The 57,671-nt window shown below is 40.6% G+C and carries 46 protein-coding genes, 2 pseudogenes and 3 riboswitches (2 of these 51 cut by a window edge); of the genes and pseudogenes, 10 read left to right on the top strand and 38 right to left on the bottom strand.

All coding sequences use genetic code 11. From position 1 onward, the window contains the following. The 12 genes and pseudogenes from C4B60_RS18305 to C4B60_RS18360 all read right to left on the bottom strand — a co-directional run. On the bottom strand, positions 1-826 hold the 5' portion of the coding sequence (locus tag C4B60_RS18305) for a DUF421 domain-containing protein (protein WP_104059488.1). The gene continues 26 nt to the left of window position 1, outside the view; the window shows 826 of its 852 coding nt (coding positions 1-826); its start codon is at positions 824-826; the stop codon falls past the left edge of the window. A 12-nt stretch (positions 827-838) separates the two neighbouring features. Beyond that, complete coding sequence (locus C4B60_RS18310) at positions 839-1,021, bottom strand: DUF1657 domain-containing protein (RefSeq protein ID WP_104059489.1); 183 nt, start codon at positions 1,019-1,021, stop codon at positions 839-841. 581 nt (positions 1,022-1,602) lie between these two features. Then, a pseudogene (locus tag C4B60_RS18315) lies at positions 1,603-1,824 on the bottom strand (tunnelling fold family protein); the annotation flags it as partial. A 42-nt stretch (positions 1,825-1,866) separates the two neighbouring features. Beyond that, the gene (locus C4B60_RS18320; RefSeq protein WP_104059490.1) at positions 1,867-3,027 is read right to left on the bottom strand and encodes a site-specific integrase; all 1,161 of its coding nucleotides are present in this window, start codon (positions 3,025-3,027) and stop codon (positions 1,867-1,869) included. 146 nt (positions 3,028-3,173) lie between these two features. After that, positions 3,174-4,118, bottom strand: coding sequence for a sce7725 family protein (locus C4B60_RS18325; RefSeq protein ID WP_104059491.1), 945 nt, complete (start codon positions 4,116-4,118; stop codon positions 3,174-3,176). Between the two features lies 1 nt (position 4,119). Further along, entirely contained in the window at positions 4,120-4,926 is an 807-nt protein-coding gene (locus tag C4B60_RS18330; protein WP_104059492.1) for a sce7726 family protein, read from the bottom strand. 178 nt (positions 4,927-5,104) lie between these two features. Beyond that, positions 5,105-6,499: a restriction endonuclease subunit S gene (locus C4B60_RS18335; protein ID WP_104059493.1), complete on the bottom strand. Its 1,395-nt coding sequence runs from the start codon at positions 6,497-6,499 to the stop codon at positions 5,105-5,107. Beyond that, the gene (locus C4B60_RS18340) at positions 6,496-7,926 is read right to left on the bottom strand and encodes a class I SAM-dependent DNA methyltransferase (protein ID WP_104059494.1); all 1,431 of its coding nucleotides are present in this window, start codon (positions 7,924-7,926) and stop codon (positions 6,496-6,498) included. Before C4B60_RS18340 ends, C4B60_RS18335 begins: the two co-directional genes overlap by 4 nt. Before the next feature lie 108 nt (positions 7,927-8,034). Beyond that, positions 8,035-11,240: pseudogene (gene hsdR, locus C4B60_RS18345) on the bottom strand (type I restriction-modification system endonuclease). A gap of 644 nt (positions 11,241-11,884) precedes the next feature. Beyond that, positions 11,885-13,054, bottom strand: a complete 1,170-nt coding sequence (locus tag C4B60_RS18350) for a hypothetical protein (protein WP_104059495.1) — start codon at positions 13,052-13,054, stop codon at positions 11,885-11,887. Positions 13,055-13,819: 765 nt separating this feature from the next. Further along, positions 13,820-14,317, bottom strand: coding sequence for a preQ(1) synthase (gene queF / locus C4B60_RS18355; protein WP_104059496.1), 498 nt, complete (start codon positions 14,315-14,317; stop codon positions 13,820-13,822). A 132-nt stretch (positions 14,318-14,449) separates the two neighbouring features. Further along, positions 14,450-14,932: a GyrI-like domain-containing protein gene (locus tag C4B60_RS18360; protein WP_104059497.1), complete on the bottom strand. Its 483-nt coding sequence runs from the start codon at positions 14,930-14,932 to the stop codon at positions 14,450-14,452. Positions 14,933-15,147: 215 nt separating this feature from the next. Between C4B60_RS18360 and msrB the strand changes: the two genes are divergently transcribed. Continuing rightward, positions 15,148-16,305: a peptide-methionine (R)-S-oxide reductase MsrB gene (gene msrB / locus C4B60_RS18365; RefSeq protein WP_104059498.1), complete on the top strand. Its 1,158-nt coding sequence runs from the start codon at positions 15,148-15,150 to the stop codon at positions 16,303-16,305. Between the two features lie 320 nt (positions 16,306-16,625). Then, positions 16,626-17,189: a beta-class carbonic anhydrase gene (locus tag C4B60_RS18370; RefSeq protein ID WP_104059499.1), complete on the top strand. Its 564-nt coding sequence runs from the start codon at positions 16,626-16,628 to the stop codon at positions 17,187-17,189. Between the two features lie 55 nt (positions 17,190-17,244). Here C4B60_RS18370 and C4B60_RS18375 read toward each other — a convergent pair whose 3' ends face one another. The 9 genes from C4B60_RS18375 to C4B60_RS18415 form a co-directional block, all read right to left on the bottom strand. Then, positions 17,245-17,730 (bottom strand): DinB family protein, encoded by a 486-nt coding sequence (locus tag C4B60_RS18375; protein ID WP_104059500.1) that lies wholly within the window; start codon positions 17,728-17,730, stop codon positions 17,245-17,247. 171 nt (positions 17,731-17,901) lie between these two features. Continuing rightward, positions 17,902-18,510 (bottom strand): DUF1349 domain-containing protein, encoded by a 609-nt coding sequence (locus tag C4B60_RS18380; RefSeq protein ID WP_104059501.1) that lies wholly within the window; start codon positions 18,508-18,510, stop codon positions 17,902-17,904. A gap of 80 nt (positions 18,511-18,590) precedes the next feature. Then, the gene (locus C4B60_RS18385; protein ID WP_104059502.1) at positions 18,591-19,223 is read right to left on the bottom strand and encodes a response regulator; all 633 of its coding nucleotides are present in this window, start codon (positions 19,221-19,223) and stop codon (positions 18,591-18,593) included. Then, positions 19,220-20,263 carry a sensor histidine kinase gene (locus C4B60_RS18390; RefSeq protein WP_104059503.1) on the bottom strand — a complete coding sequence of 348 codons (1,044 nt, stop codon included), beginning with the start codon at positions 20,261-20,263 and terminating at the stop codon, positions 19,220-19,222. Before C4B60_RS18390 ends, C4B60_RS18385 begins: the two co-directional genes overlap by 4 nt. Then, positions 20,260-20,997 (bottom strand): cell wall-active antibiotics response protein LiaF, encoded by a 738-nt coding sequence (gene liaF, locus C4B60_RS18395; protein ID WP_167578701.1) that lies wholly within the window; start codon positions 20,995-20,997, stop codon positions 20,260-20,262. Before liaF ends, C4B60_RS18390 begins: the two co-directional genes overlap by 4 nt. 168 nt (positions 20,998-21,165) lie before the next feature. Next, positions 21,166-21,813 carry a PspA/IM30 family protein gene (locus C4B60_RS18400; protein ID WP_104059505.1) on the bottom strand — a complete coding sequence of 216 codons (648 nt, stop codon included), beginning with the start codon at positions 21,811-21,813 and terminating at the stop codon, positions 21,166-21,168. A gap of 15 nt (positions 21,814-21,828) precedes the next feature. Beyond that, the gene (locus C4B60_RS18405) at positions 21,829-22,170 is read right to left on the bottom strand and encodes a lmo0954 family membrane protein (protein ID WP_104059506.1); all 342 of its coding nucleotides are present in this window, start codon (positions 22,168-22,170) and stop codon (positions 21,829-21,831) included. 482 nt (positions 22,171-22,652) lie between these two features. Beyond that, positions 22,653-23,198: a GNAT family N-acetyltransferase gene (locus C4B60_RS18410; RefSeq protein WP_104059507.1), complete on the bottom strand. Its 546-nt coding sequence runs from the start codon at positions 23,196-23,198 to the stop codon at positions 22,653-22,655. 186 nt (positions 23,199-23,384) lie between these two features. Further along, complete coding sequence (locus tag C4B60_RS18415; RefSeq protein ID WP_104059508.1) at positions 23,385-25,175, bottom strand: M3 family oligoendopeptidase; 1,791 nt, start codon at positions 25,173-25,175, stop codon at positions 23,385-23,387. Between the two features lie 166 nt (positions 25,176-25,341). Between C4B60_RS18415 and recQ the strand changes: the two genes are divergently transcribed. The 4 genes from recQ to C4B60_RS18435 all read left to right on the top strand — a co-directional run bounded on the left by recQ (position 25,342) and on the right by C4B60_RS18435 (position 30,129). Continuing rightward, the gene (gene recQ / locus C4B60_RS18420; protein ID WP_342365050.1) at positions 25,342-27,513 is read left to right on the top strand and encodes a DNA helicase RecQ; all 2,172 of its coding nucleotides are present in this window, start codon (positions 25,342-25,344) and stop codon (positions 27,511-27,513) included. 78 nt (positions 27,514-27,591) lie between these two features. Then, a complete protein-coding gene (locus C4B60_RS18425; RefSeq protein WP_104059510.1) occupies positions 27,592-28,353 on the top strand; it encodes a TspO/MBR family protein in 762 nt (253 codons plus the stop codon). A gap of 134 nt (positions 28,354-28,487) precedes the next feature. Beyond that, positions 28,488-28,823 carry a hypothetical protein gene (locus tag C4B60_RS18430; protein ID WP_104059511.1) on the top strand — a complete coding sequence of 112 codons (336 nt, stop codon included), beginning with the start codon at positions 28,488-28,490 and terminating at the stop codon, positions 28,821-28,823. A gap of 124 nt (positions 28,824-28,947) precedes the next feature. Beyond that, positions 28,948-30,129, top strand: a complete 1,182-nt coding sequence (locus tag C4B60_RS18435; RefSeq protein WP_104059512.1) for a GTP-binding protein — start codon at positions 28,948-28,950, stop codon at positions 30,127-30,129. Positions 30,130-30,375: 246 nt separating this feature from the next. Here C4B60_RS18435 and C4B60_RS18440 read toward each other — a convergent pair whose 3' ends face one another. The 8 genes from C4B60_RS18440 to thiT all read right to left on the bottom strand — a co-directional run bounded on the left by C4B60_RS18440 (position 30,376) and on the right by thiT (position 38,303). Next, complete coding sequence (locus C4B60_RS18440; RefSeq protein ID WP_167578702.1) at positions 30,376-30,987, bottom strand: TVP38/TMEM64 family protein; 612 nt, start codon at positions 30,985-30,987, stop codon at positions 30,376-30,378. Positions 30,988-31,047: 60 nt separating this feature from the next. Next, the gene (gene map / locus C4B60_RS18445; RefSeq protein WP_104059514.1) at positions 31,048-31,791 is read right to left on the bottom strand and encodes a type I methionyl aminopeptidase; all 744 of its coding nucleotides are present in this window, start codon (positions 31,789-31,791) and stop codon (positions 31,048-31,050) included. Between the two features lie 166 nt (positions 31,792-31,957). Beyond that, positions 31,958-33,451 carry a tripartite tricarboxylate transporter permease gene (locus tag C4B60_RS18450; RefSeq protein ID WP_104059515.1) on the bottom strand — a complete coding sequence of 498 codons (1,494 nt, stop codon included), beginning with the start codon at positions 33,449-33,451 and terminating at the stop codon, positions 31,958-31,960. Positions 33,452-33,468: 17 nt separating this feature from the next. Beyond that, the gene (locus C4B60_RS18455; protein WP_104059516.1) at positions 33,469-33,927 is read right to left on the bottom strand and encodes a tripartite tricarboxylate transporter TctB family protein; all 459 of its coding nucleotides are present in this window, start codon (positions 33,925-33,927) and stop codon (positions 33,469-33,471) included. Between the two features lie 72 nt (positions 33,928-33,999). Further along, positions 34,000-35,010: a Bug family tripartite tricarboxylate transporter substrate binding protein gene (locus C4B60_RS18460; RefSeq protein WP_104059517.1), complete on the bottom strand. Its 1,011-nt coding sequence runs from the start codon at positions 35,008-35,010 to the stop codon at positions 34,000-34,002. A 183-nt stretch (positions 35,011-35,193) separates the two neighbouring features. Continuing rightward, on the bottom strand, positions 35,194-35,865 hold the full coding sequence (locus C4B60_RS18465; protein ID WP_104059518.1) for a response regulator: 672 nt from the start codon (positions 35,863-35,865) through the stop codon (positions 35,194-35,196). Positions 35,866-35,885: 20 nt separating this feature from the next. Continuing rightward, on the bottom strand, positions 35,886-37,466 hold the full coding sequence (locus tag C4B60_RS18470; RefSeq protein WP_104059519.1) for an ATP-binding protein: 1,581 nt from the start codon (positions 37,464-37,466) through the stop codon (positions 35,886-35,888). A 261-nt stretch (positions 37,467-37,727) separates the two neighbouring features. Then, positions 37,728-38,303 (bottom strand): energy-coupled thiamine transporter ThiT, encoded by a 576-nt coding sequence (gene thiT / locus C4B60_RS18475; RefSeq protein ID WP_104059520.1) that lies wholly within the window; start codon positions 38,301-38,303, stop codon positions 37,728-37,730. A 133-nt stretch (positions 38,304-38,436) separates the two neighbouring features. Then, positions 38,437-38,539: riboswitch (TPP riboswitch) on the bottom strand. Positions 38,540-38,671: 132 nt separating this feature from the next. Here thiT and C4B60_RS18480 point away from each other — a divergent pair. Then, positions 38,672-39,694: an FUSC family protein gene (locus C4B60_RS18480; protein ID WP_104059521.1), complete on the top strand. Its 1,023-nt coding sequence runs from the start codon at positions 38,672-38,674 to the stop codon at positions 39,692-39,694. A 69-nt stretch (positions 39,695-39,763) separates the two neighbouring features. Here C4B60_RS18480 and metH read toward each other — a convergent pair whose 3' ends face one another. From metH to C4B60_RS18495, 3 genes are all read right to left on the bottom strand, one after another. Further along, positions 39,764-43,207 (bottom strand): methionine synthase, encoded by a 3,444-nt coding sequence (metH, locus tag C4B60_RS18485; protein WP_104059522.1) that lies wholly within the window; start codon positions 43,205-43,207, stop codon positions 39,764-39,766. Further along, positions 43,185-45,056, bottom strand: a complete 1,872-nt coding sequence (locus C4B60_RS18490; protein WP_104059523.1) for a bifunctional homocysteine S-methyltransferase/methylenetetrahydrofolate reductase — start codon at positions 45,054-45,056, stop codon at positions 43,185-43,187. Before C4B60_RS18490 ends, metH begins: the two co-directional genes overlap by 23 nt. A gap of 748 nt (positions 45,057-45,804) precedes the next feature. Beyond that, a riboswitch (SAM riboswitch) is annotated at positions 45,805-45,927 on the bottom strand. Between the two features lie 102 nt (positions 45,928-46,029). Beyond that, positions 46,030-46,527: a DUF4352 domain-containing protein gene (locus C4B60_RS18495; RefSeq protein ID WP_104059524.1), complete on the bottom strand. Its 498-nt coding sequence runs from the start codon at positions 46,525-46,527 to the stop codon at positions 46,030-46,032. A gap of 194 nt (positions 46,528-46,721) precedes the next feature. On the opposite strand from C4B60_RS18495, the gene C4B60_RS18500 reads away from it, so the two are divergent. Then, the gene (locus C4B60_RS18500; RefSeq protein WP_104059525.1) at positions 46,722-47,360 is read left to right on the top strand and encodes an SOS response-associated peptidase; all 639 of its coding nucleotides are present in this window, start codon (positions 46,722-46,724) and stop codon (positions 47,358-47,360) included. Positions 47,361-47,394: 34 nt separating this feature from the next. Here the strand turns inward: C4B60_RS18500 and C4B60_RS18505 are convergent, their stop codons facing one another. Together C4B60_RS18505 and C4B60_RS18510 are read right to left on the bottom strand one after the other, a co-directional pair. Then, the gene (locus C4B60_RS18505) at positions 47,395-48,714 is read right to left on the bottom strand and encodes a TrkH family potassium uptake protein (protein ID WP_104059526.1); all 1,320 of its coding nucleotides are present in this window, start codon (positions 48,712-48,714) and stop codon (positions 47,395-47,397) included. 4 nt (positions 48,715-48,718) lie between these two features. Next, positions 48,719-49,375 carry a potassium channel family protein gene (locus tag C4B60_RS18510; RefSeq protein WP_104059619.1) on the bottom strand — a complete coding sequence of 219 codons (657 nt, stop codon included), beginning with the start codon at positions 49,373-49,375 and terminating at the stop codon, positions 48,719-48,721. A gap of 92 nt (positions 49,376-49,467) precedes the next feature. Beyond that, positions 49,468-49,619, bottom strand: a riboswitch (cyclic di-AMP (ydaO/yuaA leader). A gap of 147 nt (positions 49,620-49,766) precedes the next feature. Here C4B60_RS18510 and ade point away from each other — a divergent pair. Further along, positions 49,767-51,518, top strand: a complete 1,752-nt coding sequence (ade, locus tag C4B60_RS18515; RefSeq protein ID WP_245154050.1) for an adenine deaminase — start codon at positions 49,767-49,769, stop codon at positions 51,516-51,518. A gap of 33 nt (positions 51,519-51,551) precedes the next feature. On the opposite strand, the gene C4B60_RS18520 is transcribed toward ade, so the two are convergent. Beyond that, a complete protein-coding gene (locus C4B60_RS18520) occupies positions 51,552-51,776 on the bottom strand; it encodes a B12-binding domain-containing protein (RefSeq protein WP_167578703.1) in 225 nt (74 codons plus the stop codon). A 163-nt stretch (positions 51,777-51,939) separates the two neighbouring features. Next, the gene (locus tag C4B60_RS18525; RefSeq protein ID WP_104059528.1) at positions 51,940-53,064 is read right to left on the bottom strand and encodes a DEAD/DEAH box helicase; all 1,125 of its coding nucleotides are present in this window, start codon (positions 53,062-53,064) and stop codon (positions 51,940-51,942) included. A gap of 234 nt (positions 53,065-53,298) precedes the next feature. On the opposite strand from C4B60_RS18525, the gene C4B60_RS18530 reads away from it, so the two are divergent. Beyond that, positions 53,299-54,249, top strand: a complete 951-nt coding sequence (locus tag C4B60_RS18530) for a cation diffusion facilitator family transporter (protein ID WP_104059529.1) — start codon at positions 53,299-53,301, stop codon at positions 54,247-54,249. 45 nt (positions 54,250-54,294) lie between these two features. Here C4B60_RS18530 and C4B60_RS18535 read toward each other — a convergent pair whose 3' ends face one another. Both C4B60_RS18535 and C4B60_RS18540 read right to left on the bottom strand, forming a co-directional pair. Further along, positions 54,295-56,139: an ABC transporter ATP-binding protein gene (locus tag C4B60_RS18535; protein ID WP_104059530.1), complete on the bottom strand. Its 1,845-nt coding sequence runs from the start codon at positions 56,137-56,139 to the stop codon at positions 54,295-54,297. Next, positions 56,120-57,671 carry the 3' portion of an ABC transporter ATP-binding protein gene (locus C4B60_RS18540; RefSeq protein WP_104059531.1) on the bottom strand. It continues 188 nt past the right edge of the window, so the window shows 1,552 of its 1,740 coding nt (coding positions 189-1,740); the start codon falls outside the window, past its right edge — the gene reads right to left on this strand; it ends in the stop codon at positions 56,120-56,122. The genes C4B60_RS18535 and C4B60_RS18540 overlap by 20 nt, the downstream gene beginning before the upstream one ends.

Below are 57,671 nucleotides of genomic sequence, written 5' to 3' on the forward strand. Positions count from 1 at the left end.
CCTGCTTAAGCTTGTCGCTGTTTTTTTTATACAAAAGCATTCCCTCTTCATTCGAAGCTGATAAAGCAAAAAGATCTAAATCTGCTTTGCTTCTTTCAAGAGCTGCTTTAATAAAACCAATAGGGTCCTGTTGCTTTTCCATCCGGATATGATCGTATAGATCCAGTGATAAATCTCCGTGTGAATCAATCTGGCAGATGAAAACATCCTCAACCCTGACAGATTTCTTCTCTAGTTCCCCCCTGAGCCATTCTTCACTCTTCCGGATTGAATCAAGTGCTCCGTTCATAATATTCCCATCCATGATGACAAGACAGGGCTCCTTTAGAGGATTAATCGCGATGTGCATATCACTTGGGGTCAATGGCTGCTTTTCTCTTTTAAGAAGAACATTTAAATCCCCTGTAGGTTCTAAAATGGCAAACTCTACGTCTGACAGGTTGAAAACATCCTTTTTCCTTAAAAGTTCCATCAGTTCATCAATTGTATATTTTTCTTTTTTCAGGCTTTCTTCGAGCACGTTTCCATTCTGAATGAACACTGTCCCTTTTCCCTCAAAGAAATCACGAAGCTTTTTGCTTTTTAGAGACAATCGATCAGCAAGAACCGGAAGCGAGATAAAGGCTCCGATCCCAAGCACTCCATGAATAAAGCTCTCGTCAAGCCCGGTAATCACTTCAGCGCCGATACTGCCTGCTGTAATCCCGACTACATATTCAAAAAATGAAAGCTGGGAGATTTGTTTTTTCCCAAGCATTTTGGTCGCAAAGAAAAGGGCGATGAGCATAAAAATGCTTCTGATGATAACGATCAGCCATTCTGGCATGCTAAGACTCCTTTACTGCTGCTCGATTTGAGTCAGGCGGGTTTTTATATCTTCGATGACTTCTGCAATGGTGAGCATTGCCTGGTTAAAGGCTTGTTTATGATTAAGATCAGTTGTTTTCATCATTTGCTCAATCAGTCTGCTTTCGACTTTTTTAAGGTTAAGTAAGCATGCTTGTACTTCTGTATTTTTCATAGGATTGCACCCCTTTTATAGTCTGTCTTCTCATTATGGGGATTTTGTTTAGGTGTTATGCATTTCTTAACATGAATTGTTATAAGGATGGTTTCTTACTATCCCTAATAATCATGTTCTCTTGGGAATAAAAAAACCGATAACTCCTTGATGAAAAGGAATTTTCAGTGTTTTATACTGATTTAAAATATGTTTTGTGTTAGAGATACAGGTTATGACTTTCATCTTCAATTAACATAGAAGATCAGCAATATTAACTTTATGAGGACAAATGAAAAGCTTAGCATCTATATCTTAATGAGTTTTTTAATCATCTACTTTTTATTGTTCAACTTCATTTACCCATTAGTTCTTCAATAGAAGTTTTAATAGAGAGTTTTACTGTTTTATTTTTATTATCTGCACTTGCAATAATCACTGGCTAAAAAGCTGACTGTTGCAATTCAGCGTTCATGAAATGACTTCCACAAAAAGGACTTCTATATATTTGGAAGTCCTTTCATCACCTTAGAAAATAAAAACTTTATTTGTGCTTAAAATAAAAACGCCCCTCACTAAGTGTAAGGAACGCTCTAAAATGCTTACCGATTATCAACCGTCTCCGGATACATATCATGATTCATCAAACGATGAAATGCCATCTCTTCATACTTCGTCCCCGGCTTGCCGTAGTTAGTGTAAGGATCAATCGAAATCCCGCCTCTTGGCGTAAATTTCCCCCATACTTCTATATAGCGAGGGTCCATGAGTTCGATAAGGTCGTTCATGATGATGTTCATGCAGTCCTCATGGAAGTCGCCGTGTAAAATCCCTAGTCATATCACCATTAATCCATTACTAGAAAGTCACTGGTCACTGGATTGGTCACAACTAGAGAAAAACCCGTCAAATTCCCCCGCTGCTTCAAGCTGCATAGACGGTAATGCGTGACTGTATGTGTTCAGTGTAATGTTCACATTTTTATGCCCTAGCCGCTCCTGAATGATCTTTGGATTCACTTTATTCTCAAGTAAAAACGTTGCATGGGTATGGCGCAAATCATGCAGCCTTATTATTGGAATATCCAATTGATCAACGGTCACTTTGAATGCACGTCTAAAATTGTTAGGATGCACCCAATTACCATTTTTCGTACACACGACTAAATCATGATCACTGTAGGTCTGTTGCTGGATCGCTTTTTCTTTCTTCGTTAACTGGCGATGTGCTTTTAGGCTATCAGCAAGTGAATCAGAAATGTAAATGCTCCTCATGGCAGATACCGTTTTCCCCCCTGCCATTAACCCATACATTCTTCCCTCATTAATCTTATTTAGTGTTTGTCGAACAGTAATCATTTTATTATCTAAATCAATATCACTCCATCTCAACCCAAGAACTTCACCCATTCTCATGCCTGTTTGGAGGGAAATATTAAAGCCAATAAAATGTCTTGTCAAATCCAATAATTTGTTTGGAGCATCCAAAAATGTTGCAACTTGTTCCGCAGTCCAGACACGTAATTTCTTTTCCAATCTTGGGAGTGATATATCATCCAACATCAAATCACTCACAAGTCCATTTCTAGCTGCCTTACTAAGCACCTCTGACACAATACCATATGTGGCTCGGATCGTAGCTGGAGCAAGTCCTCTGTCCTCGTACAGAGCTTGTATAAAGTTTTGTAAAATGGTTTCGTTAAACTCATTTACTCTCACTTCACCAATATGAGGAATAATATTGTACCGAATTTGTTCTTCATAATTTTTGATTGTACTCGGTTTAAGCTTAATCTTTTTGGAATCAAACCATTGTGCAAGATACGTACGAAATGTATATTGAGAACTGCTAATTTCTTTTGACTCGTTTACCTGTACTTGAAGAATTGCTAGTGCAATTTGAGCTTCTTTTTTTGTATCAAAGCCTCTTCTACGTAATTGCTTTCTCTTCCCAGTCAACGGGTCTTTTCTTGCATCTAATACAAATAGATATTTCCCTGTTTTAGGGTCTTTTTTTATTAAAGCCAATTATCATCACCTAGTTATCTACAATGATGAGACCAAGCTTTATACGTATTTATATTGTACCATCAATTAATCTTTGCATTCGTTATATGTTTTCAATTATTTGCATCAGATATTCCAAAAAATTTTATTGAATATTACATTGTGACTTAATTCGTAACAGGGAATAATATGTTATCCAACAATTCAATATGATGCATAATACTTAGCCTCTTTACAACCCCCAAACTTGTTGAAGTCCCTGCTTCATTATGTTTTAATAATGTTAATAAACCCACTGTATTTAACTGGTCATCCTCTGTGGTACTATACCACTGTGCTAATTTAACTAAAGCCTCTGATAACTTTCCTGCTGGGTCTGTTCTATCTTCATTCGAATCGGATACGAAATGCCTAACACGTAAATTGTTTTGAGAATCTACATAGACAATATGTAAAGCCACCGCCATTGCTCCAAATCCACCTTCCAAAAATTCTGACCCTACTATTGAATAATCTGAAAATCCAAGAAAGCCTTGTTGTAGATAATAGCGATGTTCAGAGGAGAATGGCTCGTCTATATCGTAATAATCTGCATTTCTATCTCTCTTAACAAATGGGTTTGTTAACAGGACTGCGTTTAAATTTGTGAATCTAACTCTAAATTCAGTAGCACTTGGGATGAAATTATACTTGGGTTTTAGGTCATTAAACACAGTTTCATAAATATCTAAATGTGAGATGTCATGATGGATAATTGCAATCTCTTCTAAGCTAACATTAAATTCTTGAACTATTGCTGGTAATTCTTCTTCAGAATTTCCGTTCATGTAATAGGCTATAGTAATGAATGGACTATTAAATAATTCAATAATTTGTGAGAAATATCCCTCATTCTCCTCTAAATCATTTCTGAAAGTGCCTACAACAGGATTAATAACTACTATTAGACTTTTTTTTGACTCAATAAAAGCCTCAATAGTAGTTATTAATGTAGAAGAATACTTTATTGGCTCGATTACAGGTACAATCTGTTCTGACATAATTCCTTGTTGATTTAAATCTCGAATAGCAATTAGTTCATTTTGTTTCCCTCTTAAAAAAGGAAAATACATTTTAGTCCCCTCCATCTATATTCTTTAAGAACCGTTCGTACTTTTCATTATTTAAACTAGATTGATAGACTAACCATCTAAGCTCAAACGGTACTTTTTTTATATATTCGGCACTAGAAGCATTTTTCCTTCTATTTAAATGAACAAATACCATTTTTTGTGCATATTTGATATCTAAGGTCTTGAATTTTTTTAGATACGCTTTGAATTTTTGAACATCTTTGATTTTTTTATCAACTCCAAATTCTTTTTCAACTAAGCTTTCATATTCTTTTTTCCTTAACAGCTTAAATAATTGCTCATGCTTCAACTTAGAAAAATCTTGTACAGGTAATTTACGTACACTTATACTATTTCTCTTGGTTAATACACAAATACCGACCTTATGATCTTTCAATAACCTATAGGCAGGATAATATTTGTCTTCAGAGACTAAAATATAAACAATTGAACAAACTTTATAGTAGTCCTCTATTTGATAAATCAACTTATCGAGAGAATCTAGCTCAGTCTTAATTTCAAAAATGAAGGCTTTTTTGTTATTTACTACTAAAAAATCAGCTCGAGATTTGCTGATAGAAACTTCGCTCATTGCGTAAGTAGTATTAAGACTGTATTTTCCAACCACTAATTTATTAAATAAAGTGTTCTTGTAATAATATTCATTCCGATAATATCTGCCTAAATATTTATACAATTCACTCCATACATTTTCAACATTGCTTTCTGAAGCAATAATTTCTTGAATAGTACGCTTTGAAAAATACTTATTTACTAGCGTATTATTTGAATGGCAAACACTATCCATTTGTATTTCTCCTTTTTGGAATATCAACTGCCTATTTATACAAAGCTTTACTTACCCCAATTAATTCATTAAATCTAATCATTTATTCGCTTGTTCTATTATATTTAAACATATATTGTACTCAGTTCAGTGGTTTTATCATCAGAAAAAGCACCCAATTTAATTGGATGCATTTTAACTATTTCACTTGTTCCTTTAATACCTCTTTCAGCAATTCAAAGGCATTCTCTTCTCTTGGGTCGTTTGTACCAAGTTCACCTTTGAAGGCTTTTGAGAGGATGGATTGTTTAACCCTTTCTACAACATTCTCAACTGCTAAATGGTTTTTCGCCTCATCTTCTTTTTCTAATATGTTTCTAACCTTTTTAATAAGGACATCATGTTCTTCTAACGGAGGAACTGGAACTAATATTTCATTTAGAATTTTTAAATTTATGTTTTTTTGTGCTGTAGCAGGAGCATAATGTTCTAAATCATTTTTAATTGTGCTTATATAGTAATGAATAAATTCAGACGACACACTTTTTTCAAAGGGAACAAATCCGACGACACTGTCAGGAAAACAACAAGGGAATTTTAGTATAGCAGTATCTCCGATATTGGCTGCGATTGTAATACACACAGTACCTACTGGAAACAATTTGCTCTGATTATATCCAAATTCACTTAATGTTTGAGAAAAGCCCTTCACATAATCCTTAGCCCTAGCAACATCACCTGTTTGAATAAACGGGTATTCTCCACCAAATAATTTAGGATCATTTCTGGGTCTATATTTTGATTTTCCTCTCTTTAATTCTCCTAGCTCACCAAGCTTGAGCCACTCCCATCCTATTGGCAATTTATAAGGACCTAAATTAGGTTTCTTTGAAATATATTCATGCGTACTTTCTCTCCACTCTCTTGTCAACTCTCCACGAAATGCCTTATCCAAAATAGCAGCTCGACGAAGTTCAAACGATTTCTTCGCTTCTTCAATTAATTGATTTGCTGCATCCATTTTGTTCAGGAGGCGTTCTACCTTATCAGCAATCTGTTTTTGTTCGTTTAGAGGAGGAAGAACATAAGGAATCAAACTCATTTTTCCTTTATTTAATATTGAAACTGTTGTAGCAGAAGACCGATTCCAAAGTTCATTTTGGTAAAATCCATTTAATACTTGATAATAGTTAAACTTTGGGTTAATTATTTTTTTATTTGGCACAAGTGAATTTATTTGTTGATTAGTTGTACATTCAATAGTGCTAAACCCAACCTTTCCAATAGAACCTATACAACACACCATCGTAGATTCTTTTGGTATAATTCTGGAAACGACTTTGCCCTGATCGGTTAAATATTCAGAAGCATATACAACTTCGCTACCTTGTTCTAAATCTGCTGGCTTAACAAATGGAAAATCACCACCATAGTATTCACTCTGTTTTTTAGCTGGGGTAGAACCTGTAACTATGTCGTTTGTTGTTTCAGTTTTTACCCAAATCCAATTATCTGGCACTTCATATGCCTGCTCTTCCTCTGTTACTATAGCTTTTTCTAACAACTCTTCAATGGTCTTTTTCTTCTTACTCACTTAACGACCACCTCATTTTCTTCAACAGCACGTAACTCTTCAACTACTTCACTTAATAAATCCTTCGCCTGTTGAAGTTTCACAATCGCTTCTTCTACTGATTCAATCGGGTCTGGTAAGTTTTCATATGAAGACAATGATTCATCTGCAATCAATCCAATATCTAAACTGTCATCCTTCTTCGCAACTTCTTCACGTGTAAACTTATTCCAACGTTCATCTTCAACTTTAGAACGTTCTTCTGCCACATATGCTTTCAAGAAGTTTTCAAAATTTGCCATCGTTAATTGATTTCTCTTACCAAATGAAGACATATTTGTTCTCAAGTCATAAACCCATACATCTTTCGTATTTCCTTTGTCTGTTTTTTCTCTTGTAAAGAACAGCACATTTGTTTTTACACCTTGTGCATAGAAAATACCCGTTGGTAAACGTAGGATAGTGTGCAGATTACATTTATCCATTAAGTCACGACGAATTTGCGCACCTATTCCGCCCTCAAATAAAACATTATCAGGTAAAACAACTGCTGCACGAGCTTTTCCATCGTCCTTTAAGGCATTATAAATTAACTGTAAGAAATTTAACTGCTTGTTGGATGTTTCAAACGTTAAATCATCCCGAGACACACGTTCTCCACCTCTTTTTGTACCAAACGGAGGATTTGTCAAAATGACATCAAAATTCTTCATCCATTTACCATTGCTCGATAAAGAATCCCCATTTTCCATTCGCCCTTCAATATTATGGAGTAAAGCATTCATTAATGCTAAACGATGTGTGCCTTTTACAAGCTCCATTCCACTAAATGCTTCTTTTTTTTGGAATTCAGCTTCTTGTGGGTCAAGGTCAAAATAATCATCTGTTTTATTTTTCAAATACTGGTCAGCTGAAATCATAAAGCCTAATGTTCCTGCAGCAGGGTCATTACAACGTTCCCCTACTTTTGGGTCAACGAGTTGAACCATTACATCAATCAGGACACGAGGCGTAAAATATTGTCCAGCTCCAGACTTTGTTTCACTCGCATTTTTCTCGAGTAGTCCTTCATAAAGATTACCTAACCCTTCTTCTTTTGCACTGTACCAATCAAGAGCATCAATTGATTTAATGATTTTTTCCAAGTTTTTAGGCTCTTCAATACTTGTTGCTGCATCACTATAAATCAAACGAAGACGTTCATTTTCACTGCTACCTAGCTCTAATAATAAGCGTTGATAAAAGGTCTTTAGTTCAATACCTTCCTTTTTTGTAAGGTCATCCCATCGATATCCTTCTGGAATAACTTCCTCTGTTTGTTGCTCTTTCATCATTTTTAAAAATAATATAAATGTTAACTCTGTTACATATTGTTGATAAGTGATTCCATCATCACGCAAAACATTACACAAATTCCATAACTTTTGTACAATTTCTTGGTTGTTCATAAAATGCCTCCAGCATATTCAAAATTTTAGCATCAACTCTACTACCGTATCAATTAGTCGATGCTTACTATTATAACGTAAAAAAAACCTCAATAAAGAGGCAAGGTTTCAACTGATATATAAGTTATCATTGATCGTATTTACCACTCTATCAATGTTGTCTCCAAACTCTCGTTTTAACATCTTATAGCCGCCTTGACTAAGGAACGGCTCTTCTGAAAACGCATCTTTAGAGGTTGGAGCTAAGACAGGGAATTGTAATAATTGCTTTTCAATTCGCTCTAACCATTTTTTCTGTCTAGGAGTCCAATCATGTAAGGAAAATACTTTCTCCATAGCATGCTTTATACGTGAATCATGGGAAATAAGTGCTTCTCCAAGAGCCGCTTGCCGAATAAAACTAATGATGTCTGCAGCTATGTCTTCATTTTTTGTTTGTTTCCAAGCAGTTTGTAAATGTGATTGTTTATATCCCTTTGTCTCTAAAATTGTGATAAGTTCTCTCAAATCTTTTTTAGTTAAGTTTTTTGGTCTTGTACATACGATTTGCAGAGCAGGGATTTCATTTATATTCTCTTGAATATACTGGACGAAACCATTTAGATAATCCTCTGGGCGTTTATTCCCTTCCCCATATCCTCGAATTACTTCTGTTACTTTATCTTCTTTATTAGAAATGTATCGTTTCTCTCCACTAACTCGGTATGTTTCAATGTACTCAAACAAAACATTATGTTGTTTTGCAGTTTCAGGAGAATAAGTTTGAACCTCTTTTACCCATTCATCAATCGATTTCCCTTTCGATAGTTCCTCAAATTTCTGTTTACCTTCCTCGTTAAGCTTTTGTTTTCGACGCTGCAATTTAGCCACTAATTGGTCACGGTAAAACGAAGATTCTTCTTCTGTTGTGGAGCGGGTTAAAGAATGATATAAGTCACCAATGGCAATATTCTTTTTTTCACAACAGGCTTCATTTCTGTGTATTTTTGTAATTTATCGTAAATACCTACCGCATCATATATATTAAAATGAGATTTTCCTATATCGGGACAAAGCCGAGTTGCACGACCTAGCATTTGATCATAAAGAATACGTGATTGAATACGACGTAAAAATACTATGTTTGTAATAGCTGGAACATCAATACCCGTTGTTAGTAAATCTACCGTTACCACTACCTTTGGTAACCTTTCATTCTTAAGTCTTTTGATAGCTTCTAAAGGCTTATAGATATAGCCAGTGATTTTCATAATTGCGTCATCTTCTACTTCATCACCACGTTCTTTGAATGCCTCTTTTAGTAATCTGACTATCAAATCAGCATGTTGGTCAGTAACTGCAAATATGAATGTCTTTTCTTTGCTTGCAGGGTCAATGTAATCGACTAATTTATTTAATACCGCTTTATTGAATGGCTCAGTGATAACTCGCCTATTAAACTGTTCTACTTCGAAATGAATGGTATCCTCCATTTTCTCTAAAATAACTTCTCCTTCATCCACATCAAAAACTTCCACTTCTTCATCTTTTTCTAATGTGATACCCATCTGCGATAGTTCAGTTTTAAATAAATAAGGTGGTTCATGGTCAACCAAAAAACCGTCTAATACCGCTTCACTGTAGGAATACTTGAAAATGGGCATACCGAAAATATCTGTTGTATGCAGTGCAGGAGTTGCAGTAAGTCCTAAACACGCAGCATCAAAATAATCAATAACACGTCTATATTGGCTTATATAATCGTCTTGGTCTCTAAATTCCAATTCTTCTTCAGACATCTCCTGGTCACTGGTATAGCCACGATGTGCTTCATCCACAATAATAAAATCGTATTGTCCAACACTTAGCATTGTTTCATCATTACTGTAAAAAAGTCTTCGAACCATACCTTGAACTGTAGCAATTTGTACTTTAGTAGCAACTTCTGGGGTTATGTCTTCTAAGGATTTCACATCATAAATATCTGCAAATGATAATCCTTCAATTTTGGTATCTTTGAGTGCGTCTTCCGTCTGTTTTCCTAAAGAGTTGCGATCAACTAGAAAGAGGATACGACGACATTTTTTCGTCTTTATTAAACGATACATTAATGCAATAGCTGTTCGGGTCTTACCTGTACCAGTTGCCATTGCAATAAGCATACGTCTTGTTCCTTCGATTAAAGCCGCTTCAGCGGATAGAACAGCATTCTGTTGATAATGGCGCAGTCCAAATTTTGTTATATCTTCTTCTTTAAGCTTTTGATTAGCACCCTGATCCTCTTGGCTTAACAGAAGCTGTAAATCATCGGGAGAATGCCACCCTTCAAGAGGACGAGCATGTTCTTTTGGTTTACGTGCATCCCAGAACCATATACCCGATTCATCTTGTAATTGCTTTAGATAAGGTCTACCATTCGTTGCATACAAAAAAGGAACTTTATAATCCTCAATCGGAGGCAGCAAAATTTCGTTTCCAATTACCTTTACATTTTTGGCGTATAATTTTGTTTGACTATCTAAAGCACTAGGGATAGTTTTCCTCTTTGCTTTTGCTTCGATTAAGCCCACTAGCTTAAGACCCATAAATAACGCATAGTCGACTCTTCCACCTGTAACTTTCCACTCAGCAATCGCCATGTTCCGATTCTTTTGAGGAAGCGTACCATTTTTATGATGATTAAGTACAATTGTGTCTGCTTCCCATCCTGCTAATCGTAATTTTTGATCGATAATAATACGTGTTTCAGGTTCTGATAATTGATTTTTACGTATAAAGTTTTTAGATTTTTTCTTACGTTTTGTTTTAACATCCTCTTGTTCCATATCTGCTTGTTGTAGGATTGCTTCAAATTTGTCATCAAGCTTTTTTTCTTGCTCAAAATACTCCTGTTGAAGCTTTTTTGTATCCATAACTGATTTTTCTTGTGGTTCTGCGTAATCTGGAGCTTGGAAACCCCATTCACCATAAACTTCCATGAACCAAATAGACAAACGAAAAGTTAACTGTAACAATGCCTTTGCTTCTTCTGTTTTACCATAGCCAGCTTCGTGTATCGCTTGATTTCCTTTATGACGAAGGGTTTCAAATATATCAACTAATTCATTTTCTAATAAGCCTTCTCGACGTAATGTGTTTATTCGGTCTACTTGATTAGTACCATAAGCTTCCCGAATATTTTCAGACGCAAGGATAAACCTGGCTATCGTCTCTGCAAACAATCTAAGCTTCATTACTGTTGTCTGAGGGTCATGATAAACATTCTTCTCTGCTGTCTCTCCCAAATTAGCCAGTACATCCCATTTCCCTTGAAAAAAAGAAAAGTTACTACTCATTAGAACCACCGTTCCCCTAAAAAGTTTTGTGCTACCATTATACTATAGTTATACAATAAATGGCTGAAAAGGAAAGTGAATAAAAAGGATAAATCATTTAGATATATGTGTTGACTTCATTTATATTTAAATTAAAAATGATGAAACAGAAAAACTCAGAAAAGTGGTGAACAGGCTCGATAGAAACACTTTTCACAAGGGTTTTCTTATTGTAGTTTTGATATTAACCTCCTCGATGAAATAAAGCATATTTTGAAGTACCAGAAAATGTTTTTCTATATAAAAACGATTCTTCACACGGTAAAATTATCTTAATTGAGGTTATTTTCTTATATTTTACACGGTACTGTATTATTAACAGGTTTGCAGGAGCGGGAGTGCTTAAACCCTTAAAAAATTCCGACATTGTAATTCTGGTGAGAAGCACCCCCCATGTCTTTATTATGCAACTAAACCTAGGCATACCAATAAAGACTCGTTTGGGTAATCTTAATAGTTACTTCATACTACGTGGTATTTCCATGAACCCCTCAATTTAAAGAAAACCCCATTGTTAAAGGGGTTCTTTACGTTGACATGCTTGATTAGCATTATATATTTTGTGTTGGGTTAATCAAATATTTCAAAACCTTATAGATTCTTTATTATTCTTCTTCTAAAACTCCTTGAATGGCTTTTAATTTTTCGCTGTATTCAATTGGATATGTACGAGAAACCTTCGCTTGCGCTATCGCATCATAGCTAAGTCGTTGACTATCCTTCATAACTAATTCATATTCTGTACCTTTAAAGATAGAGTGTTCTGGTTTTTTTCTTCCTCCTAGCTCTTCAATAAGCTTAGAATTATCTTGGGCTTTTAATAGCTTATTGTAAAATTGATCTTGAATGTTGTTGGCTAACCTCTTAGCATTTTCAACATGACTTAATTTAAAATCAATAATGAGATTATCCTTCATGTAATTCTCTATTTCCTTATCAGTCGCGATAACCCCAATAATCTTAGCATCATAAACATATTCGATACCTAACGAATTAAAATATCTTTCTTCATCTTCCTTATATGCTAATACATTCCGATGATTTGATCTGTAAATAATATCTACTATAGTAATGTCATGCTTCTCTCGCAGATTTGCTTGCATCTTTTTTATTTGAAATGCCTTCACATTATCAATTGGATTAGGTTCTTTCTTTTTATCTTCTATGACCACAGCATTTGTTACATCTCTATAGTAGATGATTCCATCTCGTGACATTCTAGTCAAAATACTATTTAAATGGTCTTTAATACGCTTAGATTCTTTTGACACAATATGCCAAAAAAATGAATATCCAACTTTATATTTTGATACAAGATTATCATAGTGTGCCATCTGTTGCTTGGCTGTAATTTTCTTACTAGCAATGTGTAATGTATCACTCATTAAACCTAATTTATGTGCCAAAGCAGAAACTGTTATTGTAGCAGGTTTATCCTTATCTTGATTTAAATATAGTAACGTTAGATTTCTAACGACTTCTTCATAGGGAATCTGCCCCTTTCCATTATTTTTTCTATTGTCTTGGCGTTCTGTTGCTACTTCTTTTCTGCTCATACAAGTGATAATTCTATTAGCACCGCCACCAGATATCTCCACTTTATACCAGTCAACATTCATATTATCCAATAGTTGTTTTGTTTGATTTGTCCCTAAATTACCTTTACTCTTTTTACTTTTGGCTTTCTTATCGTAGAAATGCTTCCTTAGTGCATTATTACTATATACACTGTTTACAGCTTCTTCTAGATTAAATTGTATTATCTCATTAATCATTTTGCATTGTTCCCTCTTCTTTTATTTTTGAACAAGAATCGACTACTAAATTAAAAGCATTACTGATTATTTGTCAATATAGTAAGCAATGTTTGTTCAATTTTTAGTTCATTCAAACATGAACCAACTTTTAAGTATAGTTAGCGATGTTTTTGGCGTACCTTTTTGCATCGCAACACTTTGAAATCCTGTGAGGTACGAGCAGGTTTTAAAGTGCTTGTGTAAAAAGGTACCTAACTAATCACCACATATGTAAGCCTTTTCAAAATTTATTAACTAATAAGATCATGTGCCTCTTTACTTTCAAAGATCACTTTGACAAAAGAGTACAAAATACTAATCTGTCAACTGACTACTTCTATATTATAACATTTTTTTGATAATTTGTCGAATTTTGTCCTACTATAATTTTGACTTCAAACAAATAATATGATCATTGTAAAATCGCCTTTAAAGGATAAAAGAATAATTTTATCAAATTTTTTTACCTCGCATTGTAATCCTCAATTAATTTGTACAATGCTGTTTGCTAACCCCTAGTTCAGCAGCGAATTGTGTTAATTGTAGCTACTCCTAGCACCTTTACATATCCGCAGGATTACAGATTGAACTCAAATAAAAAGATGCCTTTATTTAAAAGGCATCTCTAAATTCACGTATAAAGCTGTGGTCATATCTTGTTTATTTTTACAGCAGTTTGATCACAATATTGGTCACAAAACACTTCATTTTCATGTGACCACTCCATCTAATCCTTCTTAATACTTACCGATTATCAACCGTCTCCGGATACATATCATGATTCATCAAACGATGAAACGCCATCTCTTCATACTTCGTGCCAGGCTTGCCGTAGTTAGTGTAAGGGTCAATTGATATACCGCCTCTTGGCGTGAATTTCCCCCATACTTCTATATAGCGAGGGTGCATGAGTTCGATAAGGTCGTTCATGATGATGTTCATGCAGTCCTCGTGGAAGTCTCCGTGGTTACGGAAGCTGAATAGGTATAGCTTGAGTGATTTACTTTCAACCATTTTTTGATCCGGGATGTAGCTGATGTAGATGGTTGCGAAATCCGGCTGGTTTGTTTTTGGGCAAAGTGAAGTAAATTCCGGGCAGTTGAATTTTACAAAGTAATCCCTTCCTGCATGCTTGTTGTCAAAGGATTCAAGAACTTGTGGTGCATAGTTAAAGGAATACTCGGTTCCCTGGTTTCCTAACAAGCTGACGCCTTCTAACTCTTTATCTGATCTTCCTGACATTTTTTATTCCTCCTACATGATCTTTTCTGCTATCAAAAAACCCCATAAGAAAAGGACACATCTGAATGGAGATGTCTCCGGGGTATCGTTTATTATGCTGCAATCCCTGCTACTATACGCCTGAAGGGGAAATTAGTCAATACTCTTCCCCTTCTTTTTAAGCGGTACGCCAATAACCAGGCTTGGACTCATTTTGTATGGATCGTAGTCCATTGAATAAACTTCTAAATGGATCAGACCATGGGAATTAATTTGAAGTCCCTGCTTTTCAACCCACCTATACAGCTTTTCATAGCTTTTCCAGGCGTTCTGTCCCTCGTGCTCTGTCACAGCATAATGATTGGAAGGAACAATGATGCCGTGAAGGTCTGGGGGGATCCCGTCTGTGTTCATGGCTTCAGTTCCAATATAATACGTAAATCCATCCGGTCTGTCCTGATAGGAAAGGCCGATTAAGCTGGAGTTTTCTCCTGCCAGGTTCAATTCCTTCAATCTTACTTTGCTCGCTTCTATAACCGGCCGGATTTCACCATGAGCTGCAGCTTCGTAGGTGCCAGTCCATTTTAGCCCAATAAAATAAAAGCTGGATTTTTTGATCACTTGAAAATCCTTCATCTAAAACGCTCCTTTCAGCTTTGGAGTCGCAGTGTCTGTGGAAGTGATATACATGATTATTAATTCTTGATCAGCTAGAGAAAATCCTTTTAAAACCGATGAAAAATGAGCATTAAATTTATGGAAAAATACTTTTTTATGCTATCGTTTAAGTAATAAGCTAAGTTGTTAAACCCTTTTCATACAGCATATCAAATCACATGTGGGGTGAGCAAATGCCAAAAAGAAACAGGAGTAAATGGATTGGCGGAAGCCTGATTGCCGTGATCGCAGGAATTGCTTTTTATATTATGTTCTCAGACCAATTTGCCAGTAAATCCTATGGAAGTGAGGCATTTAGTGAAGGTGAATTAAGCCCGAACGAAGAGATTGCTACATTTGCAGGAGGATGCTTTTGGTGTATGGAGCCGCCGTTTGAGAAGCTTGCAGGCGTTCGTGATGCAGTGTCCGGCTATACAGGCGGTGCAGAAGAAAATCCCGAATATAAAGAGGTCGCCTCTGGAGAGACCAGTCATACCGAAGCTGTTCAGGTGATTTATGATCCTTCTGTCATTTCGTATGAGGACCTGCTTGAGGTTTACTGGAGACAAATTGATCCGACTGATGCTGAAGGCCAGTTTGTAGATAAAGGAAAGCAATACAGACCTGAAATCTTTGTTCATAATGAAGACCAGCGCCAGGCGGCTGAGGCTTCTAAACAGAAAATTTCAGAGTCTGACAGATTTGATGAAGAAATAATTGTTCCGGTTACAGATGCCTCTGTTTTCTATATTGCTGAAGATTACCATCAGGATTATTACAAAAAGAGCACGGAGCGATATGAGTTTTACAGAAAAAATTCCGGACGTGATCAATTCCTTAACCAATACTGGGGTAACGAGCGTGAAACCTCTCTTCCTACAAAAGAAGAGGAGGCAGCCAATAGTCCCTATTCTATTAATTACACAGACGAGGAACTACGCGGCATGCTGACAGATATTCAATATGAAGTCACGCAGGAGGACGGCACGGAAAGAGCCTTCGACAATGAATATGACGGTTTTTACGAAGACGGGATCTATGTTGATATCGTTTCCGGCGAGCCTCTTTTCAGCTCATTGGATAAATATGATTCAGGAACGGGATGGCCTTCTTTTACACAACCGCTTGAAACTGAGAACATTGTAGAACTAGACGAGCGCAGCTTTTTTGGCAAGCGAACAGAAGTAAGGAGCAAACATGCTGACTCTCATCTTGGTCATGTCTTTCCAGACGGACCCGATCCTACCGGACTCCGCTACTGCATGAATTCTGCTGCGATGCATTTTATCCCGGCCGAAGACCTGGAAGCGGAAGGATACGGCGAATACCTTTCACTTTTTACAGACCGTTAAAAGCGGCCGCCTGAAGCGCAGTGAACCGGATTTGGACGAGTCAGAGATATAACTATAATGTTAAAAATGTAAGGTGAACGGAGCGGAAGGTGGCGACTCCTGCGGGATAAAGCGGGAGCTTGAGATCCACTTGCTGAAAGCAAGTTAGCTCAAGCCCCGCCCCGCGGAAAGCGTCCACCTGAAGCGCAGTGAACCGGGTTTCCACGATAAACAAATCTTTCCTTGCATAAGTAATTTTAAATAGTTTACTACTAATTAGTTGTCATCCTCTCTGCAGAACAATAGAATAATAGAGAGAAATTAATTAGGGAGGTTCATTCATGTCGCTTCTTTCAGAAATCCTATCGTATAACAAACAATTTGTAGAGGAAAAACAATATGAATCCTTTGCAACAACTAAATTTCCAGATAAGAAACTAGTTATTTTAACCTGTATGGATACCCGCCTACTTGACCTTCTTCCAAAATCAATGGATATGAGAAACGGAGATGTCAAGGTAGTACGAAATGCCGGTGCTGTAATCATGCATCCTTTTGGCAGTATTATGAGAAGTCTTTTAGTGGCAGTGTATGAGCTTCAGGCAGATGAAGTTTTAGTCATTGGCCATTACGATTGCGGCATGGGAGCAGTAAACAGCCATAGCATGATTGAAAAAATGAAAGACCGCGGCATCCAGGAAGAAACCTTTAACACCCTTCAATATTCAGGGATTGATCTTCATGAATGGCTGAAAGGCTTCGACGATGTTAAACAAAGCGTTCGCCATAGTGTTGAAATGGTCCGCGAGCACCCTTTAATGGACAAAAAGGTTCCAATTCATGGTCTAGTTATCGATCCTGAAACCGGCCAGCTTGATTTAGTTGAAGATGGATACAAATCATAAACTGTTTTTTAAGTAAAAATGAAAAAAAGCAAACTCAATAGCTGAGTTTGCTTTTTTACTCTTTATTTTTTAATTCATTTAGAAAATAAATATAATCATAAGGAGTACCTTCATAGCCTAACTGACGATGCATGGCTGTCACATTTCCCCTGTGATAGGATCCATGATTTACTACTGTATACACCATTTCCTCTATAGAATTTTCCATGGGAATATCCTTCATTGTTCTAAATTTGTGAACAGCTGTAGGATCCTTTGTAGAAGTGATAAACTCCATCATGTCCTGATGCAGCTTTGCAAACTCGAGCTTTGCCTCTTGAATTCCCGGAAGCTTTTTTCCCTCGATAACAGGTTTTTCTAAACCCTTCATACGCTCAAGCCAAAGGGCATCCACTACCCACACATGCTCGAAAACAGCACGAATCGTTGGGAAAACACTCTCAATCTCTTTTTCATAGATATCCGGAAGCTCAGCAAGATGATTTAATTGACGTGCAGTGCCCCATATATGATAGGAAAACCAGTCCTGCAGTGAAATCATGTTCCTGTCCCCCTTTCCATTTTATTCATATGTATGATTGCAAGAATAAGTGTTCACTAAAAAAGAGTGCTTCAAGTCATACAGAAAAAAATCTCCTTGGTACCCTCATTTTACTAGGTTTCCGTGGAAAACTGCTCTAAAAATGAATGTGCTTAACTGTCGCCAAAGTATTTACGTTACTTCCATCTGCACTTTCCAGGAATGAAATGTTGTCGTAAAAGAACTCTCTGGTGAAGGACTGCAGGCATATAAACCAACCCTTACCGGCTGACATCCGTCGTCCTCATGAAGACGGGTAATCCGCATTTGTTCGTATTCATATTTATTGTGTTTTGTATGAGCCCAGACCTGGTAAGTTCCGCTCGTACGTTTAATTTTAATTGAAAAAGGCTCACAGGAATCTTCCACCGGGAAATTTTTTGATGACCAGTCGGAAAAACCATTATTAGTAACCACTGTACCGAGATAGCAGCTTCCATCAGGCATGTATTCCAATGAAGCTTTTAGCCAGCAGTCTTCAGACAGCATAATAAAAAGACCAGCTTGGTCGTATCGTCCAGAGGGGTCGTGCATGGTGAGGTGGGTTTCTGTTTCAAAATCACCTTTTATTTCTTTGTAGTAAAAATGTCCGTTCATTCGCTCAAAGCCATAATAGGTTTTTCGCCAGAAGTCAGTGCTTCCCTGTGTTTTCACTTTCAATTCGCTATTTTCCTGGGACCATTCTGAGGGCTCGTTCAGCCAGCAGCAGCCCTGAGCCTGATCTTTTAATAATAAATCCATCTGTGGGCACTCCTTTCTCTGTTTCTCTATTATTTTTCACTTCCCCTTATTGTCCCACAGATAACGTAAAATAACACACTCTATTTCACTAAATCATGTTTAAACGCATAAATAACCGCTTGAGTGCGGTCCTGCACTTCCAATTTACTTAAAATATTACTTACATGGGTTTTAACGGTCTTTAACGCAATGTAAAGCTCGTCGGCGATTTCCTGATTTGATTTTCCTTCCGTCATTAGGTGAAGGATTTCCAGTTCTCTTGCTGTAAGCTCTTCATGAAGCGGTTTTTTAGAACCCTGCCTCATTTTCTTCATCATCTTTCCAGTTACCTCCGGCTCAAGCACCATTTCGCCGTAGTGTGTTTTTCTAACTGCCTCGGCAATTTCACTGGCCTTTGAGGTTTTCAGCATATAGCTTGTCGCCCCAGCCTCAAGTGCAGGATAGACCTTATCGTCATCAAGAAAGCTTGTGACGATAATAATTTTCGCTTCCGGCCAGGAGGCTGTAATTTGTTTCGTCGCTTCAATTCCATCCATTTCTTTCATGACAAGATCCATTAAGATAATATCAGGTCGAAGCTCTAGCGCAAGCTCCACCGCCTTTCCTCCATCATCTGCTTCTCCCACGACCTCTAAATCCTTTTGAGCAGATAAGTATGACCCCACACCAATTCGAACCATTTCATGATCATCTACAAATAAAACCCGAATCACGATGTCCTCTCCTCTCTTTCCTCAAATGGCACCCGCACTTCAAGCCGGGTGCCCTTGCCTGGCAGCGACACTATCTTTAAGGTTCCTCCTATTTCTCCTGCACGTTCCTTCATATTGTTTAAACCATAAGAGCCCGCACGCTCCGTTGTGGCATCAAAGCCCTTTCCATCATCGACTACACGTAAAATGACATAGCCGTCCCTTAAAATACAAAGTACCTGCAATGTATTCGCTTTTGCATGTCGAAGTGTATTTGAAACGGATTCTTGTAAAATGCGAAACAGATGGTCCTCTATTCCCTTAGCCAGCTTCAGGTCCTCAGCTTTCCAGCTAATGGTCATAGGCACCTTCTGCTGAAGCTCACTAAGCAGTTCACTTAATCCTTCCTGCAGCGTTTTTCCTTTTAAGGCAACAGGTCTTAAATGAAGAAGCAGTGCACGCATTTCAAGCTGGGATTGGTGAATCATTTCCTCTACCATTTTCAACTGCTTTGTCTCACCGTCAGATTTATCTTCGTTAGTTTCATTAATCGCTGACATCAGCATCGATGCAGCGAATAGCTGCTGGCTGACTGAATCATGAAGCTCTCGTGCCAGGCGATTTCTTTCCTGAGAAACCATTTCCTGAATAACCTTCTCCTGATTTTCCACCCGCTCACTTGCGAGCCGTTGAGCAGTTCTTGCCTGCTGACTGATCATTTCCTGAACTGCTGATGCTTCCTTTGATAAAAAGGCAAACTCTGCAGTTTGAGGAGGCTTGCCTGTGAGAGTCGATCTGCCCAGCTTTGAATCCTCCAACTGATGAGAAATATACTGAATCTGCTGCCTGAAACCAAGGCTTTGCATTAGCCCCCAGCCGGAAGCAAGTAAACAAATACTCATAAGCAAAAAGAAGACGAGCGGGATATCAAGAAGACGTGTATTCCAGAAAACATTCCAATTTTCCGGAGGGAAAAACAGCAGGTATACACCTAGTGAAGAAAAAACCATGATAAACGATAAACCTAAAGCCTGCAGGATACATCTCGTTACGATCGTCATACCCGCTTCACCTCGAGATCTCCTGCCCAGGCAGATGTGAGGATTTTTACTTTTTGGTGTGCCTCCGTATAGGTTTGTGATTGAAACGCCACACTTTCATTCCATAGACGTGTTGATTGATAGTCGAAAATATCTGCTGATCCTGCAATTGCTGAATGATGAATATTTACATCCAGCTCATAAGGAATGAAAATCGTAATTTTACCGATACAGCTTCTAATTGAAATGACCGATTCCCCTTGAGGAAGCACTGTATTGCTGAGGTCGATGACAATATCCCCGATCCCGTTTTGAAGCTGGATATCTTCCCATTCATAGGTATGCTCAGGTGTATGCTGATTGCCGACCCATTTAGTAGAAAGAAGCTGCTGCCGCTTGAATATAAGCTCTTCACTATTCGTGGCAATACCCGATATTTCAATCACAGGTGTAATAACTTCTGGTTCCTTTTTTGACTGAAAATAATGATTAATCCAATAAACGATGAAAAATAGCAGCAGAAGCTTTAGCGTAAACATCGAAAGAATGGTCATAATTAATGAAAGCAAACCGAGACCAAACATAACTTTTCCTAAAAAACGATGAAAGCTTTTTCGTCCAAAATAAAGAAGTGCTCCTGAAAAAGCTAAAGAAAACAGCATTCCGTTGTTAAAAAATAATATTTCTATTAGTACAAGACCCGCGGCAATCAATACCCAGGTAGAAATTGAATTTGCCTTAAGCTCTTTAAACATAACGCCCATTCCTCCTATCATAAAACCATTAACAGCCATCAGATCGAGGGCTCTGACAAGCTGTTGATAGCTTCACCTCTTTCATTGTACCAATCTTTAGGGCTTGGGAACTATGCTTTTTTGTAGAACAAAGTCGAGAGAACCTGATGCAGGCCTCCCGACTGATAACTAAATTTGGGCTGAATCATTCTGATCGGTTTTTTGCTGCAATTGGGCAATTTGCTGATCGATCGTAAGCTCCTCTGCAGGCTTATCCTTTTCTCCTGTTTCAAGCTTTTTAAGATAGTTTTCGATTTTTTTAAAGCGCAGTTCTTCTTCTGTTTTGCCTGGATTTTCAGAAAACGCATGCTCTGCTTTTTTATTGGCCTCAGCCACGTTTTCACGGCCCATTACTTCAAGACGTTTAATGTACATATCCTTTAGCTTGTGCTTTAATCCGCTGTGTAATTCCTCAAGGGAGGTCAGCTGATTGGTTGATTCCTCTACCGACATCTCAAGGCGCTCTCTGCGTCCCTGGTAATGAGTAAATTCCCGAAGTGCTGCCTGGGCCAATTCATTTTCTCCGGCTTCCTCAGCAAGTCTCACATGCTCTTCTCTTTTTGCTGCCATTGATCTTGCCGCTTCAAGCTCTTTTGTTAATTCTTTTTTTAGGAGGCGCTGGCGTTCGACCAGGTTTGCTACCTTTTCAACTTCTTTTTCACAATCACGCAAGTAACCATTAAGCGTGTCAATTGGATTATCTTTTCTGCTCTTTTTTGGACTATCAGTAAAATCTGCTTTAATTGCATCCGCCATACGTGTAAGTAAATTTGTCATTCTTGTTCTCTCCTTTTACAATGATTTTTTCGTTAATTCTTCCCACTGCTTTTCAAAGCTTTGAAATGGATCCTTGGTTTCAGTTTTTTTGCCATCCCAGTTTTTATACACGACATAAAGCACATACAGAGCGATGAGTCCTAAAATAGCCGGTACATTTACGACGGCCGTTAGCCCTGCGATCACAGCGATAGAACCCCAGATGATTTTCATAACTAATGAATCTGTTTTGAAAAACCATTTCGCTGTGTAATACATGATCGCAACCGTGATCGCAAGACCGACAAGTGCACCGAGATTTGACAGTGCAATGATCGCTGCTACAGCTCCGATAACCACTAACCAAAATTTGTTCATGTTTCTTCCTCCCTTTTCTTTTCATGATCTAATCTTATCGCGTTTCCTTTTTCCTCATAACGCTCCAGGGCTTGATTTTAGACTAAGACCTTAGACGTATCTAGGTGTAAGCAGATATAAATTGTTGTATTGAATGAAAAGTAAATACCTCTTAATGTGGCGTGTTGATTTCCGCTGCAGGGGCATGCTTTCCGCGGGGCGGGGCTTGAGCTAACTTGCTAACGCAAGTGGATCTCAAGCTCCCGCTTCCTCCCGCAGGAGTCAGCCCCTTCCGCTTCAATCAACTCCTAAAAATTTGATGTAGTTCTACCAAATTTAAACACTGCAGGATTCTGCTTTTTATCGAAACTGATAAATATCTCCAAAACAACACAAAAAACCGGCACAACGCAAAAGTTGTCCCGGCTAACCTTCTACCACACCCATCGTCTCATACGATGAACAGTCCTTATAAAATATTTCTCCCATTGGGCCTTGCCCTTTCAAAACTCGTCCTCGATCATACTGTATAAATAATGATCCTCCCACACGCCGTTGATAAAAAGATTTTTCCGCAGCCTGCCTTCCCGCTGCATCCCCACCTTCTCTAACACCTTAACCGACGCTTCATTCCTAGGAGACACAAGAGCCTCCATTCTATGTAGTCCAAAATCCCGAAACGCAAACCTTAACGCAGCTGTTACAGCCTCAGTCCCATATCCCTGCATCGTCTTTGATTTGTCCAGTGAATAACCAATGTAAGCGGATGAAAACGGCAATCGGCGAATTGAATAAATAGAAATACTGCCGATCATTTCATGTGTATCCGCCATAAAGATGCCCCAGCTGTATTCTTTTCCGAGCTTATGCTGTGCTTGAGATTCAGCTAATTTTTCCAGCTGCACATCACGAGTATAAAATGATTCAGGATGCTTTGGTTCATAAATCGTCCAAAACTCTCGATTTCGCTTTAATAATTCAACAAACATGTCAACATCCTCTAACCCTAATGGCCGAAAATAAAGACGATCGCTCTTTAACAAAATCATCGCACACTCTCCAATGCGTCCAAACTTTTACTGTCTACAATAATTGTAAACCCTATCCTGAAAAAAACGAAGCGTTTTTTAAACAGAATTGACCGTATTCCAAACTGCTTTACCACCTTCCATAAAAGTATTCAAAAAAGAAAACCGTTCGCTGAATGTATGCCAGGCGAACGGTTGCTAGTCTTATTATTTCGTTATTTGTAGAAATTCCTCTGCATCCTTCACACAAAGAGCGATTCCTTTTTCCCAAAACGCTTCCTGTGTAATATCTTCATTCAAGTGCTTCAACGCAAGATCTTCAGTTGTCATCACCGCTGTATCACGAAGAAGTGCCATGTATTTTTCTTCATAGTCTGTTCCTTCCTCCAATGCTTTGGCATAAATACTTAGTGAGAATAAATAGCCAAAGGTATACGGGAAGTTATAGAACGGTACACCCGTAATATGGAAGTGCATTTTAGATGCCCAAAAGCGGGGATGAGAGTCCTCAAGAGCGCCTGCATAGGCTTCCTGCTGTGCTTCTGACATCAATTCATTTAAACGGCTTGCAGTAACAGGTCCTTGCTTTCGCTCTTCATAAAAACGTGTTTCAAACAAAAAGCGGGAGTGGATATTCATGAAAAAGGCGATGCTTCTTGATACCTTATCTTCAAGAAGGGATACCTTCTCATCTTCTGACTGGGCTTCTTTAACGGCTGCATCAGATACAATCATTTCAGCGAATGTTGAAGCGGTTTCTGCTACATTCATCGCATACAGACGGTTTAATGGATCCTTTGGACGCAATGCATACGTATGGAATGCATGTCCAAGCTCGTGAGCAAGTGTTGCCACATTGGACATAGAGCCGCTGTAGGTCATGAAAATGCGGGACTGCTCATCAAGTGGAAAGCCAGTGCAAAAACCGCCTGGGCGCTTGTCAGCACGATCCTCAGCCTCAATCCATCCTTCTTTAAATGCTTTTTCAGAGAACTTTGCCATTTCTGGACCAAATTTCTCAAAGTGTTTAAGGATAAAGGCTGCGCCTTCATCGTATGTAAGTGTTTTAGAGGAATCGCTTAACGGCGCATCCATATGAGCCCACGTCATTTTTTCAAGTCCTAAAAGGTTTGCTTTTCGCTTGAGGAAATCCACAAATGGCTTCTTATTTTTAGAAATCGCTCCCCACATCGCATCAAGTGTTTCCTGCTTCATGCGGTTAATATCCAGCGGCTCTTTCAATACCTCGTCCCATCCGCGCTTTTTGTACACATTTAAACGAAAGCCTCCGAGGTGATTTAGCGTTTCAGCAAAAAGAGATTCTTTTTCTTTCCATGCTTCCTCAAGATTTTGGCTTACTTCCTCACGTACCTTTGGATCCTTGTGGGAAGTCAGGTTATTTGCCTGCCCAACTGAAAGTGTTTTTTCTTCTCCATCGACATGTACTTTAATACTCATCGATGAGATAATTGCATTATATATTTGTCCCCAGCCATGGTAGCCATCTACACCAAGTGCCTGAATCAGACTTTCTTCCTCCTCGGACAAACGCTCCTTTGCACTTTCTCTCCACTCATTCAGAACAAATGTAAATTCCTTAAGATCTTCATCCTCTAAAATCGCTGTCCACACATCTCCATCTGCTGCTGAAAGCTTTTGCTGTAAAGCAGAAAAAGCGGAACCGAACTGGGCACCAAGTCCTGTGATTTTGCCCCGGAGAACATTTGCACCAACATCTTTTGTATCCTGGGCCTCTAAACAGCTGGCAAAGGCACCCGCCTGACGTATCCCCATCATGACTTCTTTTGCTTCATTGATTAAGTTCTTTACCTGACCCGTTTCTGATTGACTGGCAGGTGTTGTAAAGCTCTTTACATTGCCTGCGAAGGCTTCTGTTTTTGCTGTGTATTCTTCGAGATGCTTTTTCAGTGCAGGAGAACTGCTTCCTCCTTCAAAAAACACATCCAGATCCCATTGCTGGGGGTATGTAGTGGTCAATTGTACTTCCTCCCTTTACTTGCTTTATAAAATCGTCAGATAACTCACATTTTTCACTATACCATATTGCTTCGAATCACGAAACATATTCCCGAAGTGTTTTTTGATTGTCTTCCAATCTGCTTAATTTTGTGAGCTGAAATGTGTTAGAATGATAGAATTGACGTTGAACGAAAGGATGATTTCCATGCTCCTGCAGGCTGAAAAAGCTTTGCAAACCTATTTTGGCTACAACTCGTTCCGACCAGGTCAGGACCGGGTAATCGAATCTATTTTAAACGGTGAAAATTCACTGGGCATTATGCCGACCGGCGGCGGAAAATCCTTATGCTATCAGATTCCAGGGATTATTACAGAGGGCACTGCCCTGATCATCTCCCCTTTAATCTCATTAATGCGTGACCAGGTTGATGCCCTGCTTGAAGCAGGAATTAAAGCTACCTATATAAATAGCTCCCTGTCTTCAGCTGAGGTCTCTGAAAGAATGCATGATATCCGACAGGGGCACTATCAGTTTGTCTATGTCGCTCCTGAACGGTTTGATTCAGCTTCGTTTATTCATAGCATCTCTTCTATCCGGCTTTCTCTGATTGCTTTTGATGAAGCCCATTGTATTTCTCAATGGGGACATGATTTCAGACCAAGCTACCGCTCGATTGTCAGTAAAATATACACGCTTCCTAATCTTCCGGTGCTTGCAGCTTTGACTGCGACAGCTACTGACAATGTCATTCAGGATATTGCAACTCTTCTTGCCATTCATCCCTCGAATATTGTAAACACCGGGTTTGCAAGAGACAACCTTTCTTTTCATGTGTTAAAGGGCGAGGACAAGCAGAAATTTATTTCACGCTATATAAAAGAGCATGAGCTTGATACTGGCATCATCTATACGGCAACTCGAAAAGAAGCGGACCAGCTGACAAAGACTCTTTCTGCAAAAGGACATTCGGTTACATGTTATCATGCAGGACTTCCCGAACAGACTCGTGAGGAAGCACAGCGCCAGTTCATCTATGACGAGAAAAAGATCATCATCGCGACGAATGCATTCGGTATGGGAATCGATAAATCCAATGTGCGCTTTGTCATCCATTATCAAATGCCAATGAATATGGAATCGTATTATCAGGAGGCCGGACGTGCAGGACGTGACGGCGAGCCAAGTGACTGCTTTTTGCTTTATAGTCCTCAGGATGTCATGCTTCAGAAGTTTTTAATTGAGCAGTCCATTGCCAATGAGGATAAAAAAGCCGATGAATACGGTAAGCTTCAGCAAATGGTCAATTATTGCCACAGCAATAGCTGCCTCCCCCGTTTTATTCTTGATTACTTTGAAGACCCTCAGATGACCGGGGATTGCGGTCATTGCAGCAACTGCCGGGATGAACGTGAGAAGATCAATCGTACTCGCGATGTCCAAATCGTTTTATCAACAGTCAAACGGATGGGTGAACGATTCGGAACCGGGATGACAGCGAAGGTTTTAAAGGGATCAAGAAGTAAAAAGGTGATCGACTTTGGACTAGACAAGCTTTCAACGTACGGAATGATGAGGAGCCAGACGGAAAAGCAGATAAGTGATTTTATTCAGTATCTTATTTCCGACGGGTATCTTGGGCTTGAAAGCGGTCAGTTTCCTACTATACGTCTCGGTCAGCGCGCACTTGCCGTCCTAAAAGGCGAGGAAGAGGTTTGGGTTAAATCTGCTTATCAAATTCAGCAGCAGGAGACATCATATGATGAAGCACTCTTTGAAGAGCTGCGGGCACTCCGGTCTGAAATCGCTAAAGACCAATCGATTCCACCGTATCTCATTTTTTCAGATGCGACGCTGCGTGAGATGGCCACCTATTATCCAGTCGACTCAGAGGCAATGCTCAATGTTAAAGGAGTCGGTGAGCGAAAGCTTAACGAATATGGTGACGCATTTGTGGAAATTATCCAAGCGTATGTTGAAAAAAACGGAACATCTGTGAAAAAGGCAGAGGCTCCTGTGCTAAAAGAGGTTGAGCAGCCCCCGTCTCGTGTTCCTTCCACAGAAGAACCAAGCTACCTTTTTTCATATAATCTTCTGCAGGAAGGAAAAACGGTGGAAGAAATAGCTAAAGAACGTGCAATGAAGGTCCAAACGATTGAAAAGCATCTTATTGCTGCGTTTAAAGAAGGTCACTCTCTGCCCTTTGAAGAGTGGATCTCAGCTGAGCTTGAGGAAGCTGTCATATCGATCAGAGAGAGCCTTGAGGAGCCTAAGCTAAGGCCAATAAAAGAAGAGCTTGGGGATGAGGTCAGTTATTTTCAAATAAAAATGGCATTAGCCAAACATAACTTTATATAAGATTTTCGAAATTTGACGGGTTATTAGAGTCTTAGAGGGAATAAGGGAAAGACGAATCTTTTTTAGGAGGTCTTTCTTATGAAGCGTCTTATCGTTAATTTGCTTGCGCTGATCGCTGTAGTTGTGGTGAACACGCTGGCAAACACGCTGCCGATTAACGGCTTAACCACTGGAGATATCTCAAACAGGCTGAATGTATTGTTCACACCTGCGGGATATGTCTTTTCCATTTGGAGTGTAATTTATTTTCTCCTCCTCGTCTGGATCTTGCGGGGCGGGTTAAGAACACAGCAGGACCGCGGTGTATACCGCAACACTTCTACGCTGTTTGTCATTAGCAGCCTGCTGAATATTACCTGGATTTTTATGTGGCATTATGAGCTATTTGCTGTGTCAGTGGCGGTAATGCTTGGACTATTAACGTCTGTGATCATGATCTATGTTGTGATCAAACGTAATAATCCTACTTTTTTTGATCGTCTTCCATTTTCCGTTTATATGGGATGGGTGAGTGTCGCCACGATTGCGAATATCGCCTATACTCTTAATCATCACGAATGGAATGGCTTTGGTCTTTCGTCTGTATTTTGGACGATTCTTCTCTTGCTTGTTGCAACTGCACTTGCTCTTCATGTCCGCTATCATGAGCATGACTGGGTTTATCCGCTTGTGTTTATATGGGCGTTTATTGGCATTGGAGTAAGAAACGAAGGAGAGGCTTCAGCAGTTGTCTTTACTGCTTACGTATTATCAGCAGTCATTACAGTTGGAATTTTCCTTCTGCGCAAAAAAGATCATTCAAAAATCGGCTTTGGATCAAAAAAGCTTAAATTTAAATAAAATTGTTCCTTGTTGTCCGGCTCTTACATTGTTCGGGACAGCAAGGGCTTTTTTTATTATTTCATCCTCCCCTGTCTTTTGATACGATAAGGAGGAAGTAACGTCCCGAAAAAATCGGGAGAAGGAGTTTGTCATTGAACGAATCACTTATTTTTATTATGTTCCTGCTTACATTACTCGTAGGTCCCGTACTAATGATTTTATCAATTATTTATGGAAGAAAACACAAAATGAAGTGGCTGTGGATCGTTAATAGCATCTTCCTTTTATTTTCAACAGCAGTCGTTATCTTTTATCTTCTGCAGCTTGAAGAAATTGCAGCATTGAACGCTCCCGGAGGTACAGCCGTTTACGTTCTTCTTCTCATGTCCTCGACGATTTCAATTCCTACTGCCCTGTCGTTTTTTACATTTGCAGCCGCAATCTTTCTTAACCAGCGAAAAAAAGCAGGACAAACAAACGGTGAGTGACCACTCATCGTTTTTCTTATGGACAAATTTCTTTTAAACGTTTATTATTAAATCGTAATAATTACGATTTGTATAGTAATTCTTGTAAATCGTACGTACTCAATTTATTTTAGGAGGAATCATTTTGTCTATTCCGGTTACCGTATTGAGCGGTTATTTAGGAGCAGGGAAAACCACTCTGCTTAACCATGTGCTTAAAAATAAAGAAAACCTGCGTACTGCTGTGATTGTAAATGATATGAGTGAAATAAATATCGACGCTGAGCTTATAAAGAGCGGTCATTTCAGCCGAACGGAGGAAACACTTGTAGAGCTTCAGAATGGCTGTATTTGCTGTACACTGAGGGATGATTTAATGCAGGAGGTTGAGCGTCTTGCCAAGCAAGGGGATATTGACTACATCCTTATTGAATCAACAGGTATCTCTGAGCCAATTCCGGTTGCCCAAACGTTTACTTATATGGACGAAGAGCTCGGGATTGACCTCTCTTCCCTATGCCGACTTGATACAATGGTTACAGTAGTTGATGCATTTCGCTTCTGGCAGGATTACGAGAGCGGAGAAACACTGCTTGATCGAAAGCAGACGGACGATGAACTGGATCAGCGGGACGTATCTGATCTGTTGGTTGATCAAATCGAGTTTGCAGATGTTATTGTCCTTAACAAAACTGATTTGATTTCGAAGAACTATGTCTCCGCTATGAAAGTATTTTTAAGAAAAATGAATGCAGAAGCGGACATTATAGAATCTTCTTATGGAAAAGTTCCACTACGAAAAATTCTACATACAAACCGGTTTGACTTTGAACGCTCGAGCCAGTCTGCCGGATGGATTAAAGAACTGAATGAAGAGCATATACCGGAAACCGATGAGTATGGAATTCAGTCCTTTGTATATCGCAGACAGCGTCCCTTCCACCCAGGACGTTTACATGAATGGCTGTTAAATTTACCAGCTGAAATCGTCCGGGCTAAAGGCTTTTTCTGGCTTGCGAGCAGAAATAACACCGCTGGATTATTTTCTCAGGCCGGGGCTTCCATCCAGCTGCAGGGAGCAGGAGATTGGATTGCTGCATTGCCAAAAGTAGAGCAGCAAAACGTATTAAAGGAAGAGCCGGAGCTTTTAGCAAAGTGGGATCCGATATGGGGAGACAGGATGAATGAACTTGTTTGGATCGGCATTGATATGGACAAAGAAGAAATAATCACGTCTCTTGATGAATGTCTGCTGACTGACAAAGAAATGAAAAGTGACTGGTCCATGATTTCAGATCCTCTTCCCCCATTTGTCGTACATGAGTAACTCAATTATTGAATTAATGAGGTTTAGGCAAATAATGTCTCAGTCTCCTTCGTCCGGTTTACTGCGCTTCAGACGGACGCTTTCCGCGGGGCGGGGCTTGAGCTAACTTGCTTTCAGCAAGTGGATCTCAAGCTACCGCTTCCTCCCGCAGGAGTCGCCGCCTTCCGCTCCGTTCACCTCACATTTCTAAAATGAGTGTTATGTCCCAGACTCGTTTTTTATAAATAACGTAAATTATCATTCAGTTTATACGATTTTTCTATTAAATAAATAGAAAGCAGCTATCGTCAGAATAAGAAAATAAAGACCAAAAATCCCAATCGAAGTCCATTTACTGCCCTCGTAAATGCTTCCTGCAAAGGTAAGAGTCAGAACGGCAGGGAGCTTACCAAGAAAGGTCGCGATAAAAAAGATTGACCATCTGACTTTGCTTAATGCTGACACAATTGTGATAAGCGGCGCAGGAAAAATAGGAATGAATCGCGCAAAAAGAATCGCTAAGAAAGCATTTTTTTCAAACAGAAGTTCGAATTGTTTGAGCTTTACCGTTTTATCCAATGCTTTTTGTGCATTCTTACGAAAGCCGTATCTTGAAAGAAAAAACATTGCCATTGTACCAATCATTATTCCAGTAAGTGATGTAAAGACACCAACAGCAACACCAAATAAAGAGCCGATCGTGCCTGCCAGCACTGGATATGGAATGATAGGAAAAAAGATCAGCATCGCTACAAAAGCTATGCTTGCTATAACGGCAAAAGATCCTCCTATGTAAATCCAGTCGAGCATTAAATCCTTGTAAAAAATAACCAAAAGGATAATTGCTAAAGAAAATCCAACTGCAGTAATTTGTTTCATTATGTCTCCTCGCATCTATTTATCAAGAAAAAAGAAGCAGCTAAAAAAGCTGCTCCTCTTTTATTGTTTCGTTATAATAATCGGTTCACCTTTTGTAATCACAATCGTATGCTCAATTTGAGCGACAAGACTGCCATCCGGTGTTTTATATGTCCAGCCATCGGGCTGCTCCTCAACATAGTCCGCTTTCATTGAAATAAACGGTTCAAATGCAATAACCGTTCCTTCCTGAAGCAGTTCATTATCCCATGGATCAAAATAATTTAAAATATGGTCCGGCGCCTCATGAAGAGATTTCCCGATTCCATGTCCTGTTAGGTTGGTGATAACACTATAGCCATGCTCACGGGCAATGCGTGCTACCGTTTTTCCAATCTGACTTTTCTTAGAGCCGGCCTTGGCCTTTTTAACTGCTTCGTAAAAGGCTTTTTCTGCTGTTTCACAAAGTTTTGTCAACTCTTCATTTTCGCCGACAACAAATGAAATTCCTGTATCGGCAAAATATCCGTCAAGTGAACCGGATACATCAATATTAACAAGGTCGCCATCCTTTATGACCCGGTCGCTCGGGATCCCATGAGCTACCTCATCGTTTACGCTTATACATGTATAACCAGGAAAGTTATATTCACCCTTAGGTCCTGAAATGGCCCCATATTGAGCAAATTTTTTCTTTCCGATTTTATCTAATTCATTCGTTGTAATCCCCGGCTTTGTCGCTGCTCGCATTTCATCACGAATTTCTGCAACAATCGCCCCGATTTTCTTTAACGCCTCAAGCTCTTGATCTGTTTTTACAATCATTTTATTCTCTCCTTAACCAGCCATTTTACTGATCTTTTTAGATTATCATTATTCATTAGAAAAAGTAAGCGTTAGGGCTGAGAGAGAATAAAATTAAACAAATAAAAAAAGGCTGGACAACTTATTGTCTCAGCCTCATGAAGCAGCTTCACTATGCTTTTACATCTTAAACTTCAACCTTCTTTTTTCTCAGACCGAGCAAAACCGGTACTAAGAACGACAGCAGTGAAATAATAATTAGTGTCAACGGCAGAGGTGACGTAACAAAAATGCTTAAATTCCCATTTGAGATCGTCATAGACTGTCTAAACGCCTGCTCCATCATTCCGCCAAGAATAAACGCGAGAATAAAAGGCGGCGCCGGGAATGAGAATATTCTCATGAAAAATCCGATCGCTCCAAAAATTAATAGCATATAAAGGTCAAACACATTAAAGCTGATTGAATACACCCCTACTAAACTAAACATAATAACAAGTGAAATTAACATTGGTCTTGGAATGGCTAATATCTTTGCCAAATAAGGAATTAAAGGCAGATTTAAGATTAGTAGAAACACATTTCCTAAATACATACTGGCAATAATTCCCCAAAAAATTTCAGGACGCTCAACCATTAGCATAGGGCCAGGCTGTACACCAAGAACCAGAAATGCTCCGAGCATAACAGCCGTTGTTCCAGAACCCGGGATCCCCAGACTTAACAGCGGTACAAATGCGCCGCTGGTTGCAGCATTATTCGAGCTTTCCGGAGCTGCGATTCCTTTGATTGAACCTTTTCCAAATTCTTCTGGTTTTTTTGCAATCTTTTTCTCAAAAATATAACTGATAAAAGAAGAAATGGTTGCCCCTGCTCCCGGCAGTACGCCGAGAATAAATCCAACGAAGGACTGTCTTGAAACCGGACCGCTCATTTCTTTTAGATCGCTCTTTGACAGCTTCAAACTCCCAAGCTTCTGACTGTCGCTTAACGAATTGTTGCGCCGGTTCAGCACCAGCATACACACTTCAGCTACTGCAAACAAACCGAGCGCAATGATTAAAAAGTCAAAGCCATCGAGCAAATTTACACTGCCAAACGTAAATCGCTGTGTACCTGTTTGCGGGTCAATCCCGATTGTAACAACCATGAATCCCGCCACTGCTGAAATTAATGCTTTAAGCGTTGAGCCATCAGACAAACTCGAGATGGCAGTAAGACCCATCAGCATAAGAGCAAAATAAGCAGGTGGACCAAATGATATCGCTACACTTGAAAGAGCAGGTGCTAATAGCATCAGCAGGACAACACTTACCGTTCCTCCAATAAAGGATGCCACCGCTGCAATGGCAAGTGCTTTACCTGCCTGTCCCTTCTGTGCCATCGGATAGCCGTCAAACGATGTCGCAACCGTTCCTGCAACCCCAGGCGCATTTAATAGAATAGAGGAAGTTGACCCTCCAAAAACAGCTCCATAATAAACTCCCGCCATCATCACAAGCGCCGGTGCCGGATCCATTCCATAGGTGATAGGAATCATTATAGCAATTGCACTAATAGGTCCAAGCCCCGGCATCATCCCGATCAGTGTTCCTACAACTACTCCAATCAGGACAAACATGATTCCTTCCCAGCTTAGCGCCACTTGAAATCCGGATAATAATCCTTGAAATGCTTCCATTTAACAAACCTCCCATCCTAAAACGGCAAAATTCCACGAGGTAAAACAATGCCTAATGCATAAACAAAAATTCCGTACAGAGTTAAAGGAAACAAAATAGATACAATTAAATTTGTTTTCCATTTGTCGTACCCCAAAAACCATGAACAAAAGTAAATAAATAGACCGGTCATGATAATAAATCCAATCATTTCAAATAAGAAAATATACAAAAAAATCATGGCAAATACAGCCGCTAAAACAAGGAGTTCTTTTCTTGGTATTGCTCTTTTTTGCTTTTCAGCTTCAGTTTCCTTTGTTCTGGAAAAATAGAGCAGGATAGCTAAAAGGATTAAAAGCCAGCCTAGCCCATTTGGGATCACATCCGCATCAACTGATGTATAGGGATATGAAGGCAACTGATAGCTTAATAGCAAATAAGAACCTGCCAGTATAACGAGAATAAGTCCAATCCGTTGATTCATTGTTTTTAACATGTCGGTGCCTCCTTTTTCAAAAGAGAAGATTAAACCAATGATCTGCCATTGATTTAATCTTCAGGGAAAAAGCTAGTTTCCTAGTCCTAATTCATCTAACAAGGTTTCGATTTCTTTCTTTTCTTCATCTAAAAACGTCTTGTACTCTTCACTATCCATATACATTTCATTCCAGCCATATTTTTTACGAACTTCATCAAACTCTTCTGAATCGCTCAATTCCTTAAATTTTGCTTCGTAATAGTCAACAGCTGCCTGATCCATATTCGGAGGACCAAAGAATCCGCGCCAGTTTACGAATGTTTCATCAATTCCCTGCTCCATTGCAGTTGGGAAGTCTGACAATACTTCTCCTTCCAAACGCTCTTCAGCAGTAATCCCGAGTACCTTAATATTGCCGGCTCTTACCTGCTCTACAGTCTCGCCTACTCCTGTTGAATACACATCAACACTTCCGTTTAACAGCGCTGTAAGCGTGCCGCCCTCTTGCTCAGAAACATATTTAATTTTCGTTACATCAACACCGGCAGCCTTTGCAATTCTAATAAACTGGATGTGGTCCATGCTTCCTGGAGCTGAAACGCCGATAACCGTTACGCTTTCAGGATCTTCTTTCATATCATCAAATAAATCATTCAGGTCATCCCACTCGGCATCCTCACGAACTGCAAACGCGCCATAGTCAGCGATCACGTTAGCAAGAGGTGTAAAGTCTTCATGACCATATTGGGATTGTCCGTTCAATGGCACAAACATTAAAGGCGGGGATGAAACAAATAAATTGTAAGGGCTGTCATTTTTCCCGTGAATATAAGCCCATGCAATGGCTCCGCCTCCTCCTTCTTTATTGATTACTGCCATATTTTCTTCCAGGATACCTGTCTCACCGAACACCTTTGCCACTTCACGAGCTGTCGTATCCCATCCGCCGCCAGCACCTGCAGGAGCTACCATTTCAATCGGCTTTGTCGGAGTAAAATCCCCGCCGTCACCGTTAGAGTCGCCGTTGGCATTGTCACTATTACATGCAGCCAGTGCAACAGCTGAAAGCATAAGCAATAAAGTCATACTGATTTTTTTCATAATGTTCTCCCCTTTGTTGTAGATATTGAGTTCAGTTGATAACTCTTAAACTGATTATAAGGTTGAATTTTCTGAATGTAACCGTTTTCAATTTAACTCGCATTAAAAGTTTTATTCACATTTTGTTCATAAAAACCACAAGCGGACCAATCCTATTGGATTGATCCGCTGAAGTTTACGATGCTATTTTTTATAATAATTCCGCTCCGGTCTTCCCACAATTCCGTAATCAAGCTTTGCTGCACAATAATCGATCGATACCAGGTATTCTAAATAACGCCTGGCCGTAGTTCTTGAAGCCCCCATTTGCTCCCCCATTTTTTCTGCTGATGTTCCCTCTGAAGATGACATTAGTATTTCTTTTACTTTTTCAAGAGTTAAAGGATCGATGCCCTTTGCGTAAGGTTTTTCTTCTTTTTGCTGCTCCTGTATACCGAAATACCGGTCAAGGAAGGGCTGATCAATTTGACTCGCGTTTTCAAAGAGCTCTTTCTCTTTTTTATATCTTTCCAGAGTAGCAATAAACCTTTCTAAGGTTGCCGGTTTAATAATGACACCCTTAACCCCTTTTCTTATCGCTTTTTCCATGTACTCCTTCTCTGTCGCTGCTGAAACTAGAATAATATCAACTTCTTCGTCTTGAGATCTGATTTCTTCGATTAGATCCACCCCCATACCATCAGGCATATAATTGTCCAAAAGGATCAAATCTATTTTATTCTTCTTAATCATATTGATCGTTTCAGCACAGGTAGACGTTTTTCCTACAAGTACTGAATCCTCTATTTTAGAGAGAAAACCCTCGTGGACCCCTGCTACCCGAAAATCATCCTCCGCTATTAAAACCCTTAGCATCCTTAACTCCCCCCTGATGATTAAACTGCTTTTGGCAGATACACGGTAAAAATTGCCCCACCCTCTTTTTCGTGATTAATTTCAATTGAGCCTTTAAGAGATTCTACCGCATTTTTTACGATTGCAAGCCCGTATCCTCTGTCTGCTTTTTCTTTAGTCGAAAAACCCTGTTCAAAGATCTTCTCCAGCTGAACGGCCTGAATTCCTCTACCGCTGTCTGATACCTCGATGACAATATCATTTCCAACGTCAGTAATGAAAAAATTCACTTCTCTTACAGGAAGCGTTCTCACTTCTTCAATGGCATTATCGAGCAGATTCCCAAGGATATGAATGATCTTTGTAATATCCACATGGCCCGGAAGCTCATGAAGCGAGCTATTTTCATCAATCATTAATTTTACTTTTTGTTCTGAAGCCTTTCCAAGCTTTCCAAGCAGAATCGCCTGTACTTTTTTGTCCTGAATCTGTCCCAGCATCGATTTCATTTGGTTCTCATGGTAGCTTGCTTCCTCCTGAATTAATTCAATCGCGTCATCGTAATGTTCGAGCTGAAGCAGCCCGGAAATGGCATATAGCTTATTTGTGTACTCATGCGTTTGAGCCCGCAGACCTTCAGAATACTGCTGAACCTCAGATAAGGTATTAATCATTTCCTCAATTTCAGTCTTATCTCTGAAACTTGAAACCATTCCTACAACTTTGTCATCCTCCATTATAAGTGTCCGGTTTGTTACAATAACTTTATCACCAATCAGCACCTCTAAATCCTTTGTTGGCTTTTCTCCTTTTTGGAGAAGCTCATACATCCCTGATTCAGGAATGACATCCCGGATATGCTTATTAATCCCTTTAGAGTCGAGATTAAGGATTTTTTGGGCGGATTGATTCATCGTGGTAATAACCCCTTTGCTGTCGATGGAAATGACGCCTTCTGCGATTGAAGAGAGGATTGCCTCACGATCTCGGTAAAGCGCTGCTATTTCTCTGGGCTCAAGTCCCATCGTATCTTTACGGATATTTTCAGCAAGAATAATGCTGCCGATAATTCCAAGTACAAGAACAATTAGGGAAAACCCGATAACTTCAAGTATATTTTGGTAAACGGTTTGCTGAATATCATCAATCATGTATCCAACAGAGACGATTCCGATTATTTCTCCCTCATCGCTATAAATTGGGGCTTTTCCTCTTAGGCTTCTGCCAAGCGATCCATCCGCTTCTGATATATAGTAATTTCCATCAATTAAAGCTGCATCATTATCGCCGCCGACCATTTTCAGCCCGAGTTTTTCTTCCTCGGGATGGGCATACCTGATCCCCTCGGCATTACCGATGACAACAAATTCTGCCCCAACAACCGTCGCCAGATGCTTTGTAAAAGGCTGAAGGACAATAGAAGGATTTTCTTCATTCATGGCATGTATAACGGTTGGAGAAATCGCAACCGTCGTCGCCACATCCAACGCACGGGTTCCGATATCCTCCTTTGTATCCTGCATCTCTTTAAAACCCAGCGCACTGCTGATCGCGATCGTTATAATAAAAATAATAAATACATTAAGCAGAATGATTTTTGACTGAAGTGAAAAACTGGGCATCATCGCATTCTCCTTAAACAAATTATTCTGATAAATTGATTCTAGCATAGATAAGATTGTAAAAATTCATCTACTTCTATTTAAAATAACGATTTTCATAGTAATTGGGAAGAATGAAAAGGCAATTTTTGAAAAAGTGAATAATTTATCCATTAAACCGTATAAAAAACAGCCAGGACGAAATGTATTATCCTTTAATTCACAAAAAAAGCAGCCCCTAAAGGACTGCTTCTCTCATGGTTTATATTATCTTATCTGTTATCACGCATTTCTCATATGCTGCTGTGTAGCTACTCTTGGTGCGGTAGTAAGTAAAACCGAAAGAATCATAGCTGTAAGGATAAATGCAGGTCCAAGATACGATCCGTTGTAAAACAATGAAAACTGCCATGCAGGTACAGATGGGTCACCTGAACCAAAGAAAACGATCCCGGCAACAAAGTGACAGACGAAGCGTAGAAACACGCCTATAAAAGTTCCTACAACAATAAAGCTTACAGCTTTTTTCATCTCACCATCACTTAACGCACGTTGAATTGGTCCTGCTAAAAGTCCTGCGAGGCCTACAACAGTAAAAGCGACCGGATAATCAAGTGCTCCTTGCACAGGTGTCAGGATATAAGCTCCTCCCATGACAATCTGTAAAATCCCTACTAAGAATCCTGTCAGCAGGCCGCCTTTAAGCCCCCAGCGAAAAGCCATTAGGATGATTGGGACCATCGCAAAGCTGATGGATCCGCCCTGTGGCCAGATCGAAAAGGAAAAGCGATCGAGAATAAGTCCGATTCCTGAAAAAATAGCTACCTCAAGTAAAAATAAAAGCCTTGTTCGTTCCATTTTGTTTCCTCCTTCTGCGATTAGGATGCAGCTCGCTCCAAGGGGATTTAACAGTTGCCTTTTCTTCGCTCTCAGTAAAAAAGCACATAAAAAAACAATGTCTAAGGATAGAAATCCAGACATTGTTTAACCGGCCTGTTTCCATCCACATTCCTGCGTAAGCATTAACTTACAGGTTCAAAGGGTCTGAACGCTCCCGTTCACTCTCAGCCATTATGGCTCCCCTTGCGGAAATTGCATCTGACTTTATTGTACCTCTTAACTTTCTATTTGTCATTTACTAGCTTCTGTTATACATTGGCAGGCATATGCTATACTTTAAACTATTGTCTCGTTACGAAGCTTATGAAGAAGGAAGATGGATGTAAATGAAATGGATTAAAAATCGATTTTTAGGCGGGAGGATTGTAAAAACCGGTGTAGCCGTATTTATTACAGCTTTTATTTGCCAGCTTCTTAATCTTCCCGTCATGTTTGCCGTCATTACTGCTATTGTAACGATTGAACCTACTGCAGCTGCGTCAATACGAAAAGGGCTGATTCGTTTTCCTGCTTCGGCCATTGGCGGAGCAATCGCTATGCTCACTGCTTTTTTACTAGGCGATAGTGCAATAACCTATGCATTGTCAGCAGCATTGACGATCTGGCTTTGCCATAAACTACGTCTTGATGCCGGAATGCTTGTTGCAACCCTTACTGCAGTCGCCATGATTCCTGGGACAGAGGATCATTTTTTAATGACTTTCGTATCAAGGCTTGGGACTACCCTTATAGGGCTTGTTACTTCAACGCTCGTGAACTTTATCCTTTTTCCTCCTAAATTTGAAAAACAAATCAGCCGGCAATTAAAGGAATCACAAAACGAGTTCTCCTCCATTTTCAAGAAAAGGACAGAAGAGCTTCTCGAAGGTGCATCAACTGGCCGCGAGCTTGAAGGAGCTGCAGAACGATTGCGCCAAAAGCTGGATCGTACAGAGACCCTTTGTAACTACCAACTGGAGGAGTGGCATTACCATAAATACAAAACAGAAGATATGCGGAGCGTCCGTGAGCATCTTCAAAAAGGCTATTTACTTAAACAGCTGACCTATCAATTAACCAATCTGATTAATCTTCCGATGGATGATGCCCCTGCCTGGACGAAGAAGGAAAAGGATGACGTCAGATATTTAGTCTTGCAGCTGAGCGAGCGCGTTCACAGCACCAATCATCTCGAGCCTATCAGCAAGGACTCTCTACGTACACTTTGCCAGGCATTAAAAGATGAAACTGACGAAGAAGAGCTTCCTGTCAAAAGCTATATTTACTTTGAACTGCTCACCATTCATGCCCTTCTTCGAAACCGGAAAGATTTTGTCAAAGTACCGAGCGCAACACCGGCAGAGCTTTAGTTCTGAAATATAAAAAAAAGAACCGTCAGCCTTATATTCAGGCAGACGGTTCTTCTTTTGTGGTCAGGCTTACAGTACATTAAAATATCTTGCCTCAGGATGAGCAAATACAATGGCTGAAACTGAAGCTTCAGGCTCCATCATATACCCTTCAGTCAGCTCCACGCCAATTTCTTCAGGTCTGATCAGTTTAAACAGCTTTTCCTGATCCTCAAGATTTGGGCATGCCGGATAACCAAAGGAGAAACGCTGTCCCTGGTATTTAGCGCTAAAACGCTCCTGCATGGTGAAATCAACAGGATCCGGAAAGCCCCAGCGGTCTCGCATTTGCTGATGCAGCAGCTCAGCAAAGCCCTCAGCTGTTTCAAGCGCAAGCGACTGGAGTGCATGACTTTCTAAAAAGCGTCCTTGCTCTTTGTAAGTTTGAGCTTTTTCACGGATTCCTCTTCCAGCTGTCACACTGAAAAAACCAACATAATCCATTTCACCGCTGTCCACTGATTTTAAATAATCAGCCAGACACAAAAACGGCTCTCTCGGCTGACGCGGGAATGTAAACCGTTCAATTTCTTTTTTCGTATCCTCCGGATCATAAATAACAACATCGTCTCCATCACTTTGTGCTGGGAAAAACTGATAAACTGCTGCCGGGTGAATTAACGACTCTGCTTTAACATCTTCGATTAAGTCATCCACGACGGCTTTGATCTTCAGCGTTTTTTCATCCTTTTCTTCAAGTAATCGTGAGACCTTTCCCTTAACTCCTAAATGATGCCCAATCAGCATTTGCATATTGATATATGCTTCTACGTGGGCAACAGAATACGACGTCAGCACTCTTCGCTTTAAATCAGTTGGAGTGAAGACTGGCACTTCCGTACTAACTGCCGGCTTTGTTCTTACGGCAACCGCAGCTCTTTCACGCTGCTCTGGCTGACCGGCAGCTGCAGCAGCTTCTTTTTTCAATCGGCGCTCTTCTGTCAGCTGCTCCCGCTCAAGCTCATCCTGCAGCTGGTTTGCAAGCGACAGTCCATTCATCGCATCCTTCGCATAAAGCACAAGACCCTCATAATTTTGAGAAATTTTTGTATCAACAAATTTTCTGGATAATGCTGCTCCTCCAACCAGAATCGGAATTTCAAGTCCTTCTTCCCTCATATCGCTCGCTGTTATAACCATTTGCTGAGCTGATTTTACAAGCAGCCCTGAGAGTCCGATAATATCCGGCTTTTCTCTTTTAATTGCTTCAATGAGTACAGTAGGCGTAACCTTTATGCCAAGGTCAACCACCTCATAGCCATTATTGCTTAAGATGATATCGACCAGATTTTTTCCGATATCATGTACATCTCCTTTTACCGTAGCAAGAAGCACCTTCCCTTTAGATGAAGAGCTGTCGCTTGCCTCCATATGCGGTTCTAAAAATGCTACAGCCGCCTTCATGACCTCTGCGCTTTGAAGAACCTCTGCAACAATCAGCTGGTTATCGTTAAATAAACGCCCAACCTCTTTCATTCCCGTCATTAAAGGTCCATTAATAATGCTTAAAGGAGCATCATATGTTTCTAGCGCCTTTTCTAAATCTGGCAGTAGCCCTTCCTTTGTCCCTTCCACAACATAGTAACCAAGACGCTCTTCAAGTGTCATATCGGGCAAGGTTGATTTAGACTCTTTTTTCTTGCCGCGGTAAAACTCAGTAAAGACCGCAAGCGATTCATCTGTTGTATCAAACAAAAGATCTTCTGCGAGTTTAATTTCTTCTTCTGAAATGGATGCGAATCGTTCAAGCTTTTCTGTATTCACAATCGCATAATCAAGTCCTGCCTGTGTACAGTGGTATAAAAATACTGCATTCAATACTTCCCGTCCAACAGGCGGCAGCCCAAAGGAGACATTACTGATGCCGAGTGTCGTCTGCACAAGCGGCAGCGCTTCTTTAATTGCTTTTATTCCTTCAACTGTTGCTTTCGCTGAACCAATATATTGCTCATCCCCAGTGCCAACCGGGAACACAAGCGGGTCAAAAATAATATCAGAAGGATTAACGCCATAATCCTCTGTTAAAATCTGATAAGAGCGCTTGGCAATTTCAAGCTTCCGCTCCATTGTGACACCCATACCTACTTCATCAATTGTACCGACCACTACTGCAGCACCAAACTTTTTGATTAAAGGAACGACAGCATCAAACCGTTCAAGTCCGTCCTCAAGGTTAATGGAGTTAATAATTGCTTTTCCCTGTGAATATTTCAGTGCATCCTCAATAACCTCTTCATCGGTTGAATCAATTACAAGAGGCACTTTTACTTTTTTGACAACCTCCTGAATAAACTTTTCCATATCCTCTTTTTCATCCCGGTCCGGGTCAGCCAGGCAAATATCAATTACGTGAGCTCCACCTCTTACCTGAGCCCGTGCTATTTCTGAAGCTTCTTCTATCTTTCCTTCTGCAATCAGGCGCTTGAATTTACGTGATCCAATTACATTTGTCCGCTCCCCGATCATTAATGGGCGCATCGACGGATCATAGACAAGCGGCTCAATCCCTGAGACGGTATGAACCTGCTTTTTAATTACTTCTCTCGGCTTATAGGCAGCCATCGTTTCTGCCAGCGCTTTAATATGAGCGGGCGTTGTCCCGCAGCAGCCGCCGACAATATTCAGCCAGCCCTTTTCCGCAAATCCTTCAAGCTTTTTCGCCAGCGATAACGGGGTCTCATGGTAATTTCCCTCTTCATCCGGCAACCCTGCATTCGGATAACAGCTGACATAGGAATTACTAAGGTCGGAGAGGGAGCGGATATGATCCTGCATAAATTCAGGACCAGTAGCACAATTAAGCCCTACTGATATCGGCTTCATATGCTCAATGCTGATATAAAAAGCTTCAATTGTCTGTCCTGCAAGTGTAGTCCCCATTGGTTCAATCGTTCCCGAAATCATAACCGGAAGCTCTTTTCCTGTTTTTTCAAATGCAGCCTGAATCCCTAAAAAGGCACTTTTAACATTCAATAAATCCTGGCTCGTCTCCACAAGGAGAAGGTCTGAACCACCGTCAATTAAGCCCCTGGCCTGCTCTGCATAAGAGTCAGTCAGTAAATCAAAGGTTGTTCCGCCTGTCACACTGAGTGTTTTCGTCGTAGGTCCCATTGAACCTGCCACAAATCTTGGGCGTTCAGGAGTTGACCACTTATTGGCTGAGCGTTTGGCAATCTCTGCTCCTAAACGGCTCAGTTCATACGCATCCTGGGCGATGGCATATTCCTCAAGCACCACACTCATGCTGCCAAATGTGTTCGTCTCAACAATATCGGCTCCCGCTTCAAAATAAGCGTCGTGAATCCGCTCAATGACGTCGGGTGCTGTACGATTTAAATTTTCATTACACCCTTCAAGCTCTTCTCCGCCAAAATCATCCGCTGAAAGCTGGGCTTCCTGGAGCATCGTGCCCATTGCTCCGTCCATAATGAGAATTCGTTTCTCTAGTTGTTCATTGAATAATGTTGGACACATTCGTAATCCCTCCAGCTCTTTTTGCCGCTTGCTCATTTGCATATCTCGTTAACTCTGCCGTTACTTCATAACGCATAAATGGCGTAATCAAGTAAATTCCGTTAAACATTTCAAGTGCAGCATCAATCAGGGATTTGGTAATCGCAATCCCCTCTTTTGCTGATTTCTCCTTGTCATCAGAAACTTTTGCCATTCGTTCTCTTACCTCATCAGAAAGCTTAATCCCCGGCACCTCATGATGCAGAAATTCTGCGTTTCGGCTTCCTGTTAAAGGCATTAATCCAATATAAAGAGGCTTTTCAATATGCTTTGTATGCTCATAAACCTCAAGAAGCTTTTCCTGAGAAAACACCGGCTGACTCATAAAATAGTCCGCCCCTGCAGCGATCTTTTTCTCCATTCGCAACACAGCCCGCTCCACACTTCTAACATGAGGATTAAAGGCAGCGCCAATTGAAAAGGAGGTTTTTTCACCGAGATCTTTTCCTGACATCGAAACCCCGTTATTCAATTGGCTGATCATTTCAATTAGTTCGAAGGAGGACACATCATACACAGAGGTCGCCCCCGGAAAATCGCCTACCTTTGTCGGGTCGCCCGTGACTGCAAGAAGGTCATGCAGGCCAAGTGTATGAAGACCCATTAAATGGGACTGCAGTCCAATTAAATTGCGGTCCCTGCAAGTAATATGCACAAGAGGCCTTGCGCCTGATTCCTGCTTAATTAAATGACCGAGTGATTCATTGGATACACGAGGGCTTGCAAGAGAATTATCAGCAAGCGTGATAGCGTCAGCTCCTGCTTCTGTTAATACTTTAGCCCCTTTCATAAATGCATCTGTATTCAGCTTTTTAGGAGGATCGAGTTCCACGATGACTGAAGGCCGCCTGGAAACGATTGATGACAGCGGTTCAGGAAGATCAAGCGACTTTGATTTAACTTCAATTTTCGGCTCCGGCGTCTCTACTTTCTTTTCCGTTATCGGAGCTGCTCCTTCAAGCGCCTCAGAGAATGCGCGTATATGGTCAGGAGTCGTTCCGCAGCAGCCGCCAAGCAGACGCACACCCTGCGCCTGAAACGACCGTGCGCATTCACCAAAGTATTCGGCGTTATTATTGTACTGAAGCGAGCCTTCAGCATAAGAAGGAAGGCTTGCATTCGGATAAGAGGATAAGAAGGCATGCTTTGGCAGCGGAACACTTTCAAGAGAACGAAGCATATGAAATGGACCCTGGCGGCAGTTTATACCTACACCGTCAGCCCCAAGCTCCTCCAGCTGCTTCAAAGCATTTGCTACAGGTGTACCATCCTGCAACACCCCTATTTCCTGCAAAGAAACCTGGGCAATGATCGGTAAATCAGTTGCCTGCCGTGCAATATCAACGACTGTTGAAAGCTCTTCTAAATCGTAATACGTTTCAAGTAAAAGGCCGTCTACTCCTTCTAAGAGTAAACAGTACAGCTGTTCTCTAAAGGTACGTTTAATTTCCTCAAGCTCGATTGATTGAGGGCGGATGCTTCTGATACCGCCAATTGTTCCGAGTATATGCGTACCCTTATCTGCTGCATCTGCTGCTAATTTAGCGTTTCTTACAGCAGCGCTATTGATTTCTTTTACGTGGTCCTGCAGTCCATAGCGTTCAAGCTTAAGATAATTTCCGCCATACGTATTCGTTTGAATAACATTTGCCCCAGCTTCAATATAGGCAGAATGGATTTTTTGAATATGTTCAGCCTGAGATACGTTCAATTCCTCAAAGCATTGGTCTGTTCCATAGGAATAAAGCAATGTCCCCATTGCGCCATCAGCGATCAGTATTCTATCCCTAAGTTCTTCTCTCAGATTCATCTAAAATCTCCTCCCTGGTTATGTATTAACTAATTCGTTATGTGTTTGTGATGTAAGGCATGCAACCCTGGAGGCGAGCCTTTTAAGTTGGAACTAACGAGAACTTATCGGTACGGGCTCGTTATGCTTGTCGCCCCTAAACGCCTGCTTCCGCTTTAAGCGTTATCCAGCTCCAGGCGCTAGCTCCTCGAGTCATAAGTCACGCTGTCCGTAAGCCACTCATCCATTCAGGCAAAAAGCGCCTGATTGGCTGATCGTCTTACGTCTGTCGGAGCTAAACGCCCGTTTCCGCTTTTAGCGTTATCCAGCTCCAGCAGGCAGGGGCTCGAGTCATAAGTCATCCCGCCCAATAGGCAAAGTGCGCCTATCTGTGCGGGCTGTCTTATGCTTGTCGCCCCTAAACGCCTTCTTCCGCTTTAAGTGATATCCAGCTCCAGGCGCTAGCTCCTCGAGTCATAAGTCACGCTGTCCGTAAGCCACTCATCCATTCAGGCAAAAAGCGCCTGATTGGCTGATCGTCTTACGTCTGTCGGAGCTAAACGCCCGTTTCCGCTTTTAGCGTTATCCAGCTCCAGCAGGCAGGGGCTCGAGTCATAAGTCATCCCGCCCAATAGGCAAAGTGCGCCTATCTGTGCGGGCTGTCTTATGCTTGTCGCCCCTAAACGCCTGCTTCCGCTTTAAGGTGTATATACAAAAAGGTCTTCTTATTGTTTTAATAAGAAGACCTGTAGGTATGGGATCACAACTCTTCTTATCTTCCTTGATCGCGGTTTTTGCGGTCAAGCTGGAGTTAGCACCTTTTCATGTTACTGGGTCATGAAGGTTGCTGAGGTTTCGCAGGGCCTTGTCCCTCCACCTCTCTTGATAAGAATCCAAACTATTTAATTAATTACGATAACTCTACTAAATGATCTCTTATCTGTCAATGAAAGATTAGACAGCTAAGAGATCACAAGTGGATGACGATTCAGTTTTAGTCTAAAGAAGTAATTCCCGGAAGGCGCCATTCTACTTCGTTTTCTTCAAATGCTCCGATTAATTTAAACGCAGTAGTTGAAGTAGCAGTATAGTGAAGAGCTCCTTCAGCTGTTTCGCCTGCTGGTATGGTTAACTCCAATTCTTCCCCATAGACTTCTTTCTCTTCATCTGCAAGATCCATCAGCGTAAATTGATCCTGCGTCAATGTTAGTTCTTCCTCTGAATCGTTAGCCACAGATAAAAGGATTTCGTACACACGATTATCCTCTTCCAGCTGTTCGGAAACCTGAGACCTTGTCACCGTAATAACAGCTCCATCCACACTCACTTCCTCCTCCAGCAATTTAAGACTGGATGAAGTTTCGTTTGTTTCTTCTTTTGCAGTTGTTTCCGTTTCGTTTTCAGCGTCGGATTCTGCTGCTTCATTATCTGAAGAACATGCTGCTAACGTAAGTGCTGCTGCCATTGCGGCAATTAACCAAATCTTTTTCATTGAAATGCCCCCTATTTATGTAAATGATTCAGTCCTATTATCCTTAGTAAAGCGAAATAAATCAATCAATTCCCTATAAATAGAAATAAGTCTTAATTTTCTCTATTTTGACAATTTTAAGACTTCAGATAAAGATGTTATACTGTACTCAATTAATGCAACTATTTATTAGTAATTGAAGGGAGTGCATGTTTATGTGCGGACGTTTTTCACTCACTGAAGCCCTAAATGATCTTCAGGAGCATTACCAATTTACGATGCGTGAGGATTTTCAGTACACGGAAAACAACAATATAGCCCCCTCACAGTCTGTTATGGCAGTGGTCGAGGTAGATCATGTACGATATCCGGTCCAATTTCGCTGGGGTCTTATTCCGCCATTTGCCAAGGATGAAAAAATTGGTTTTAAAACCTTTAATGCACGTTCAGAAACGGTGGACGAAAAGCCAAGCTTTAAAAAAGCCTTTCATAAAAAAAGATGTCTGATTCCGGCCAGTTCCTTTTATGAATGGAAGAAAATTTCATCAAAAGAAAAGCAGCCCTACTCGATCAAGCCAGCTTCAGCATCACTGATAACATTTGCTGGTCTCTGGGAAACGTGGAGAAATGGAGATCAGCTCGTTCGCAGCTGTACGATACTGACGACGACGCCAAATGATAAAATGGCCTCAATTCATGATCGCATGCCGGTCATTCTCGACTCATCCTCTTATGAAAAATGGTTATCTGAAGAAACACCTTTAGATGAGGTTAAATCTTTGCTCGTCCCTTTTCCTTCAAGCAGGATGAAATTGGAAGAAATCTCAAGTGACTTCTTTAAAAAATCAACTTAAAAACGTTCTCAAGACTCTTGAGAACGTTTTTTGGTTATCCAGCCAATACATCGGATTTTGGATATTTAATTTTACTATGATCGGGTTTTGCAAGTGAAAAAGCTAAAGTAAGCGGACCAATCTTTCCTACAAACATAACGACAATCAAAACTACCTTCCCTACTTCACTTAATCCACCTGTAATTCCCATCGATAAACCAACTGTGCCAAACGCAGAAACCGTTTCAAAAAGAAGCTCGATAAAGGTAATATGATGCTCCGAATGAGTCAAAATCAGGAGAGCAAAAACAACAAGCAGTACACTGCTCATTGCAATGGCAAGGGACTTAAATACAAGCTCCTGTCTGATTTCCCGATTAAATATATTAATTTCTGCCTTTCTCCTAAAAAAGGAGATCGTGGCTAATAAAATAATAATAAACGTAGTAACTTTAATTCCGCCTCCGGTTGATGTGCTTCCGGCTCCAATAAACATTAATAAAATTATATATAAAATAGATGAATCATCTAAACCTGCGATATCTATTGTATTAAACCCAGCTGTCCTCGGTGATACGGCTTGAAAATAAGATGTCCATAATTTTTCATCTAAAGGCAGACCCCCGAGCGTTAAAGGGTTTTCAAACTCATTTATAAAAAGATACAGCATGGATATCACATTAATGATAAGCGTTCCCAGAATCATGACTTTAGTATGCAGGCTCCATTTCCGGATCGAGCTTGACCGCCACACATCCAAAATAACAGTGAAGCCAATTCCCCCTAAAACAAATAGCCCTGAAATGACGATATTAATAATAGGATCTCCCGCATACCCCATTAAGCTATCCATTTTCAACCCAAATCCAGCGTTGTTAAATGCAGACACAGCATGGAATACGCTGAAGAAAATCCCTTCTGCAAGCCCGAGCTCAGGCACCCATACAGTTGAAAGAATCACTACGGCAAATCCTTCTACTATAAAAGCAAAAATGGATAGGTGGATAGCCAGCCGTATAATGCCCCCTGCACTGTTCTGGTTAAGAGACTGCTGGATAATCAGTCGTTCTTTGAGCCCGATTTTTTTACCTAGCAAAAGAAAGAAGAGAACCGCAAACGTCATGATTCCAATACCGCCAAGCTGAATAAGCAACATGATAATGGTTTGGCCAAACAACGTAAAAACCGTACCAGTATCAACTACTGCAAGTCCTGTAACAGTCATTGCGGAAACAGACGTAAAGAATGCATCAAGCCAGCTAAGCTCCCCGTTATAAGATAGTGGCAGCTTCAGCAGCAATGTGCCGGCTGTAATACTCAGGATAAAAACGATAAGTAGCAGCTGCGGCGGTGTAAAAGCTCCGAGCTTTTTCATCGGCCTATACTCCCTGTTTTTCAAACCGGTGCAGTTTTCTGTTCTCCCCTATCACTATCAATACATCTCCCTCAAGTACTTTATCCTCCCCGGTGAGCGCAACCAGCATGTCATGCGACCGGTAAATGCCGACAATATTACATCCAAAACGGTTTCTTACATTTAAGGCAGCAAGAGTTTTTCCGATAACCTTAGGTGTGGCTTTAATTTCAACCATAGAATGCTCATCTGTAAGCTCAACATAATCAATAAAATGCTCCGAAGCAAGCCGTTGTGCAATCCGTTTAGCCATATCTTTCTCAGGACGAATAACTCTGTCAGCGCCAATTTTCTCAAGAACCTTTTGATGATACAGGTTTGAAGCCTTGACCCAGATTTCTTTCACACCGATATCAGTCAGGATAATGGTCGTTAAAATACTGGCTTCTATATTTTCACCAAACGACACAACCACTAAATCAAAATTTCTGATCCCTGCCTGCAGGAGCAGCTGCTCGTCCTGGGCATCGCCATGGACGACATGTGTAGCTAAATCACTGAAGCGATCCACAAGTTCTGCGTTTCGGTCCATCGCAAAGACCTCTGCCCCAATTTCATGAAATTCTTCAACTAAATGACCGCCAAAGCTGCCCAGTCCTAATACAGCAAATTGTTTTCTCATACATTCCCGTCCTTTTTCATGCAGTAATAATTTTTCCCATAGAAAAACCACGAGGAATTTATCCTGTGGTCCTGAAATCGGCCTCACAAGTATCATTCTCTCTCTTAACGCTTGCGAGGTTAGCTGTCGGATTAGGGCATTGAGAGTTGCCCAGCCTTTAGATTAAAGGCTTCACCCCTAGCCAAATAGATGGCATTACATGGGTCCCCCGTTTTCATTGTATGAAATTCAGCGACTTAGAATCCTTATTATGAAAGCAATATTACTCCTCAATCCATAAAGAGTAAAGGAATTTACGAAAATATTATTTGCCTGCAATGATTACTACCCATTATACTTGTAAGAATAATTTTAAGCAGTTTGACAATAGAGGCAAAAGGAGGAACGTCAAATGAATCATCGATCTGCTCCGGATCCTATGGAGTTAACAAAAAGGATTCAGGTTTCCCAGCGAAACCATCCTGCTGATCTTGTGATTAAGAATGGAAGAATCATCAATGTCTACACCGGTGAGCTTACCAAAGGTGATATTGCGATTTACAATGGGGTTATTGCAGCCGTTGGCACAGGCTATCAGGGACTTGAGGAAATTGATGCAAGCGGCAGCTTTGTTTCTCCGGCATTCATTGACGGACATATTCATATTGAATCCACTACGCTTACTCCTTCAGAATTTGCAAAACTAATACTTCCTCATGGAGTAACAACAGTTATAACTGATCCCCATGAAATTGCTAATGTGTTAGGAACCAGAGGGATTGATTATATGCTAAAAAATTCAGAGGGGCTGCCGATGGATATTTTCTTTGTCCTCCCTTCAAGCGTTCCGGCTACTTCTTTTGAAAATTCCGGCGCAGCACTGCGGGCAGATGATTTAAAGCCTTTTTATGCTCACCCTCGCGTCATTGGTCTTGCTGAAGTGATGGACTATCCTTCTGTTGTAACAGCTGAAGAGGATATGATCCAAAAAATTCATGATGCCCATTCCCACACAGTTCTGATTGACGGCCATTTGGCAGGTCTTTCAACAGATGAAATCAATGGATATCTTGCTGCAGGCATCCGCAATGACCATGAATGCACCACAGTTGAAGAAGCAATTGAAAAAATACAGCTTGGGATGCGTGTAATGATACGTGAAGGCTCCGGCTCTAAAAATCTTCCTGAATTAATAAAGGCTGTAAATGACAAAAATTCACGCTGGTTCTCCTTTTGCACGGACGATAAGCATATTGACGAGCTGATAGAAGAAGGAAGCATCAACCATTGCGTTAAATATGCAATTGAACTAGGGCTGGATCCGCTGCTCGCCTACCAGCTGGCTACCATTAACGTTGCGCAAATGTATAATCTCAACGACCGCGGCGCCATTTCACCCGGAATGAAAGCGGATCTTTTAATCTTATCTGACCTTAAAAAAGTGGAAATTAAAACAGTTATTCAAAACGGGGTCGTCCGGGCTGAGGACAATGAATTGACAACTAATTGGGCGCATTCAGTGGATCACCTTAATGGGTGCACAGAAAGTGTTAACTCAATGCCAATAACTAGCGATGATCTTAAGGTCATTCCGTCTGAAGAGCTTGCCCATATTATCGAAATCATTCCAAACCAGATAAAAACCAATCATTTAAAGGAAAAAGTGTCAGTTAACGAAAAAAGGGAATTTATCCCTTCTGTTGAAGATAACCTGCAAAAACTCATCGTGGCAGAGCGTCATCATAAAAAAGGTACAATTGGAACAGGGATTGTTAAAGGATTTCACCTGAAAGAAAACAGTGCAATTGCATCGACTGTTGCTCATGATTCACATAATATTATTGCCGCCGGGACGTCTGATGAAGCGATCCTGAAAGCGATCAACTGGCTGACAGACCATCAGGGCGGACTCGTTGTCATACAGGATGGAAAGGTGATTGGAAGCATGGAGCTTAGGCTTGGAGGACTGATGTCGATTAAAAAAGCAGAGGATGCCCTTAACGAAATGGAGACCGTTATGGCTGCACTCGATAAAGTATCCCCTCAAGCATCCTTTAATCTGTTTTCCAATCTTTCATTTCTGGCGCTGCCGGTTATACCTGCGCTGAAGCTAACAGATTTAGGGTTATTTGATGTTCAGACATTTTCTCATATACAAGTATAGTTAAATAAACTAAGAGGTTGAAACAAATGTGTTTCAACCTCTTTCGTCCGGTTCACTGCGCTTCAGATGTTCATCGGCAACGGTTATTTTATTCTCCTGCCAAAGTCGTCCGATTTCCACCATAGAGGGAGTAATAAAATGAAAGATAAATTTTGTTTCACAGCCATCAAAGACTGCTTCATTAATGACGCTCCAGCTTTTCTCCTGATCTCCGGCAAGCAATGCATCAGTAAATGCATTTACATACATGCTGCTCATTCTCTCACCCCCCGAAATTAATTGCATACGAACCTTCTTCAACATACATTTTTTCTTAGATGGATCGTCCCTTTAAACCTTATAGGCAGAGATCGATCTTCTAAGAAACAAAAAAAGGCCCTGAGCAGGAGGTGCAAATTCCTTCTGCCAGGCACCATTTTTGTTAGTTGCTTTCTACTTTTTGCCATTCACCGCGGTAAATGGTCACCTCTTCAAGCTCAACATTCAATTCTTTTGCAAAGCGTTTAATCTGGCGAACCTCCATAGGGGATACAAAAGAAAGTACTGTTCCCTTGGCACCGGCTCTTCCAGTCCGGCCGGAGCGGTGTATATACTGATCAAGATCACTCGCTGCATCCATATGCATTACATAGGTGACATCCTGGATATCAAGTCCGCGTGTTGCCACATCTGTTGCAAGCATTAACGGCAGTTCTCCTTTTCTGAACTTACGCATGGAGGCTGCCCGATCTTCTTTCGACAAATCACTGTGCAAAGGAGCAATCTCCAAATTTTTATAATTGAGCTTTTCAGTTGCCGTTAATACATCCCGCACCTCACGCATAAAAGCGAGTGATTTTTCCTGCTTCATGGAGTCCATGCGGACAATTCTCCTGATCAAATCAATTTTCTCTCTTGATTCACAAACCATGTATTGATGCTTTACATTCGCTGAATCACCGATGCTCCGTTCTACCCTGACTACCTCAGCCTGCTTAGTGAAGCCTTTGCCCTTTTCTTCAATCTCTGCTGGCAGAGTAGCTGAAAACATGGCAAGCTGACGCTGATCGGCTAGTGTGCTTTTCACGATATCTGTAATGGCCTGCGTGTGTTCTGCTAGGAAAAGCTGATCTACTTCATCGAGAATAAGCATTTTTACTGCATGTGTTTTTATCTTTTTTTGCTTAATAAGCTCTAAAATCCGTCCCGGCGTGCCAATAATAACATGCGGCTGCTTTTTTAATTTTTCAAGCTGTCTTTTCGGATTGGCGCCTCCAATGATGGATGCTGCTCTAATTCCGGCAGCCTTCCCCCACACCTGAATCACTTCAAGAATTTGCATAGCAAGCTCCTTAGATGGTGCTAAAACGATGGCTTGGGGCAATTTTTTTGAAGGGTCCGTCTTTTCTATTACCGGAATAACATAAGCAAGCGTTTTACCTGTCCCGGTTGGAGATTCAACCAGTACATCACGGCCCTCGAGCATAAGCGGAATAACTTGCTCCTGAACAGGCGTCCTTTCTTTAAAACCCGCTTCCTTCCATTGCTCCTCAGTTCTGTCTAACATCTTCCATCCACTCTCCGATCTATCCTTTTCATCTTTATATTGTACCATTCAATGATTTAATTTGGTAATTTCTATACTGCAGTAAAGCAATAAAGTGCTGACTGATTCCCTATTCTCTTTCTTCATACGGTTCAGTAAAAACAATGAAATAAAAAAATAATAATAATCAAAATGGTATTTTTTAAAAAGCCGGAAATACTACGGGAATAAAGAATGAAAAAAAGGAGAATGCGTATGACCGGATTTTTCAAATTGCTAAAAGGCGGCAATAAACCTTCCTTTGTTGCAGCAGTCGTGAATACATTTATTGGACTTTTAAAAATGACAGCTTATTTATTTACCGGTAATGTTGCCATGTTTGCAGAAATGATGCATTCGTTTGGAGACGCTGCCAATCAGTACTTTGTTTTTATCGGCTCGGCTCTATCTAAAAAAGCACCTACCGATAAGTTCCCTAACGGCTTTGGAAGGGTGGTGAACCTTGCTTGTCTTGGAGCAGTGATCATTGTTGGGATTTTATCCTATGAAACCGTCAAGGAAGGCCTTCACCATCTCCTACACCCTATTCAAAGCTCAGGTGTCCTCATTTCTTTAGGTGTCCTTGGAATTGGTGTGATTCTTGAGCTTTATGTTTTTTATAAAGCTGCCGTTGAGGTTTTACACGAATCAGGAGAGGAGGCAAAGGGGTTTAGTCCTTTCATTAAAAGCTTTACTCATTTAAATAGGGCAAAACCTGCCACTAAACTTGTATTTATGGAGGACCTCGTTGCTACAAGCGGAGGGGTCATTGCCATTATTGCTATTACTATCACCTATTTTACCGGTTTTGGCCAGGCTGAAGGGATCGCTTCTATCACCATAGGGTTAATGATGTTTTATGTTGTTGGAAGGGTCTTTTTAGAAAACGCCAGAGGAGCAATCGGGGAAACGGATGAAGAAATGCGTGAACATATCGCAGGAATCGTATTGGCCGATCCTAAAGTAAAAGACATCCGCAGGCTTCAAGTTATAAAAGAAGGAGAAAGTCTTCATGTTGAAATTGTTATTGAAGTTAACCCCGCCCTCACCATCGCGGAGGCTGATGACATTAAAGACCGGCTGGCCCTCCTCACATATGCTCAAAAAGGAGTAGCAGAAGTCACAATTGAATTTGATGAGGATGATCAAATCTTGGGATGGTCATAAAAAAATCCATTTTTACAGGTTAGTCTGTAAAAATGGATTTTTAGATTAAAGAACCAACTTCTCTCTCAGCTGGCTGTTATGAAGATCAGCATAGAAGCCTTTTTGCTTAATCAGCGCTTCATGATTTCCGCTTTCGATCAGCTGCCCATTATTCAGCACAAAAATCTGATCTGCATTTTGAATCGTATTCAGCCTATGGGCAATCACAAAGCTTGTCCGGCCTTCCATCAGGCGCTGAAGAGCTTCCTGAATTTTAATTTCTGTTATGGTATCGATGCTGCTCGTGGCTTCATCAAGAACAAGAATTTTTGGGTCAGCTAATATCGCGCGGGCAATTGACAACAGCTGCCGCTGACCTTGACTGATCCCCTGCCCATCGGCCTGCAGGACTGTATCGAATTGATCAGGCATTTTCCGAATAAACGATGCAGCATTAGCGAGCTCGGCTGCTTTTTCCACTTCTTCATCTGTCGCGGTCAGGCTGCCGTAGCGGATATTTTCTCTCACAGTTCCTTCAAATAAAAAGGAATCCTGAAGAACAAATGCCATATGACTTCGCAGGCTGGACCGTTTAATTGTTTGAATGTCCCTGCCATCCATCCTGATAACGCCATCAGTCACATCATAAAAACGTGAAAGCAAATTAATCATGGTCGTTTTACCAGCCCCGGTGGGACCGACAAATGCAGCAGTGTGACCGGGAAGAACCGTGAAAGAAACATCTGTGATCGTCTCCTCATCCTTTTCATACGCGAAGGATACACGAGAAAATTCAACCTCACCATCCAGATCTTCTACTTCGACTGCTTCCGCTTCATCTATCTCCTCTTCTTCCTCCTGCATGATATCAAATACCCGTTCTGCACCCGCTATTGCTGACAGAAGCGTATTGAACTGGTTTGCCAAATCGTTTAAAGGACGGGTAAATTGTCTTGAATACTCAACGAAAATAACAATGACCCCGATCGTAACGGTTTCGCTTCCATTTAACACAAGAACAGCCCCAACAAGCGCGATGACGGCAAAACTCAGGTTATTTAAAAAGTTCATAAGCTTTGGAATGAAGCCTGAAAATGTTTGAGCCCAGAACCCTGCCAGTCGGAGGCGATTATTTCGTTCCTCAAATTGCCCGATCACCTTTTTTTCCTGGGAAAATGTTTTGATGATCCGCTGACCGGACAGTGTTTCCTGGATATAGCCATTGATTTCACCTAAATTCCGCTGCTGCTCTTTAAATAATCTTCCCGTTCTTTTTGTGATCCATTTCAACCCAAAATACATAGCAGGAATGACAAGCATCGCAATTAACGTGAGCAGCGGACTTAAATAAAGCATGACGGATGCTGTACCGATTAAAGTCAGTAAGCTTGAAACAATCTGGATAACTGAGCTGTTTAAGGTGGAGCTTACGTTTTCCATATCATTTGTGACGCGGCTCATCAGCTCGCCATGCTGCCTTTTATCAAAAAACGGAATAGGCAGCTTTTGCAGATGATTAAACAATCTTGTCCTCATAGTGAATACCGTGTTTTGAGCAATACGGATCATCCATACCGCCTGAAACCAGGAGGACAATGAATGGATAATATAAATAATTCCTAATATCCATAGCAATTGAATTAACCCGTCGGTATCCTGCGTAACGATAAAATCATCAATCCCCATTCCCACTAAAAATGGACCAAGTAACGCCATTGCCGAGCTGATCAGAACCATCAGAATAACGAGAGAGAGCTTAACCTTATTCATAGCGAGATAAAACCAGATCTTCTTTAGTGTACCGACTGGATCCTGCGCCTTTTTCTTATCATGTTTGCCTGTATTTGACTGCTCAATCTCCTCAAGGGATCTTCTTTTATACTGAAACGGTTTAATTACCTCTTTGAACAAGGGTCAGCGCCTCCTTCCCAATCTGAGACTCTACAATCTTTAAGTACAATGGAGAGGTTTTTAAAAGCTCCTGGTGAGAGCCTTGTGCTAACAGCTCCCCCTCGTCCAGCAACAGAATATGGTCGGATGCCATTGTTGTACTGATTTTCTGGGTAATCATCACGGTCGTACAGGACAGGTCATTCAGCGCTTCAAGGAGCTTGGCTTCTGTTTTCATATCAAGAGCGCTTGTGCTGTCATCCATAAGTAAAATTGCCGGCTTTCTTACAAGTGCTCTGGCAATGGAAAGTCTCTGTTTTTGCCCCCCTGATAAATTGACGCCTTTTTGCCCTAAAAGTGTATCGTACTTCTTCGGAAGCTTCATAATGGTATCGTGAATTTGCGCACGCTCTGCCGCCGCTTTTATTTCCTCAAAGCTTGCGTTTAGATCACCCCAGGCAATATTCTCTCTCACAGAGCCTGTAAAAAGCATTGCTTCCTGAGGGACAAAGCCAATCTGCTGGCGCAAATGTTCAAGCTTAAATGACGAGATATCCTGATGATCAATACGTATTTCCCCTTCATCCACATCATACAGTCTTGGAATCAATTGAAATAAAGTTGACTTCCCTGAACCGGTCGCTCCTAATATGGATACGCGTTCCCCTGCTTTAATGGAAAAGGATAAATTTCTTAATACATTTGTATTGGTGCCGGGATAACGAAATGATACGTTATCAAACGAAATAGCTCCGTGGTTAATCATAAAGTTTTCACTGGCTTCCCGGTCCACAAGATCAATATCTGTCTCAAGAACATCACTTATCCTGCTGCCAGAGGCCTTAGCCCGTGAAAACACCATAATAATCATCGTTACAATAGAGAGTGCACCTGTCATTCTTGTTGCGTAGTTTACAATTGCCACCACATCACCTACACTGGCCTGGTTGGCTGCTACCTCAACACTCCCCATCCAGAGGATGACTAAAATACTGGCGTTCATTAAGAGCAAAATAATCGGCATCGTAACTTCAATCAGACGAAGCGCTTTGACTGTTTTGTCCATTAACACTTCGCTCGATTTCTTAAAGCGGTTCATTTCATGACGTGCCCGCAAGAACGCTTTTATCAGCCTGATACCTACCAGATTTTCCTGCATGACATTGTTAACATGGTCAACTCGTTCCTGGACCTGTTTAAATAAATTCCCTGCTTTGCTCATAATAAAGATTAGAAAAAATAATAGCACAGGAACAGAAATGACCAGCACAAGAGCAAGTCCGGGGTGAACAATAAAGGCCAAAATGACACTCCCAATAACAAGCAGCGGAGCCCTCATCATAATGCGAAGACTCATAAACACAGTGTTTTGAAGCATAGTCACATCATTTGTAAGTCTTGTGATAAGTGATGAGGTTGGAAACTTTGTAAAATTAGTAAAAGAAAAAGCCTGAACCTTGTCATAGAGTGATTTCCGTATATCAAATCCGAAGCTCTGGCTGACATGTGAGGAGTAAAAGGAGTTTGTCACCCCGGCAAAAAAGGCTACGAAG

Source organism: Jeotgalibacillus proteolyticus (assembly GCF_002926065.1).
Taxonomy (GTDB): Bacteria; Bacillota; Bacilli; order Bacillales; family Jeotgalibacillaceae; genus Jeotgalibacillus; species Jeotgalibacillus proteolyticus.

What these genes read in the sequence shown, in the direction of transcription:
- C4B60_RS18310 (WP_104059489.1), bottom strand. Translation starts at nt 1,021, where the DNA reads ATGAAAAATACAGAAGTACAAGCATGCTTACTTAACCTTAAAAAAGTC.
- C4B60_RS18325 (WP_104059491.1), bottom strand. Translation starts at nt 4,118, where the DNA reads ATGTATTTTCCTTTTTTAAGAGGGAAACAAAATGAACTAATTGCTATT.
- C4B60_RS18330 (WP_104059492.1), bottom strand. Translation starts at nt 4,926, where the DNA reads ATGGATAGTGTTTGCCATTCAAATAATACGCTAGTAAATAAGTATTTT.
- C4B60_RS18340 (WP_104059494.1), bottom strand. Translation starts at nt 7,926, where the DNA reads ATGAACAACCAAGAAATTGTACAAAAGTTATGGAATTTGTGTAATGTT.
- C4B60_RS18350 (WP_104059495.1), bottom strand. Translation starts at nt 13,054, where the DNA reads ATGATTAATGAGATAATACAATTTAATCTAGAAGAAGCTGTAAACAGT.
- queF (WP_104059496.1), bottom strand. Translation starts at nt 14,317, where the DNA reads ATGTCAGGAAGATCAGATAAAGAGTTAGAAGGCGTCAGCTTGTTAGGA.
- C4B60_RS18360 (WP_104059497.1), bottom strand. Translation starts at nt 14,932, where the DNA reads ATGAAGGATTTTCAAGTGATCAAAAAATCCAGCTTTTATTTTATTGGG.
- msrB (WP_104059498.1), top strand. Translation starts at nt 15,148, where the DNA reads ATGCCAAAAAGAAACAGGAGTAAATGGATTGGCGGAAGCCTGATTGCC.
- C4B60_RS18370 (WP_104059499.1), top strand. Translation starts at nt 16,626, where the DNA reads ATGTCGCTTCTTTCAGAAATCCTATCGTATAACAAACAATTTGTAGAG.
- C4B60_RS18375 (WP_104059500.1), bottom strand. Translation starts at nt 17,730, where the DNA reads ATGATTTCACTGCAGGACTGGTTTTCCTATCATATATGGGGCACTGCA.
- C4B60_RS18380 (WP_104059501.1), bottom strand. Translation starts at nt 18,510, where the DNA reads ATGGATTTATTATTAAAAGATCAGGCTCAGGGCTGCTGCTGGCTGAAC.
- C4B60_RS18390 (WP_104059503.1), bottom strand. Translation starts at nt 20,263, where the DNA reads ATGACGATCGTAACGAGATGTATCCTGCAGGCTTTAGGTTTATCGTTT.
- liaF (WP_167578701.1), bottom strand. Translation starts at nt 20,997, where the DNA reads ATGTTTAAAGAGCTTAAGGCAAATTCAATTTCTACCTGGGTATTGATT.
- C4B60_RS18400 (WP_104059505.1), bottom strand. Translation starts at nt 21,813, where the DNA reads ATGACAAATTTACTTACACGTATGGCGGATGCAATTAAAGCAGATTTT.
- C4B60_RS18405 (WP_104059506.1), bottom strand. Translation starts at nt 22,170, where the DNA reads ATGAACAAATTTTGGTTAGTGGTTATCGGAGCTGTAGCAGCGATCATT.
- C4B60_RS18410 (WP_104059507.1), bottom strand. Translation starts at nt 23,198, where the DNA reads ATGATTTTGTTAAAGAGCGATCGTCTTTATTTTCGGCCATTAGGGTTA.
- C4B60_RS18425 (WP_104059510.1), top strand. Translation starts at nt 27,592, where the DNA reads ATGAAGCGTCTTATCGTTAATTTGCTTGCGCTGATCGCTGTAGTTGTG.
- C4B60_RS18440 (WP_167578702.1), bottom strand. Translation starts at nt 30,987, where the DNA reads ATGAAACAAATTACTGCAGTTGGATTTTCTTTAGCAATTATCCTTTTG.
- map (WP_104059514.1), bottom strand. Translation starts at nt 31,791, where the DNA reads ATGATTGTAAAAACAGATCAAGAGCTTGAGGCGTTAAAGAAAATCGGG.
- C4B60_RS18450 (WP_104059515.1), bottom strand. Translation starts at nt 33,451, where the DNA reads ATGGAAGCATTTCAAGGATTATTATCCGGATTTCAAGTGGCGCTAAGC.
- C4B60_RS18455 (WP_104059516.1), bottom strand. Translation starts at nt 33,927, where the DNA reads ATGTTAAAAACAATGAATCAACGGATTGGACTTATTCTCGTTATACTG.
- C4B60_RS18460 (WP_104059517.1), bottom strand. Translation starts at nt 35,010, where the DNA reads ATGAAAAAAATCAGTATGACTTTATTGCTTATGCTTTCAGCTGTTGCA.
- C4B60_RS18465 (WP_104059518.1), bottom strand. Translation starts at nt 35,865, where the DNA reads ATGCTAAGGGTTTTAATAGCGGAGGATGATTTTCGGGTAGCAGGGGTC.
- C4B60_RS18470 (WP_104059519.1), bottom strand. Translation starts at nt 37,466, where the DNA reads ATGCCCAGTTTTTCACTTCAGTCAAAAATCATTCTGCTTAATGTATTT.
- thiT (WP_104059520.1), bottom strand. Translation starts at nt 38,303, where the DNA reads ATGGAACGAACAAGGCTTTTATTTTTACTTGAGGTAGCTATTTTTTCA.
- C4B60_RS18480 (WP_104059521.1), top strand. Translation starts at nt 38,672, where the DNA reads ATGAAATGGATTAAAAATCGATTTTTAGGCGGGAGGATTGTAAAAACC.
- metH (WP_104059522.1), bottom strand. Translation starts at nt 43,207, where the DNA reads ATGTGTCCAACATTATTCAATGAACAACTAGAGAAACGAATTCTCATT.
- C4B60_RS18490 (WP_104059523.1), bottom strand. Translation starts at nt 45,056, where the DNA reads ATGAATCTGAGAGAAGAACTTAGGGATAGAATACTGATCGCTGATGGC.
- C4B60_RS18495 (WP_104059524.1), bottom strand. Translation starts at nt 46,527, where the DNA reads ATGAAAAAGATTTGGTTAATTGCCGCAATGGCAGCAGCACTTACGTTA.
- C4B60_RS18500 (WP_104059525.1), top strand. Translation starts at nt 46,722, where the DNA reads ATGTGCGGACGTTTTTCACTCACTGAAGCCCTAAATGATCTTCAGGAG.
- C4B60_RS18505 (WP_104059526.1), bottom strand. Translation starts at nt 48,714, where the DNA reads ATGAAAAAGCTCGGAGCTTTTACACCGCCGCAGCTGCTACTTATCGTT.
- C4B60_RS18510 (WP_104059619.1), bottom strand. Translation starts at nt 49,375, where the DNA reads ATGAGAAAACAATTTGCTGTATTAGGACTGGGCAGCTTTGGCGGTCAT.
- ade (WP_245154050.1), top strand. Translation starts at nt 49,767, where the DNA reads ATGAATCATCGATCTGCTCCGGATCCTATGGAGTTAACAAAAAGGATT.
- C4B60_RS18520 (WP_167578703.1), bottom strand. Translation starts at nt 51,776, where the DNA reads ATGAGCAGCATGTATGTAAATGCATTTACTGATGCATTGCTTGCCGGA.
- C4B60_RS18525 (WP_104059528.1), bottom strand. Translation starts at nt 53,064, where the DNA reads ATGTTAGACAGAACTGAGGAGCAATGGAAGGAAGCGGGTTTTAAAGAA.
- C4B60_RS18530 (WP_104059529.1), top strand. Translation starts at nt 53,299, where the DNA reads ATGACCGGATTTTTCAAATTGCTAAAAGGCGGCAATAAACCTTCCTTT.